Genomic DNA, 57,671 nt, shown 5'->3' on the forward strand with positions numbered 1-57,671 from the left:
GCGACGCCCTGATCGGTGAGAATGGCGATATCGCCGTGGCGCAACAGGAAGGGCTTTTCAATGCGTGGCGCGGAGCTTCCAACCCGGTGAAACAGAAGGCCCGCCGCTTGATCCGAACGTGCCACCTCGATGACGGCCAGGCGGTCGAGACCCGACACGTCGAGCAAGGGCCGATCGGGCTGCGACGGGATGACCAGGCGGCCGTCGCCACGCACGACCTGCAGGCTGGAAACGGTCTGCGGCGGGGCGACATCCATCGCGAGGAAAGGATGCTGCGGCGCTGCGGCGGCAGCCTCGCCGGAGACGAGAATCAGACCCGCATGGCTCGGCGAGAGGCCTGCGGCATTGGCTATGCGTGCTACATTGCCGAGCGTTCCCGGCGCGTCCTCAAGATAGGCGCGCGGCAGAATGAGCTCGGCCTCGCCGCCAAGCTGTTCGCGCAGGCTCAGGAAACCCCGGCCCGCGAGCGGAGGACCAAGCCGGATGGCACTGGACGGCAGGATCGAGACGGGGAATGGCTGCGGCGTCTCGCGGCATCGATCACTGGAAGGCTGCCGCTGAATCTGCACCTGCAGCATATTGATCGGCGCCAGCGCATAGGCTGGGATGGTGGCAGCGAGCCGTTCCGGCTTTCCGTTGGCATTCAGCCGGCGCGAGGCAAGCAGATAGCCATTGAGGAAGACCGAAGCGACCGGAGAGGATTCCGACGCACCCGGCGCGGCGGCAATATCGATCAAGAGTTCTTTCGGCGAGCTACCTTGCAGGGCACCTGCCCCGATAGCGAAATTGACCGTCCATTCTCCCCGCGCGACAACGTCGAACGACGCCGGCGCATGACTCAATCCCGTAAGCGCGACGAAGTCGCCGTGATCCTGCGGTAAAGTCGCGGCCTCAACGCCCAGCGACCGCGCGACCATGATCTGCCGCCAGAAAACATCGAACAAAGCCGAGGCCTTCGACGCCGCCTGCGTGCCAATGGCGATGACCGGACGAGCCGCGAAGCGGCGCAGAGCAATCTCTTGAGGCGGCACGGCCTCGCCGAGCGATGCAGCGGCCTTGCGCCATTCGGAGAAAGCATCCCCCGCCCCGGCGGCCACGGCTTCCTGCTCGATCGCCGAGAGCGCCGCCGCCATGGCGCTCATGAGGGAGGGATCGGCGACGGCAAGATCGGCGTCGATACGCCCGAGCACGATCAAAGCACCGAGTTCGCCCTGCGATGCGATCTTATGCGGCCCTGACGCCTTGAGTGCAGCAAAGGAAGGCAGTTTCGCGAGCGGTTCGGGAAGGGAAAGATCGGAGAGGCTGATCGTTTCGCCGACAGACGGAAACGGCTGGATATGGGGACTTTTGCCAAGCCGCTCGAGCGCCAGAACCAGCCGCCAGGCGGCATCATAAGCATCCTGGCCGAGTTTGCGGCCTCCGATCAACACCACCGGATGCGCCGGAAGCGCGCTCCAGGCGACGAGTAAAGTGTCGATTCCGGTGCTCTGGAACGAATAAGTAAAGCGGGTCGTCTGATCGATCGTGAAATTATTGCCGATCGCCCGCTCATCGCCACAATAATCGCCCTCGAGTACAGAGCTCCAGGCGGTACCGAGGCGCAGAAAGCCGCTCTTGCGTGGACTGCCGTCAACACCGAGGAAAACGGAGACGGCCCCGGCATCTACGCTCGGCGCACGGCCAGCGACCGGAAAGCCGTCAACCGACAGCAACAGCGTGGTCTTGCCGCCATCGACGCGCAGATAATGGCCCGTGAAATCAATGGCGGGGTCGATCAACGACACACCCACCGGCACGGGCAGAAAGAATTCACGCCGCGCATCGAACGAACCGAGCACGATCGGTTCGTTGAAACCGAGATCGGCAAGGCTCAACGATCGTGTGACGGTAACAGGCGCCGCGAGAGTGCGAAAAGCGGCGCTGGCATCGTCCGCGCCATAGGCCACCGGCCTCAGCACCGTTGGCGCGAGGGCCTCCGGTAAGGGCATGAAAGGCGCAGCTGTGACAAGAGAGACGGCCAGGAAGAAAGCTCGCCGCCAAGAAGAGCCGAATGCAGACCAAGGCGCGTTATGGCGCTGATGCGGGCGCGACGACGGGAATGAAACCATGGTTTTGCATTTCCGAAGGTGAGGTGGCGGCAGGAAAACGAGCCTCAAGCGACGCGGCGGCCTGGCTCGAAAGCTTCAACGGGCCGGCCGAGCAGACTGGCATGGATGCGCTCAGCAGCGTGGCCATCGCCATAGGGATTGACCGCTTGGGCAAAGCGCGCGTAGGCGGCAGGATCGTCGCAGAGCGTCATCACCGCTTCGACGATTGCGGCGGAATTGGTGCCAACGAGACGCACCGTACCGGCGGCGACGGCCTCCGGCCGCTCGGTGACGCTGCGCAGCACGAGAACCGGCTTGCCAAAGGTCGGCGCTTCCTCCTGAACCCCGCCGGAATCCGTGAGAATGATAAACGCGCGTTCCATCAAATAAACGAACTGATAATAGGACAATGGATCGATCAGATGGATGTTGCCGCGCCCCGAAAGATGCGTGAAAACCGGCCCCGTGACATTCGGATTACGGTGAACGGGATAAAGGATTTCAACGTCCGAACGCTCGGCGATACGAGCCAGCGCCTCACATATTCCTTCGAAACCGGCGCCAAAATTCTCGCGCCGATGCGCCGTGACGAGAATCAACCGGCGCGTGGAATCAAGGAAAGAAAATTGCTTTTCCAGGCTCTCGCGCAGCCTGGGCGTGTTCTTGATTTTCGCGACCGCCTCCTGCAAGGCATCGATGACCGTATTCCCGGTCACGAGGATGCGTCCGGCAAGCTGTTCCGAGGCAAGATGGCTCGCGGCGAGCGTGGTAGGCGCGAAATGAAGATCAGCCGCGACATCGACAATGCGGCGATTCATTTCCTCAGGGAAAGGATGTTTAAGGTCGTATGTGCGTAGACCCGCCTCGACATGACCAATGGGTATGCGCCAGTGGAAGGCTGCGAGACTTGCCGCCATTGTCGTCGTCGTATCGCCATGAACAAGGACGCGATCGGGCCGGATGGAGTTGAAAACATCATCCATCCCCGACAGGACACGCGCAGACAACCCGTTAAGTGTCTGACCCGCAACCATGACATCAAGATTGATATCTGGAGTAATATCGAACAGATCAAGGACCTGCGTCAACATTTCGCGGTGCTGCCCTGTGACACAGACCGTCGTCTGTATCAATGGATCCCGCCGCAGACGCGAGACCACCGGCGCCATTTTAATGGCTTCCGGGCGCGTCCCGAAAACGCAGATGACACGCACACAGCCCCCTCAGTTCATATCATGACAGACCGGTTCAGGCTGTATAACCCTTTACAATGCAAGGCAAGCGCAATTCCCCATGAACGAAGCTGCTGCCGTTTCATTTCACCTGCTATAACAGCATTATCACACAAAAGTTATCAAGCCGATCCCACCCGAACCAGCGGGCTCAAATCAACGCCTCTGAAATTTCAATCGCTGCTTCGCCCACCGGATTGAACGGACAATCCCTCGCCGCAATGCCTCACTAAATCTGTTGTATTTTATGATAATATAACTCTTTAATCTGATGAAATTATAAAGTCTTTATTTTAACTCTGCCATATATTGGTTATGTCCAACGACGGAGGCGCGGTAAAGCAACGATCATGTAACATTCCAAGTCCGTCATTGGAACTCAATGAGCAAACTGCAATTCCACCGGTATGAAACCGCAAGCCCCGTCTCACCAAGCGAGACATAAAGGAAGGGCGAAAATAACGATGCGCAGTATCTTCTTGATTTTGGCTTTGGCCAGTATGGCCCTGATCGGGATCGGCGAGATCGCTTTCGCGTCTGGTGGAAGCTGCGTCGAAGGCATCGTCTGGCAGCCCGACAATTTGACGATCAATCCGCATGGAGATTGGCACGAACTCGGCGTCAACACGCTGCTCGTGCAATGGACCGCTGTCGATGGCAAGGCATTCGTCCACGGTTCAAGCTTGTCGCCCTACGAACAAACCCCGGACTGGCACCGCATCGCCAAAGCCCCTTGGGCCCAGCGTGTGATTCTTGGACTGGCCGGCGCCTTTTCCGAGGCCGCCGCACGCAACGATATGGCAAAACTTGCCCATCTTTCGGCACGGCTGACCAATGTGCCAACACCACTCAATGTCAAAGGCTATTATTTTCCGGTCGAAGCTGATCCGACCTGGGCGAATGTCCATGAACTGCCGAAGATTCTCGCCCTTCTGCCTCGGCCACTTTGGATAAGCGTCTATGATGGCAGCAATTTGGGTCCAAGCCATTTTACCGATTGGCTCGCCAGCTGGCTGCCGCGAGATATCAACGTTCTTTTTCAGGACGGAGTCGGCGCGCATAATCGCGATCCATCGGTCGCCGCCGCTTATGCGGATTCGCTCGTCAAACGATTTGGGAAGGAACATATCGCAGTCATCAGCGAGGCGTTCCGCCCGGCAATCGGCAGTGGGTTCCGCGCTGCGACGGCGGACGAATTAAAAACACAGATCGCGGCTGAGCATGGACACAGACTGTTTTTATTCGATGGTCCTCATTACGTTTCAAACACACTGGTCAAACATCTCGTGACCACCGCCGATATCGGCCCTGCCACATCATGTCAGCATTAGGCAGACCCTATCCAAATCTTCCGAAGCTCTAAAACACCTTCAGTCAACAATTGTAATGTTTGCCTGAAGGTTTTGGTCGTGGCTTCGACATTGAATGCTGGTTTTTATAACAAGCCGTCTTACCGCGTGGCGTCTCGCACGATGCTCGAAACGCCCTATGCTTTTCTAAAAACAGCGAGCCGAAAAGCAGTCATCCGCTTTTCGGCTCAATACCCAGTCTGCCTCACGGCATAAGCGCTTTGGGATAAACTGGCGGGAAAGCTGTCAAAGTCCCGGCCCCCACGGAGATGGGCGCCAAATCCGCTAGCCCCATTCCAACTGTGACGACACTTCTGGATGGAAGGCTTCTGGCCGTTGCGGCGAGCGGATCTCTATCCAGCTCATTCCGAACCATCAATTCTCCGGCGTCCCCGTTCCCAATGCGCCAACAGCACGCGCCTTCACATAGGCATAGATTTCGTGAATCTCGTCGGGTTCAAAGAAGCCCGCCCAGCTCGGCATGCCTTTGTCCTTGCGGCCCACCATGGCAACATTGGTGAATTCGCTTTCCGTCATGCCATTGTTGAGCGACTGACGAAGATTAGGCGCATAGGAACTGCCGATCGCATCCTCGCCATGGCACCGGAAACAATAGGAATTGTAAGCGGCATAGCCATGGAAGACCGTCTTCGTGACCTTTGTGGTGCTACCGGGCGCGAAGATCGGAAAATCAACCGTAATCGGCTTGCCGTCAACGGTGTAAGTGTAAGTTTTCGTTTCGCCCGCCGGTGTCGCTGAACCGGTGGCAGGGCCGGATTTCAGACCGAGGATCCAGGATACAATTTCCTTGATTTCATCGCTCGAGAGCTGGGGATGCGCTGGCATGGGGATATTGCCCCAGGTACCGACATGGCCCTTGGCAATCGCCTCGGACAGAATGTCCACGGCCTTGTCATCGGTCGCGAATTTCTTGGCTACCTCCTGGAACGCCGGGCCAACCACCTTCTGGTCTATGGCATGGCAGGAGAAACAGTCACTTCCCTTGGCGATCATTTCTCCCTTGGATGCGGCGCCAGAGGAATCGGCCGCAGATGCCGCGATAAGTCCAAAATCCGGGACCGTCGCAGCGATCGCGCCGACTCCCAAAACAAGTAACATTGCACCATATTTCATCGATTTTTCTTTCAAACCCAGGATGTGATGATTGCAGGAGCAGGCCAGAAGATTGCCGCACGGCTCCGCTCAAACAGCCAAGGGATCTCGCGTGTTTTGAATCGCGTTGCGACCGATTGTAATCGACAACGCCCTAGAATGGTTCATTGACGGAGTGACGCCCCGTATAGAATTTCACACCACTATCGTTCAAAGCCGCATCAAGCTCCGCCCTATGCGTGTCGATGACCTTGTCGAGCGCTTCCTTCAGATTGTTATCGTTCTTGCGCACGCCCATGGACATTTTATAGGCGTAATTCACCTGCGGCAGACCCGGTCCATACTGCTCCGGCGGCACTTCCCGAACACGCAAATCGGGATAGTCTTTCAGAAAATAGCCAATTGCCGGTTGCCAGGTGATCATGACGTCCACTTGCCCGTCCTGAACCGCCTGCAACATAGCCCGTGGCGATTCCCTTGGACTTTCGGCAACATTGAAGACAACGGCATTGTCAATCAAACCAAGCATTTTAATCGCTTCAACGGGCGTCGTATCATCCTGAAATCCGATCTTCATTTCCGCGAGCGCCGGCGAGGTCATGGCGGTGACGGCGCGGTTATCGGATTTCCTGGTCACGAATACATAAGCCGATTGATAATAGGGCTTTGTGTAACCATCTTCTTCATCCCCATGGGGAAAATCCATGACGACGTCGCACCTGCCCGCATCAAGCGTATCAGCCAGGAAATTGGTAAATCCTCCCTGACCACGCTCACTCTCCCAGACATAGCTGAGTTTTCGACCCATCGCCTTCGCGACGACTTCGGCAACCTTGTTCTGAAACCCTTCTCCATTACGGTTGGAAAAAGGAAGATAATCAGGATCGGCGCACACTCGCAAAACATTGGACACAGCGGAGGCGTCGGCACCGGCGACCTCATCATTCTTCGCCAGGACAATATGCGATGCACAAGCCGTAAAGAAGATACTCGCGGCAGCCAATCTCGTGGATATTCCTAAACGCATGGCAAGCAACTCCCTCATGATACGGGAAAGGCTCATAGATGCCATCCTGAACCGAAGATGGCATCGCCCCGGACAGAATCCGGGGCGCGCTTCAATCAAGTCCGGAATTATTCACCGGCTTTGGATGGCAGGGCAAAGACCATCAGCGTACCGCCGAGATTCGTGTAATTCGGCAATGACGCATTCAGTCCGACGGCGCCCAGTCCTTCGCTGCCTTTGTGCAGATTATTGGCCATACCGATGGCCGCCCAACCGCCGACACCGGAGAGCACGGCTACATATTGCTTGCCATTATGCATATAGGTGATCGGATTTCCGATAATTCCGGATGGTGTTTTGAACTCATAGAGTATCTTGCCAGTCTTGATATCGACGGCCCGGAACATTCCGGTCAATGTCCCATAGAAAGCGACATCACCGGCAGTGGTCAGCGCACCGCTCCAATCCTGGAACATATCCTTGATTTCCCATGGGGTTTCACCCGTCATGGGATTATAGGCGATAAATCTGCCGCGATTGCCGCCCGGCCCCGGAACCATATTCACGATCGCGCCGACGAAGGGGAAGCCAGCTTTATATTTTACGTTGAATGCCTGATAGCTCATACACAGATGATTGAGCGGGGCATAGAAAAGTTTTGTATTCGGATTATAGGAAACCGGCTGCTGGTCCTTGTCGCCTTGAGATGAAGGGCAGATGTCCGTAACGTTTTTGTCCGCCTCGGTCATCTTATCCGGATTGACGATAGGACGGTTGGTCTTCGGGTCGATCCCAGACGCCCAGTTCACAGAAGAATCATATTTCGTGATCTTGATCGGCGAGCCGGTCTCGCGATTGAGAACGTAGGTGAAACCGTTTCGATCAAAATGAACAAGTGCCGGGACGGTCTTGCCCTTGTCTTCCACATCGACAAGAACCATCTCATTCACGCCGTCGTAATCCCACCCATCATGCGGCGTCATCTGATAGGCCCATTTGGCGTCACCAGTATCGGCATCGCGGGCGATGATCGCCATGGACCAGGCATTGTCACCGGGCCTCTGGCTCGGGTTCCAGGTGCCCGGATTACCCGTGCCATAATAGACGAGGTTCAGCTTCGGATCATAGGCATACCACCCCCAGGTGCTGCCACCGCCGACCTTCCACTCGTCCCCCCGCCAGGTCTTGAGACTGGAATCCGCACCGACCGGCTTACCCGTGGCACCATCGATTGTTTTCTGTGGATTGAATTTGATATCCTCGTCCGATCCTTCGCTGTAGGCACGCCAGAGCATCTTGCCCGAATGGAGATCATAAGCAGTCAGATAGCCCCGGACACCGAACTCGCCGCCCGACATACCAACAATCACTTTGTTGCCGACAATCATCGGCGCATTCGTCATGGTGCTGCCCTTTTTAGGGTCAGCATTCTCGGCCACCCAGATCACTTTTCCGGTATTGGCATCGAGCGCGTAAATTTTGCCATCCAATGCATTGGCAACGAGGATTCCCTCAGCATAGGCGGGACCGCGGTTCACCACGTCACAACAGGCGACCGGCGGCGCATCCTCGTTAGGCGGGGGCATGAATTTCCATTTGATCTGATCAGGATGGTCCAGATCAATCGCATAGACATAATTGGGATACGACGTTTCATAATACATCGTATTGCCGATCACCAGCGGCTGCCCCTCGAGACCCCGAAGCGTGCCGGTGGACATCGTCCAGGCGACCTGCAGATTCTTCACATTGTCGCTGTTGATCTGCTTGAGCGCGCTGTAACGCCAATTATCATACGTGCCCGTCGGAATGACCCATTGATTAGGGTCTTTCTGCATCTCAATCAATGACTGCTTGCTGTCAGCTGCTTGCGCATGCACCGTGGAAACCACAGTTCCCATGCCGGCGAGGGCAAAAGACACCGCACCCAACACATGCCGGCACGACTTCCTACGAACTTTCCTCATTGAGCTTCCTCCAAAACGCATTGTTCTGATTTGCTGCGCTTTGCCTGACGTGTTTTATTACTTATCTCGGTCTTATATTTATCATTCAATATACAGCTGGCCATTAGAACCGGCCATATTGCACTGCAACAATCACAGACTCCTACAAGGTGACCGAACCGGCGCAGTGCAACGTCGCGAATATGGAAAACATCCCGGTATCATCAGGATGTTTTCATCTTATTCGGCGGCATTCTTCACTCTCCTCCACGCATGATCAAGAACTTTTTCTTCAACCAATCTAAAATTTCAGAAACTCTTGTTCATGCCTGAAGCGAGCGCTTAATGCAGGCAAAAAATCTTGTGACGCTGCCGCTGAATTCGATTTGAATATGCGCAATCCGCTCCGTATATTTTCACATATCTTATTGATTAATAATATTCTTTCTACTTCTCTCCGAGCTGAAGCGATGTATACAAACGGAACAGGAGAGACTGCCGGGCACGGATAATGCCTCAGCCGGAAGTGATTGCCTAAAGATTCTCAATGAAGTGATAGACATTAACAATCGAACCTTCCGGGCGCGCCGATCATGCGTAACGAACTATAGCGCAGGCATGAATGACGACGGGTGAGAAACGGATTTGGCGAGAAATCAGAAACAGGCTTTCCCATACCTTTCAGTCTTAGCCAGCCGCCGTTGCATTGATCACGCCCTCCAAAAACCTTCGAATGTTTTGGAAACGCCTGGTGATCGATGTGGTTCAGCCCCTAGGCAAACCCGCCGGTGCGAGGGAGATTTTTAAGAAAAATCTCTCCCGGCGGGATTGACCCAAATCATCCGTCGATAATATTTCAATTAAAGCAATGTCTTATGCCTGTTGCACCTCACTTCGCGACGCAGCTTTCCTGATGCCCATCGCGAGTCAAAGTCGCATTTTTACCTTTGATCCAGAACTCGATTTCGTCATCAGCGTAACGGCCACCATCAGCCGAGACGACTTGCGGCAAGGTTATTCTCTGTTCCGATCCGTCGAAAATCAGCATCGCCTCGCCCGGTCCGGCCTTGGGCGCAGAGAAATGCGCGGTCAATCCCGAACCGCGACTGCAATCATAGTGGACTTCCATAGCATGTACGTTGCCGCTGATGATCACGGCGACAATCATTATTTTAACAGACAATTTCCCGATGGCATGACACATAGCTTGACCTTTGACGATTGTCTGCATCCATCACAGGATCTGTGATCAGCGGAATGTCGGATAGACATCCTTGTAAACGAGATGATTGTTTCTGCTCCACATCCTGTCAAATTCCTTTTTAAAGCGATCCACCACGCTCTTTTCATTGATGATAATCATGTCATTGTCCTGCGCCTTGAGGCCGGACGCCGAGAAATTGGCGGAGCCGCTCCTCAGAAGGCGTCCGTCAATTTGATAGGATTTGAGATGCATCAAGGGTTCAGCATGCGATTTAACCTTGATCGTGACACCGCGTGTGCGGCGTAAATCCTGGAGTGCCTGAAAAGGCCTGCCGTGGTCATAAATCTGACTCTCGTAGAGATAAACACGAATAATGACCCCGCGTTCGGCGGCACGGGTGAGAGCCTCTATTACCGCCACATCCGTCAATACATAAGACGCCAGATCGATGTCATGTTGAGCCGCCTCGATCAACGCAACGTCAATCCGTTCGAGATTCTCTTCAGGGGCATAGTGGAGCTCGATCGCGGCCTGATCATGGGCATGGGGTAAGGCGGAGACGCTGGCAAGGATTAGCGAAGCCGTCAGCAACGTCAGGGAAACACGTCTACGAACAGAAGATTGCATCATGAACTCATGGAGACAAAAATATTTATATCGTAAAAATTTTGGCGTAATAAAGATCCGCCCCAAGAGATATTTGAATAAAATAAATATATATCGTGCCAAAATCAGACATTTTTATTTATTTCTGCAAATATAAATCGCTAAAATAAGTATTATTTTTATATAGAATAAAATTTTACTGTAATCGGCAAAATTCGACCAGAAATTTCCTGTCAAATTCACTCACCTATCACAATGTCTTTCCTGAAAAAGGGAAGCGCGAACGCTCAGACCGGTTGCGCCGCAGCGCGGTAAAACTCGGCGCGATAGATGGCATTTCTGATGCCGCTCCGGTGCCGCGCTTTAGCCGATCTCCTCTCCGCAATTGCGACACACGCACGCGCCGGTCCGTCATCGCCCGATAAAGAAGGCTTTACGCTAAGTCGCATTCATCCCAACCTGATGGGATGAATGCTGTCCAGCGGAAAACCATCGCCCGCGCGGGCTGGCTCTCAACCTGTCATTCTCATTGAGAACTGCTTGGCATGACAGCGAGCGTTTCGTTTTGCCCGGTCAGGAAGATGCATTTGCGCGAGCCCCGCTATCGAGCTCGATGATTTCATTTGTAATTTCTTCTTGCCGCAGCTGCCTTGACCGCGCGATGAGGCCGTCGAGCGTCTTTGCCACATTGGTCTTTGCGGCAATCATCGCCCGCATGCGGGCTTCATTCTCGGCGGCAAAGGAGAGAATGACGGCTTCACAAAGCTCGGCAAAAATATATTCTTCGGCGAGCCTTGCGAGCAGTACCGCCGGCGGCAGGGTGATCAGAGGTTGGCTTGCGCCACGGGCGAGCGGAAAACGGCCGAAATCAAAAGGAACCAGCACTTTTTCCGTAACCTCGGCCGCCGCACTGCCGCCTGGGATCGCATGAACCACGGAAATTCGCGTCAGGTTGCCGGCACCAAGACGGCGATAGAGTTCCTCGATAATGCGGCTGGCGAGCGAGGCTGCCTGCCCCACATGAGCAATCATGGGTGCGGACCAGGCAATGGTAAATTGACGTTCCGCAGCGACCATCAATCCTCGATCACCAACGAGCAATAATGCCGTTGGCCGGCCCGGCTCCAATTTGATCAGGCGGTCCGCAGCATCAAGCACATGTTCGTTGAAGGTCCCGGCAAAACCCTGTTCAGCGCAAAGCGCGATAATGCCATGAACTCCGGCTCGCTTCTCGCCACTCCCCTTGCTAGAGGGCACCTCTGCGGTTCCCTCCGGCAAAAAGGCCAAAGCATGGCCAATGGCTTCACCGACTGTCCGCGCATAAGCGCGGACTCCGTCGAGCCGGCTGCGTGCTTCCCGCGACCGCGAGGCGGCGATGCCGCGCATTGCCGTGATGACCGCGGAGAGTTGCCGCACGGAAGCGATGCGCGCGGCGACATCGCTGAGCCGTTCCGTCATGCCTTTGATCCCGTTGTCCCACGATCCTTGTCATGGGCGCCGACATGCGCATCTTCCCGCAACGGTTTTTGGTCCCCCGCCGGGATGTGCTCTTGAACCGCGCCTCGAACCGCGCCTTGGACCACTCCGTGCGCCACTCCCTGGGCGAGCAAGCGGACGGCAGCGATCAGCCGCTCCTTCAGCGCATCATCGAGTGAGCCGTCCTGCGCCAGCGCCTTGGCGGCGGACTCGCCCACTTCGGCATCGATATGGCTCGCGAGACGGGTGCGCAGGCCAGGGATCGCATTTACCGGCAAATCGTCGAGCACACCGGCACCAAGCGCGGCGAGCAAGGCAATTTCATCAATCGTCCGCAAGGTCGAGAATCGGGGCTGGGTCAACAGCGCGCGGATGCGCTCGCCGCGCGTCAGCTGCGCCTTGACCCGCGTATCGGTAATGCCGCCGAAGCGGGTGAACATCTCGAGCTCGAGAAACTGCGAATAATCGAGACGGATGCGCCCGGATACCTGTCTCAAAGCCGGATGCTGCGCCTTGCCGCCGACCCGGCTCACGCTCAGGCCGACATCCACCGCCGGGCGCTGGTTCGCCGCGAAAAGCCGTGTGTTGAGAACGATCTGCCCATCGGTAATGGAGATCAGATTGGTGGGAATATAAGCGGAAAGATTGCCGGCATCAGTCTCGGCGATCGGCAGGGCGGTCAGCGAGCCGCCTCCGAGTTCCGGCGCCAGTTTGGCTGCGCGCTCGAGCATGCGGGCATGGAGGTAGAAAATGTCACCCGGATAGGCTTCGCGTCCCGGAGGCTCGCGGGTCAAAAGCGCAAGCTCGCGATGTGTTGCCGCATGTTTGGTCAGATCATCGATGACGATCAGCGCATGACCGCCGCGATCACGGAAATATTCGGCAATGGTGAAACCGGCGAAAGGTGCGATCCATTGCAGCCCCGCCGAAGCAGAAGCCGAAGCGACGACGAAGATACAGCGCTCCGGAGCACCATATTGCCTGACAGCCTCGATCACCCGCTCGATCGCCGTGGCCCTTTGGCCGACAGCGACATAAACCGAAATAACATCGGTGTCCTTCTGGTTGATGATTGTGTCGACCGCTATCGCCGTCTTGCCCGTCGCCCGGTCGCCGATGATGAGTTCGCGTTGGCCGCGGCCAAGCGTGAACAGAGCATCGACGACGAGAATGCCCGTATCCATCTCCTGTGACACAAGATCACGCTCGATGATCGCGGGTGCCGGACGTTCCACCGGATGAAAAGCTTCGGCGACGACCGCCTCGCCGCCATCGAGCGGACGGCCGAGCGGATCGATGACACGGCCGAGAAGCCCCGGACCGACGGGAACCCGGACGACTTCCCCGGTGCGGGACACGCCCGAGCCCGCTTCGATCGTCGTACTCTCGTCAAGGATGACGGCGCTGATCGCATCGGCGTCGAGTGCCAAGGTAAAGCCGCTCTGCCCGCTCTCGAATTGCAGTAATTCGTTCAGCCTCACCTCGGGCAAGCCGGAAATGCGCGCAATACCATCAGCAATCTCCTCGACACGCCCGATCGATAGAGCTTCCGGCGACAGCTGCGTCTGCGAGACTTTTTCACGGCCACGCTGCAGCCATTTCTCCGCCAGTTCCGGTCCGGCAGTGTCGCCGCCGATCACATCCTTGCCCACAACACCCTCCCCCGTTTCGCCATCATCGGCAGGACTGAAGCCTGTGTTTGCGACGGTATCCGTAACCGTAGTCGTGTCTATGCTCATCGCGCCTCCTGTCCGGATTGCGGCAATTCCGGCTGTTTCGCGCCTGGCGCAATCAGGGCGGCGGCAATACGGGCGAGATCGGCGCGGAAATTGTTGCGCACCACGGCATGCGGCATGTCGATTTCAAGGCCCGCAATGAGCTCCGGCGCGACCTCGACAAGGATGTCGACCGGCCGGCCAAGGGCCTTGGAGAGCTCGGTATGGCAGGCTTCGGTTTCCGCCTCGGTCAGAGCGCGCGCCGCTTTGAGCCGCAAGGGGGCGCCATGGGCGCCCACCCCTCTGCGAACCGTCTCGGGCAGTTCCGACAGGCCTTGCGCGAGCCCCGGCACAAATCCGGTGATACGCGATTCGTCTGGCAAGCGGGACAAAAGCTTGCCGGCAATATCGGCCGCGAGCCGGCTCGCCTGATCGGCGAGAGCGGCGGCATCGCTTTGGCGCTTGCGGGCGATATCGGCCGCCGCCGCCTCCCGCAATTTATCCGCCGCGGCGCGGGCTGACCCTAGTATCGCATCCGTCTCGGCCTTCGCCTCAAGTTCCGCCTTCTTAAGGACATCGGCATGGCTCGCGGCTATAGCCGCCGCCGCCTGCTGCGCCTTTTCCTGTTCCGCCTCGGCTTGCACACGGGCCTTGCGCGCGTCTTCGAGGGCCTGGGCGATGGCCGCCCGCCGCTCAGCGACAATTGCAGCGACCGGCTTGAAGAAAAACCGGCTGAGTATCCAGACGAGAACAAGGACGTTGATCGCCTGCAGGCAAAGGGTCCACCAGTCGATATGCATCTTGGCCTGCGGTTTAGTGGACGAATGGATTAGCGAACAGGACCAGAAGCGCAATCACAAGGCAATAGATCGCCATTGTCTCGATCATCGCGAGACCCACGAAAAGCGTGCGGGAGATCGTCCCCGCCGCTTCCGGCTGGCGGGCGATGGCGTCCATAGCGGCGGCGACGGCGCGGCCTTCACCGAGCCCCGGCCCGAAGGCGCCGAGGCCGACGGCCAGCGCCGCTGAAAAGATGCTGACCATTTCGACCATATTCGTATCGGCAGTGCTCATGGCGTCTCTGGCTCCTAATGAGAAGTGTTGGGGGATGAAATCTTGCGGGAAGGGGCAGTTTCGCTGATCGCGGCTCCGATGAACACACAGGCCAGGATGGCGAAGATATAGGCCTGCACGGCGCCCGTCAGAATATCGAGCGCCATCAGGGGAATGGGCACGAGAAGACCGGCCAGCGAAAGGATGATTCCAATGATGAAGACACCGCTCATGACATTGCCGAACAGGCGGACCATCAGCGAGAAATTGCGGCTGATCTGCTCGACGAGATTGAGCGGGATCATCACCCAGCTCGGCTCAGCAAAAGTCTTCAGATAGCCGAGAAGACCAAGCGCCCGTATGCCATAAACGATGGTGGCGAAGAAAACGATGAGCGCCAGCGCGGCATCGGTTTCGATATGAGCGGTCGGTGGTTCGACACCGGGGATGAGCGACGTCCAATTGGCGGCGAGCACATACAGGAAGATCGTACCGATGAGTGCCCGGTAACGCGCGGGATCGGCCTGCATCGTCTCCGCGATCTGGCTGTCGATCGCGCTGACCACGGTTTCGAGGATCGCCTGCGCGGTCGAGGGAATACGCTGCAGCCGGCGCGTCGCCAGATAAAATGCGACACCGAGAACCAGCATGATCACCCAGGTGACGGCAACCGGCGTGGTGACAGGCACCGGGCCAAGATGAAACAGCGGGGTAAGCGTCAGCGGTGAATTCAAGACGCGCCTCCTCCCGCACGGCCGCAATCGGCCATTACCGCCGCAGCGCAACCGGTGCGTCTGTAAGGTTTCATCGTAGCGCTCTTCGTCACACGGTCTTCCTCATCACTGGCTTTGCTCAAGGACGGTGCATCCATTTCCAGGCGGACCAGAAACCCATGCCGGCGCCGATCATGATGAATGGGGCGGAAAAGAAGATGCCGGTACCGAAATAATGATCGAGCGCCCGTCCCACGAGCATAGCAAGAAGGGTCGGAATGACGATGGTCCAGCCGAGAACACCGATCTGGCCAAGGCGCGCGCCGAGTGAGGGTTCCGGATTTTTCATGCCTTCCCTGACGCGCTCGGCGGCCTGGTGGGCGGCCTTCACCAGCCGATCACCTGAATCGCCACTCGCCGCGCCTTTCCCCTCGCCGTCCTGGTCGGCGTTTGGATCGGATCCCGTCATGACGCATCACTACCCTGCTGCTCCAGAATCTGGATCGTTTCGCCGGAATTCAGATAATGCATCAATTGACGCACGGCATTCGCATGGAGCCGCATTTCCTCGACACGCGCCCGGCGATCAGCATCCGTCTCCTCGGCGCGCATCGCCACCACATCGGCTTCAAGCCGGGTCAGATCATCTCCGAGCGTGCCCTGACGGCAGGCAATGTCAACACGCTGTCCCTCCGTTACCGTGAAGACGCCGCCGCGCACCGCACAATAATGGACAATGTTGTCCGTGCCGTGCCAGCGGACCACGGAAGCCGGCAAGACGGTCAACAGATCAGCATGGCCCGGCAGAATGCCGAAACCTCCGCTTTCATCCTCGGCCCGCAGGGAGGTGACATCCGCACGGTCGACAAGCACGGCCGAAGGCGTGGTAATGGTGAGGTGCAGCGCCGCACTCATGCCGCCTTGCCTTTCATTTCCTCTTTCGCGGGGGTCTGCACCGCCGGCTGGCCGGACGCCTTGCGCGCGGCCTCCTCTTTGTCCCGCGCCTCCTCGATCGTGCCGATCATATAGAGCGAGCTTTCCTGCCAATCGTCGCAATCGCCCGCGAGGATCATCCGGCACCCCTTGATCGTATCGGCGACCGGGACAGTACGGCCGGGCACGCCGGTAAATCCTTCGGTCACGAAAAACGGCTGGGCAAGAAAACGCTGCAAGCGGCGCGCGCGCTGAACGATCCTCCGGTCCTCAGCCCCGAGTTCTTCCAGGCCCAGCAATGAAATCACATCCTGGAGTTCGCGATAATGCTCGATCGTACGGCGGACTTCATCGGCGACATCGACATGCTCCTGGCCGACGATCAGCGGATCGAGGAGCACCGATGACGAGGTAACCGGATCGACAGCCGGATACATGCCTTCCGCAGCCATGGCGCGAGAGAGAACCACCATACTGTCGACATGGCTGGCGATGGTCGTGACTGCCGGATCGGTAAAATCATCCGCCGGCACATAGACGGCCTCAATCGCCGTCACCGCCGCACCGCTCACCGAAGCGATCCGCTCCTGCAAGGCCGCCACCTCGCTCGCCAGCGTCGGCTGGTAGCCGACCCGCGAGGGAAGACGCCCCAGAAGGCCCGAAACCTCGGCTCCAGCCTGCACGAAGCGGAAAATATTATCCATGAGGAGCAGAACGTTGCGGTGGCAGTCGTCGCGGAAATATTCGGCGATCGTCAGCGCCGTCATCGGCACACGCCAGCGCGCTCCCGGCGGCTCATTCATTTGCCCATAGACAAGCACGGTACGGTCGAGCACCTTCGAATTGGTCATGTCGAGCAGCATTTCATGCCCCTCGCGCGACCGTTCACCGACACCGGCGAAAACCGAAATCCCCTGGTAGCCCGCGACCATGGCATGGATCAGTTCCATCACCAGAACCGTCTTGCCGACTCCGGCGCCGCCGAACATCGCAGCCTTGCCCCCCTGGGCCAGGGGTGTCAGGAGGTCCAGAACCTTGATGCCGGTCGCAAAGAGATCGGATGTGCCGCGCTGCTGCGCCAAGGGCGGCGCGGTGCGATGGATCGGCCGCAAGGGTACTGTCTCCGGCAGCGGCGCGCCTTTATCGCCGATGGCGCCGGTAACATCGAGCAGCCGGCCGAGCACCGCGTCGCCGACAGGAACCTTGATCGGTCCACCCGTCTTTCTGACGGCATCACCCCGCCTCAGCCCCGTAGTCGCCTGCAACGCTAGGGCCCGAACGCTCCGTTCGTCGAGATGCGACTGGACTTCCGCGATGACCGCCCCCCCCGCCGGATCCTCGATGACGATGGCCTCGTTGATTTCGGGCAGGTCCGCATCGACGAAAGCAATATCGATCACGGCCCCACGAATGGCGACAATCCGGCCGCCGGGCCCCGTCGCTACATCCTCATGCACTTTTGAGGCTGTCATAGAGGTCATCTCCACGGCTCCGCTTTGCTGATCAATGGATATGGAAACCTAAGGCATGCGGCATGATAGAATGGTATCGCCCGGAGCGATCACGAAAGCGATGTTTCCCGTATATGATCGTAATCCCTTCTGAAAATTTGAATCAGAAAATTTATGCGCACCGAATTTCAGCGCATACATCAAATATCTGAAACCAAATTATTTTTTAAGAAAAACGATGATATCTCTCGAACCGTACCGCAGGTTTCGGTCCGACGCAATTCCGAGTATCCTCTGTTCCTCTCCACGACGCAACGCGGCTTGGTCAATCACAATCAGGTGAGCATGCAGTTCTCCAGCCTTTCGTCGATTTGACCGGTCCACAAGCGTCGACGGCATCACACCAGCAAGAGGATCCCATTTCGAAAATATCCCGATGAAAACGGCCGGAAACGATCATTCCGTTCGCCTGGACACCGGTTGCCATACCGGTCTGCCCGGCGGCGGCGCCCGGCGCCGATGCCGGAACGCTTCCTTCACATCTCCCGTCCCAGATTTGCTTCGTGCAGGAGCCTTCATGCCAACGCTCTTCGATCCCCTCACCCTTGGCGACCTGACGCTGCCCAATCGCGTGATCATGGCGCCGCTGACACGGCTACGCGCCGGAAACACGCATATTCCCAACGCGTTGATGGCAGAATATTATCGCCAGCGCGCCTAAGCCGGCCTGATCCTATCCGAAGCGACCCCGGTCACGCCGCAAGGCATCGGCTATGAAGGAGTGCCCGGCATCTGGAGCGAGGCGCAGGTCGACGGCTGGAGCCAGGTCACACGCGCCGTGCATGAGGCTGGCGGCCGCATCTTCATGCAGCTCTGGCATGTCGGGCGCATCTCCGATCCGTTCTTTCTCAATGGCCAATTGCCCGTGGCGCCCAGCGCCATCGCCGCCAAAGGCCACGTCAGCCTGTTACGGCCGGAGCGGCCTTACGTGACCCCGCGTGCGCTCGAAACCGACGAAATCCCCGGCATCGTCGCAGCTTACGAGAAGGGCGCCGCCCATGCCAAACTCGCAGGCTTCGACGGCGTCGAAATCCATGGCGCCAACGGCTATCTTCTCGATCAATTCCTCCAGGACAGCACCAATCATCGTACCGACCGCTACGGGGGATCAGTCGAAAACCGCGCCCGCTTGATGCTCGAAGTCACGGATGCCGCCATAGGCGTCTGGGGTGCGGGACGAGTCGGCATGCATCTCGCGCCGCGATGCGATGCCCATACGATGGGCGATTCCGATCCCGCCGCGACCTTCTCCTATGTCGCGGCCGAACTCGGACGCCGCAAGATCGCCTTTCTCTGCGCACGGGAAGCCGTGGGCGCGGATAGTCTCGGCCCGCGCCTGAAAAAAGCGTTCGGCGGTCCCTATATCGCCAATGAAGGTTTTACTGCGGACTCCACGCAAGCCGCGCTGAATGAAGGTTGGGCCGATGCCGTGGCCTTCGGCAAGGCGTTCATCGCCAATCCCGACCTGCCGGAACGGCTGCGTTTGAACGCGCCGCTGAACGAGCCTGATCCCTCGACCTTTTATGGTCCGGATGCACATGGTTACACCGATTATCCGACATTAGAGCAATAATTCTCGGGAATCGTCATTCCAAAACTTGCGCCGGAACATCATGAGCGCGAAAACGGCCAGAAGATGCGCTCCCTCTCGACCCGCTTGCCTCATGGATGCAAGCGGGTCTTAATGCCGGCGATCGCAACCCAATTCTCTCTCTGCTTTTCATTCATGGCATTCCTTACCCTTCAGCTCTCGAAACTGGCCGGTTTTTCCTACCGTGCCGCGCAAACGCTCACGCGCCGGGCCTTGTTTATCCTCGGCGGTCTGACGGTTGGCGGCGCGGCGGTCTTCATGGCCTTTTGCGCCGATCAGGTGCAGAGCGTCTTCACGGCACTCATTACCCGCTGGCCGACCGCACCCTTCCTCATCGTTCCTTTCGGTTTTGGCTTCGCCTGTTTCTTGTCCCGAAAAGTCTTTCCCGGCTCGCAAGGCAGCGGTATTCCGCAGGTCATCGCCGCGAGGCGCGTGATTGACGCCAATGCGCGCGTCTCACTCGTGTCGCTGCGAATCGCGATCGGCAAGATCGTGGTGATGCTGTTCGGCCTGCTCTGTGGCGCCTCGATCGGCCGCGAGGGCCCCACCGTGCAGGTCGGCGCCTCGATCATGGCCGCATTCGGAAAATCCGCACCGGCCCTCATCCAGCCGGTTCTGCTTCTCGCAGGTGGCGCGGCGGGTATTTCCGCAGCTTTCAACACACCGATCGCCGGCATCGTCTTCGCGATCGAGGAATTGAGCCGCTCCTTCGAGGCCCGCACCAGCGGTCTCGTGCTCGGCTGCGTCATCGCTGCCGGCCTCACCTCTCTCGCCATCGTCGGCGATTATACTTATTTCGGGTCCACTAACGCCATTCTGCCACTCGGTCCCGCCTGGATCATCGTGCCCATGTGCGGCATTATCGGCGGCTTCGGCGGCGGTCTCTTCAGTTCGATCGTGATCTTCTTTTGTGCTGGCGAGGGCTCATCTCTCGTCAAGCGAGGACCCATTCTCTTTGCGATGGCCTGCGGTCTCGCCGTGGCTTTCTGCGGCTTCATGGCGGACCAATCCATTTACGGCACCGGCTACGAACAGGCCCGCGCCATCGTGCATGGCGACGGCACGCTGCCTTCGGATTACGGCTTCTACAAATTTCTGGCCTCGACCTTTTCAGCCATTTCGGGGATTCCCGGCGGCGTCTTCGCGCCATCCCTTTCGGTCGGCGCCGGCCTCGGCGCCTTCATGCACCATATCTTCCCCACTGTGCCGCTCGGTGCCCTCGCGCTTCTCGGCATGGTCGCCTATCTCGCCGGCGTCGTTCAGACCCCGATCACCTCTTTTGTGATCGTGCTCGAAATGACCGAGGATCACGCAATGATCATCCCGCTGATGGTGACTGCGCTCATCGCCAATGGTGTCTCCCGCATCATCTGCCGCGATGGCCTCTATCATGCGCTCTCCCTCCCCTTCGTCGCGCAACTGCCGCCGGACCAGGTTCTGCCCGAACCATCCGAAGGAAACGAGGTGCTCGTCCTATGAACGATCCCGCCTCATTCGATCCGGAGCGCTCGGCGCCTCCAGGCGAACTCGCGCAACTGACGCCGCTGGTGCGACGCATGCTTGCCGGCAACGCCAGTGCCATGACCTACAAGGGCACCAATACCTATGTCGTCGGCCATGGCGAGGTCAGCATCATCGATCCCGGACCTGAGGATCCCCGCCATATCGAGGCCCTGCTCGACGCGCTGAACGGGGAAAGAATCGCGCATATTCTCGTTACGCATACACATCGCGATCATTCACCCGGCGCGCGTCTGCTCAGCGAAGCGACAGGCATACCCATTCACGGATGCGCCCTGCCCGAACCGGCGCGGATGGCGACCCCAGCCGAATGGACGCGTTTTCAATCGGTGCATGATCAGGGCTATGCGCCGGCGTTGATTCTGAAGGACGGCGAGTGCGTGCAAGCGGGCGATCATACGCTCACCGTAATCGCGACGCCCGGTCATACACAAAATCACCTGACCTTCGCGCTCCAAGAGGAAAGCAGCCTGTTTTCCGGCGACCACGTGATGGGCTGGTCCACGACCGTGATTGCGCCACCCGACGGCAATCTCAAATCCTATATTGCTTCCCTCGAGAAATTGCGCCGGCGTTCGGACAGGCTCTATTGGCCGGCGCATGGTGGTCCTGTCACCGACCCGCAAAGGCTCTTGCGTGGTCTCCTCCAGCATCGTAACGCACGAGAATCCGCTATCCTCAACCGGCTTGAAGCCGGGGATGAGGATTGCGCGACAATTGTACGCAATGTCTACGGCAATATCGGACCGGCGCTGCAAGGAGCGGCGTCTCTATCGGTTCTCGCCCATCTCGAGGAACTCGTTGAAAGCGGCAGAATTGACACGTCGGGCCCAGGTGGTTTGGAAAGCCGGTTTTTCCCAAAACTTTTGCGAAAGCCTCCCGAGAACTGACGCAAGACACCCCCGGTGCGGAAATTTCGCGTTCCCTGGAGCATTTTCCAATAATGTTGAATCGCTACGTGATTCCATCGGCTTGAAAATACTCTAATTTTCTTTCGTGGAGCGTTTCCGGATATATCCGAAACGCTCTAGGGGGCGCTTACCTTTTGTCCCCCTGACGATGGTGCGCCAATGCGCACCCGCTCCATCCCCTGGAGACAAAGATGCGTGCTGTCGGTTATCAATCCTCCCTCACCATCAACCAGCCAGAGTCCCTTGTGGATATCGTATTGGAGACCCCCTCTCCCAAAGGGCGCGATCTCCTGGTCGCCATCGAGGCTGTATCGGTGAATCCCGTCGATACGAAAGTGCGCATGCGCACAGGGGCTGAGCCCGGGTCATGGAAAGTGCTGGGCTATGACGCTGCCGGAACCGTCGTCGCGACGGGCCCCGACGCAAGCCTGTTCAAGCCGGGCGATGCCGTCTTCTATGCGGGTGCGCTTGACCGGCCGGGCACCAATGCCGAATTTCATCTGGTCGACGAAAGAATCGTCGGACGCAAGCCTGTCTCGCTCGGATGGGCAGAAGCCGCCGCCCTACCGCTGACCTCGATCACGGCATGGGAGACACTATTCGACCGGCTCGACGTCAAACGGCTGGTTCCCGGCGTCAAACCGGCGATTCTGATCATCGGCGGAGCCGGCGGGGTTGGCTCGATCGCCATCCAGCTGGCCCGCCGGCTGACTGATCTCACTGTTATCACCACCGCCTCACGCCCCGAAACACGTCAATGGGCAGAAGCATTGGGCGCCCATCATGTCCTGGATCATTCGACTCCGCTCGCGCCGCAAATAACGGCTTTGAGCCTGACGCCGGGCCTGATCTTTTCAACGACCCATTCGGACAAACATCAAGCCGATAGCGCGCAAATCATCGCACCGCAGGGCCGGTTCGCCTTGATCGATGACCCGGCGACATTCGATATCGGCCCGTTCAAGCGAAAATGTATATCGATCCATTGGGAATTCATGTTTACGCGTTCCCTGTTTCAGACGGCCGATATTGCAGAACAGGGCCAATTGCTCAATCATGTCGCCAATCTGATTGATGAAGGCGTTCTGCGATCCACTCTTGCTGATCGCTTCGGTCCCATCAATGCCGTCAATCTGAAACGGGCTCATGCCTTGCTTGAAAGCGGCAAGGCCCGCGGCAAGATCGTGCTCGAAGGCTTCGCCTGACGGAGCCTCGCTCTCACCGAAAACCTTCGGGCCGATAAAATACGCGTAAACAATTGCGGTGAACAGATCAAACCGGATGGAAAAGACATTCCTTCCGGCTTGATGGGGACGAAACGTAAGGTGCATCGCTTATGGTCAATGCGAGGCCTTTCACGCAGCCCGGCCAGCCTCCTTTCGCCGGCGCTCCAATTGCCCGAAACCTCGTGGCGCATGCTCACTGCGATTGGTGAGACGATGCCAGGCAAGCATGATCAATCTGCGTGCGGCAACCAGAAGAGCAGCCTCGTCTCCATAGAGGATTTTGAACTGACGATAGTGAATACGCAACGGACCTGCATTTTCAGCCAGCGACTGTGTCATTTCGATCAGTGCCGCATGCCTCGCCCAGACGAAAGGATCAAGGACATCGCCCGCCTCATTCGTTTGCGGGAAGGATTTTCCAAGCCCGAAATGATCGAAAAGTTCATCGGCGGAACCATAACAACGGATGTCGCCGATTAATCTCAGCAATTTGATTGCCGAACCCGAATCCATCCCCACGATACACTTGACGCGCCGGACCTGTGCGCCTTCAAGCACATGCCGGGCCCGATGGCCATCATGGGACGACAAGGACAGTCGATTGTCTGCGATGGTCTCCGCGATGCGATACTTGCTTCCCGTTGCCAGAGGCTTGGCAGGATGCCGCGGCGCGAAAAAACCCGAGGTACGGCAGACAAATTTGGCCTTCTGAATCTCCCTGCGCCGTCTCGCTGTTTTCTTCTGCCCCGGCAAGCTGCCAAGCAAAACATTCTGCCCCTCGAACCTTTCCTGCCGCCGACGAGGTGAATTCGTGGTCCAATCAGCATCGGAATGTGCTGACTGGCCGTCGATTTCCGCCAGAATAGAGTCTTCAGCGCGCAAAACTGGCTCCATCATCACGGAAGGCTCTTGTTTCACTTCGCTGGTCTTTTCCATCCACAGATTATCATTTTCGTGGAGCGGACCTTCATCGCAAGCCGACGCGGTCATAACCCGGCTAGACGGTGCGGTTCCTTTGCGTTCCAGATTTCCGGGTGCAGCGAACTGTCGACGCCAATCCGATTTACGCGACCCGAGTTTACCTCCCCACCACGTCAAAAGGTGCGCATTCAGGGCAAGTCTCAGCCAGCCGAACAGAGCGAAGACATAAAAGCCTTGATGAATGAAATATAGAAGATCGTCTGTTCCATCCTGAGTGATTGTTCGCTTAACGGGCACCCAGGAGGCAAGGCCGGTGAGCATATTACACCCTGGCGTCGGGCAATGACGGCCAGGCAGGCCACGATAGATGACGCGATTCATTTGCGGACGTCCGCACGCGGGACAATCACTCATGATTGTGCTCTCCGTTTCTTGATGGATCAGGACGGAAGGATCCGCGCCGGTTCCAGAGTGTTTGGGAAATATCCGCAAACGCTCCACTCATAAATATTCGTATTTTCAATGCAATAGGATCGCAAAGAGAACCTATTGCATTGAAAATGCTCTCGTCCATCGCCCGATTGATCCAATATGCGAGTGACACACACATTTTTGTAAAAACAACACATACCACTCGAAAAGAGGTATCCGCTTTTCGGGTTGACGATATCGTCACCGATCAATCAGCCTAGCCTGTGCAGGTAATGGACAAGCATGAAAGCCGTTCCATCCTTGATAAGCGACCATATGACGCCACGCAGAGTCAGCGAGAGCAAATAGGCGATCGGAACCCAATCCGTTCAGCCGGAAGCCGATCTTTCTCAGCCAAGCCATTTCAGGTCCTAAAAACGCGCGGCACCGTCGCTCAAAAGAACAGACGTATGGACGATTTCCATCGTCCATTCGCAAACGCCCCCCTTCCCGAGAAGGCGACGTTTCCTTCCGACGAGAAACCTTCGAGCTTTTCCGTTTGTTGGGATCCTCGTATCATCCGCAACAACAAGCATGCTCTTAATGGTTTGAGAGCGGATTGATCACTTTCGTTCCGCTCGGAGACAGCCCAAAGTCCTGAATACAGGGCTGATGCGGTTATAATGCGCGAAAACCGCCCGAACGTCAAATACCCTAATTATATTACGATCAGGAGTGCATCGGTTTTCATTTTTAATGTCTGAACAGTCGAGGAATATTATGATTTTTTGACGGCGGCGTTCATGCTGCCAGCCAGAATCGCCGCTTTTGCCTTCAGCAAGTCGATATTGGGTATTCACATCTCCGTGAGGCCAATCTCCAGGCCTTTGAAGGGGCTTTAACCGCATTTGCAAGCATGTTTCGCGGGTTAGACGGGATATTTGTTGCCCGACAGAACCAAACCCTGGCGGAAGAATAGAATTATATACCACTACTCCTAAGGAACAAGGTGGTATCCTCTTATAAGTCATTGGAATAAATGAAAGATAAGAAGAGGACCCGGCGTTTCCTACGAAATTCGGGTATATGAGAGGGCACGATCACTTCCCTGTCATTCGCCGAAAATGAAATCGGCCGAGAGCGATGCCCGTGGCAATATGCGTTGCGATCGTTTCGCGAACGAATACCCTTCCGAAAGCTCCCAAAATAGACGCGTGTTTCCCACTCCTTTCATTCAAGCAGAGGGAGAGGGAAGCAGGAGGAAGCGGTTCAGTCTGTCATCATCCATAGGCTGTGAACCGCGCAACGCCAGAAAGGAAGATGATGAACGACAGTCAGCATCCCGGACAATCGCCAGCCCCATCCTCCGCCCATGCCACGCCGCAGATGGGACGTTTCGATTTGCATGAACTCGCGGCGAAATTCCCAGCAACAGCAAAAACGATGCTGCTCGATACCTATCTGAGCGATACGCCGGAAGCGAGCGTGCGTCTGTTTCGCCCCTACCGTGAGGTCCGTCCGCATTATCACGTCGGCTGCGACGAAGTCCTCTACGTGCTGTCCGGAAAAGGCACCTTCTGGATGCGTGATCCGTCCGAAACAGCACCCTTCGGGCCCGGCCAATTACTGATCTTCCCCCGGCGCACCGTCCATGCAATGCCGAGCCTTCTCGAAACGCCGGTCGTTTTTCTGGCGATTGATACGCCGCGCCGCGCGCCCGACGATATTATCTTCGTCGATTCCGCCGATGGTACCGCTTCCGATTTCATCGCAGCCATAGAATAAATCGACGATCTCAGGCTTTCCGGGAGCAAGCAGATGTTCAAGGGTTGGGTGATCGACAAGATCGATGGCAGGCAGACGGTGGCCCTGCAGAATATCGATGAAGCACGGTTACCCGAAGGTGAAGCCCGCGTGCGGATCGACTGGTCGACCATCAATTACAAGGATGCGCTGGCGCTCACCGGCAAAGGGCCCGTGGTCCGCCAATTTCCGATGGTGCCTGGCGTCGATCTCGCGGGCCATGTGGAATCGAGTTCCGATCCGGCATTCATGCCCGGCGATGCCGTCTTCGTGAACGGCTGGGGCCTCGGCGAGACGCATTGGGGTGGCCTTGCGGAACGCGCGAGCCTGAAGGCCGCCTGGCTCCTGAAACCGCCGGCGGCCCTTTCGCTCAAGGACATCATGGCGCTCGGGACCGCAGGCTATACCGCAATGCTCGCGATCCTCGCGCTTGAAAACCATGGGCTGAAGCCCGGCACCGACACGATTCTCGTGACCGGCGCCTCTGGTGGCGTCGGTGGTTTCTCCATCGCCTTTCTCGCGGCGCTCGGCTACAAAATCATTGCCTCGACCGGACGCATGCAAGAGGCCGATTATCTCAAGGCGCTCGGCGCCAGCGATGTTATAGACCGCGCGGAATTATCATCACCCGGCAAGCCGCTCGGCAAAGAACGCTGGGCGGGCGCGATCGACAGCGTCGGTGGACATACACTCGCCAATGTTTGCGCCTCGACCCGCTATGATGGTGCCGTCGCCGCTTGCGGGCTGGCGCAAGGCATGGATTTTCCGGCGACCGTGGCGCCCTTCATCCTGCGCGGCGTCACACTCTACGGGATCGACAGCGTCTACAAACCGAATGACATCCGCAGGACCGCCTGGGAACGGATTGCGCAATTGCTCGACCGGACACAGCTTGAACGCATTACCCATGAACGGCCCCTCGCCGACGCGTTGACTGTCGCGGAAGAGCTCTTTGCCGGCAAGGTGCGCGGCCGTGTTCTCATTAAAATCGACGCATAGAGAGTAGAGAGAAGACAGCGGAGGGTGCATGCAGATTCTGCGGGCGCCCTCAATCCTCCTCGCCCTGCAGCTCTGCCATGAACTGACGGATCATTTCAGCATTGGCGCCGAAATCATGCGGCAGATAAAGCGTTCGGGCACGGATGTCGATCCGCGACCCAGTTCCTTGCGGCCTGATACGGATGGCGACATCATTCGGCAGACCGAAAAAGCGATCCCGCGCGATGGCATCCACCCGTCCCGCATGCGCCGCACCGACGATACCGCCTGAAGGCGGCACTGATTCGACGATTTGCCAGCCCTTCTCCGCCGCGAGCTGAAGCACGACGTGATAGGCCGCCCCCACATCACTATCGAGGATAAGGGGCCCCATATCGGGAGCCTCGGCGATCTGCCTTTGGCGCATATCATTGGACAAAACCGAAGAGTCGCCGGACGAAACCTCAGACAGGTCCCGGAGCCGCAAAGCACGCGGGCTCATCGAGAAGTCGGGCGGATCGTCGAGATCCGTCGAAACATCGGTCAGAGCCGGCAAGCGCCAGGCAAGATTCGCAAGATAGGCTGGATAGGCGAGCAAAAGCAGGGAGAGGAAGAAGCCTGTCAACATCGCCCCGAACCCCTTGCATCCTGTGCGCCACAGAACGCTCATGGCGATGAGGGCCAAAAGGAGAGCGCTGAAGGCCAGCACAACAGCTGCAAAGAGCAGAGCCACGGCCAGATGCCGATCGACGCCCTTGATGTAAAATCCCTGGAACACGAAACCGTAGCGGCAGCCTAAAATACCGACGGCGGTGAGAAGCAGAGAGAGGAGAGCAAGCCGGCGGCTCCAGAGTGCCGCGGCTGAAGTGGGCTCCTCGAAAACCCGCGGCCGCATGCGGACACTCCTTTCCCGAAGAAATCCGCGTTCCCAAAATAGAACCCGGGAAAATCCTTGTCAGAGAGCCTCTGTTAACCGCACGGCTCCCATCATCGCTTCATGGAGACGAATGCTAGAGCGTTTCGGATCGATCCGGAAACGCTCCACTCAAAAGAATCAGAGCCTTTTCGAGGTGAAGAGAATCGCTACACGATTCAAGAGACTTGAAAATACTCTGGTTTTCCAAGCGGAGCTGCGCGCAGACAGCAAAACCTCCTCGAAAACAGCAGTTGATGAGATGGGCTCACGAGCGAGGCACCGATTCAGGCTCGGACCCCTTCCTTACGACAGATCCACAACGAATCAGCCAGCCAGGAACCAACATGTCCAAAGACGAAATCTCTCAGCCCCAGTCGGGAGCCCGCGACCTCCTCGCCCGCCTCTACCGTGAGATCGGCATTTCCGCCGTAGCAGCCGCGCTTGAATCAGTTTCCGCGCGCCCGGAAGTCGAGGACACCATACGCTCCGCCGTCGTCTCCTCCATAAAGAAATTGTCCGGGCATGAGCATGACGTGCACAAGAGCGAAGACAATCAGGAAAAGGCCGCCTGACCTTTTCAACGTCTGGTGATGATTGGCGGCCAATTGCCGCCAGTCTCCGGTCCTCTGCCAGCACGCTCTATCTGGAACTCAATCGTCGTCATCATCGGCTTCGGCGCGACTGCCCTGATCGATGATCGCCAAAAGACGCAGGGCCCCCATACGGTCCTTCAGATCGAGTTCCGCCACTTTCAGCAGAGCTTCACGGCCTTCTTCGATACGGCGCAGGCGCGCGAGCAGCCAGCCATAGGCACGCAGCGAAAAAAGAAAGACCCGCGGCTCGCCATCAAAATTATTGAAATCCGCATGGTCCCCGGTCACCTTGTGCCAATCGTCGGGAAATGAATTGCGGCGCAGGGCATCAACCACCCAGGCCTCGACATGCGGCAGGGCCTCCCTCAAGCGGCGACGGTAATAATAGAATTTATAGGCGCCGAAATGAACCGCGAGATGGTTCGGCGCCAGCGACAGCGCCTGCCGGATATAGGCTTCCGACGCTTCCTCATCCTCCCAATGCAGCCCGACCGCGTGCAGGGCGCGTTCGGCTTCCGCCGGAAGATCGCCCCCGTAATAGCGCCGTTCCAGCCAGGCTTCGTCATCCAGCATCATTACCCTCATTCATTCTGCGGCCTGCTGACCGTTGGTTCTTCGTTGGCGCGGGATGCAGAGAGCTGGATCGCTGGGCGGTCGCCTCTTCGCAAATCCCGATTGATTTTCCGAGCGCGCAGGGGTGGAATATTTTCTCACCCCCTTCTGACACGATATTTCGCCTCACTTCCATCGCCGATCAGGCGCCGTTCCAGGAGCGCCAGCATTATTTTCCGTTCGAAGGGAATCGACGCCGGGTTCAAAATGTTTGAAAATACTTTTGTTTATTCGTGGCGCTAGTGCTTGCATGGCAAGATCGTTCCACGCGAAATCGGCGTTTGAGCATTTCTATGAGGGGAGCGTTTCCGGATCGATCCGAAACGTTCGAGCGGGAGGCTGTGATGGTACGTCTGGTCGAGGAAAAGGACGCCCCGGACGAGGTGCGTGCGGTCTTCGAGGACATCAAGGCCACACGCAAGACCGACTGGATCAATAATTTCTGGAAGGCTCTGGCGCGGCATCCGCCAAGCTTGCGACTGCTCTGGACACAGGTCAAGCAGGTGATGGCGCCAGGTGCTCTCGATCCCCTGACCAAGGAATTGATCTATATCGCTGTCAGCGTCACCAATAATTGCCATTATTGCATCACCTCCCATACGGCCGCGGCGCGCGCCAAAGGCATGACGGACGAGCAATGGGGGGAACTTTTGGCGGTCGTGGCTCTCGCCAACGAGACCAATCGGCTCGCAGTCGGTTATGATGTGCCGGTGGATGAAAAATTTCTGCAGGAATAAGGCCAGGGCTTTTTCGCCAGGCTCGCCGCGATGTGCAGGCGAACCGCGAAGAAACGAAAGAGACCATCCATGTTCATTATCGCACGCAATATCGAAGGGCCGCGTCTTCATTGCGAGGCGCTCATGGTCGACAAGAAGACATTTTCGGTCTGGCCACCCGATACAGAAGAAGGCTGGCGGCGCGTCTATAAGTTTCGTGACCGGCTTCAAGCCGAGGTCATCCGCCTTGAACTTGATCCCCTAGGGGAACAGCTTAAAGTCATTGACGCAGTTTATATTCCGTAGCCCATGGCGCGATGTTCCGGCATCCAGCAGGCCGCCAACGGCACAAACTCCAACAAAATCAACAATAAAAAACAAAACAGAGGAATGACCAAGGTCTAGGCCATCCCTCCGCTGAAAGACAGAACCTTCTGCCGAAAATTTCGACTTGTCAGTCCTTGCGATATTTTGTGATATATTGGTCAATCAGGTTGTTTGCTTCGGTCGTGTCGAGCCAACCTTCCGTCATTTCCTCGGTCTTGAATTCACGGCCGAGATTGAATGGTTCATCATAGCCCTTCAAATGGAGCAACGCGCCCCATTTTCCGCTCGGCAATTTGGCGACAACGACCTCTTCCCCTGGATTGAGGTTCATAACGACAAGTCTCCCTAGAGAAATCAAGGCAGAGAAGGAAAGATCCCAACCTTATCAAAAAACGGGCCAATCAAAGCATATTCGGGTGCTACCGATCTGCTTCGCTTTGCAACGAGCACGCTCTGATCAAAGCAAAACGGCCCCAGGTTGCGTCGGGTGCACTATGTTGCCATCCCTTCCGGTTGTCTCCACGAAGCCCTCCCTCCGGGATCAAAAACAGTATAGCACCTCCGCACAACCGCTTGGCCCCTACAGCAACATGAGAATAGGTTCAAGTCTCGCCTTAGCGTCATCACCCGGGTGAGCCCCGCCTCGCGGAGTGCAGGTTTCAGATGGGGGACATCGCTCGGGAGATTAGGCGGCTCAGCGAGGGAGAAGAATGCGCAAACCCTCTTGCTAGCTTGCGGCGCATTGCCAGATGCGGTGCGTTAACCGATCATAATGTCCTCTAACGGATGCGGCTCAAGCGTCACGACATATCTCTGCGCACTCGCTGATTGACGAGTGCGGAACCGGACAAATGAAGAGGGATAAGGGGCATATCCTGCCCTGTTTTGATGGTGGGCGCACACAGGCTCGAACTGTGGACCCGCTGATTAAGAGTCAGCTGCTCTACCAACTGAGCTATACGCCCATCAAAACAGAAGAACGTCTCTTGGGCAGTGCGACCGCCGGAAACGATGAAGGGCATTTAGCAAAGGCTTGTCCGCCTGTCTAGCCCTTCATGGCATCTTCATGAAAGAAGATTCCGAATTCGTCACTTCCGCAGAGGCAAGGACCGAAATCCCAACTCTCTAGAAGTCATATCCATCGAGATTTGGGATGATTCAGGCTTCGATAAAGCCCTGGAAACCCACTTGAATCCCCGCCCGCGCAAGAAGGCAAGCGCGGGCGGGGATAAGATTATGTGCGCCTCCGCTTAGTGAAAGGCGCCTCTCGGAACGCTTATCCGGCAAGGCTGTCGCTTGGCCGGTTCTTGTTCCGGCGGACCATCAGCTTGTTCAGCGCCGCAATATAGGCCTTGGCAGAGGCAACGAGCGTATCGGGATCAGTGCCGCGCGCCGTGACCGTTTTGCCTTCTTCCGTCAGCCGCACGGAGACTTCGGCCTGCGCATCGGTGCCTTTGGTGACGGCATGGACCTGGTAGAGTTCGAGCGTGGCGCCATGCGGCACCAGAGCTTCGACCGCATTGAAGATCGCATCGACCGGCCCATTGCCCGTGGCCTGATGGGTTTTTTCAACGCCATCGATCGACAGGGTGAGCGCCGCCGATTGCGGCCCCTTGGTTCCCGCAATGACGGTGAGCGCGACAACCTTGATTCGGTCGTGAGCGTGAATGATCTCATCGTCGACGAGCGCGGCAAGATCTTCATCATAAACGATCTTCTTGCGGTCCGCTAAATCCTTGAACCGCGCGAAAGCCTCTTCCAGGGCGTTCTCGCCGAGTTCGTAGCCGAGTTCCTTCAGTTTTTCCTTGAAGGCATGGCGGCCGGAATGTTTGCCCATGACCAGCGAGGTCTTGTGCACGCCGACGCTTTCAGGCGTCATGATCTCATAGGTCTGCGCATTCTTCAGCATGCCGTCCTGATGGATGCCGCTCTCATGCGCGAAGGCATTCCGTCCGACGACCGCCTTGTTATATTGCACAGGGAAGGAACTGACCGCGGACACGAGTTTCGAGGCGCGCGTCAACATCGTCGAATCAATGTTGCTATGATAGGGCAGCGCATCCGCACGCACGCGCAAAGCCATCACCACCTCTTCCATGGCGGCATTGCCGGCGCGCTCGCCAAGACCATTGATCGTGCATTCCACCTGCCGCGCGCCGCCCTTGATGCCAGCCAGCGTATTGGCGACGGCAAGGCCAAGGTCATTGTGGCAATGAACCGAGAAGATCGCCTTATCAGAATTGGGGACCCTCTCCCGAACCGTTTCGAACAAGGCCTGATATTCTTCCGGTGTCGTATAACCGACAGTATCGGGAATATTGATCGTCCGTGCACCGGCCTTGATCGCCGCCTCGACGCAACGGCACAGGAAATCCATTTCCGTGCGGGTGCCGTCCTCGGCCGACCATTCAATATCCTCGACGAGATTGCGGGCACGCGCGACATAAGTGCCGATCATGTCGAGCACTTCGCCTGGCTCTTTCTGCAGCTTGTATTTCATGTGCAGCGGCGAGGTCGAAATGAAGACATGGATGCGCGGCCGCACGGCATCGCGCAAAGCCTCGGCGCAGCGATCGATATCGCGCGACGCAGCGCGTGCGAGCCCCGCCACACTCGCGCGTTTGACACGCCGGGAAATTGCCGAAACGGCTTCGAAATCGCCCTCCGAAGTGACCGGGAAACCGGCCTCGATCACATCGACACCCATTGTGTCGAGCAGTTCGGCGACCTCGATCTTTTCATCGAGATTCATCGACGCGCCCGGCGATTGCTCGCCATCCCGCAAGGTCGTATCGAAAATGACGACCTGTTCGGTATTGGCGGTTTCGGTTTTGATATCGGAGGTGGTGCTGCTGGTCATGGTCTGTTCCTGGGTTCGAGGTTTGCCGTTCTGTCGAAAAATCCCCTGAGTGCCCAGGCAAAGCCCGGCCGGCTCTCAGGGGCGACTAAGAAGCAGCAGCAAAGAACCAGGAAGGCAGGCGCCGACGCGGACGGGAGCGGGGATGGTGCCCGTCCTGATCGTCTGCGTATGGGACATGCCGAAGCTCACGTGTGAGAATCCTGCCGTGGTGGACCGTTTCTCCAGAATAAATGAGAAAACAGGTCTCGCAATCCGCAACGACGGCGCGGCAAAGCCGCAGGCACAATGTTCCGGACGAATTTTGATGCGCCTTCAGGCACATGGTTATAGACGCGAACGTGACAAATTGCAACCGGTGTCGGAAACCACCATCGAAAAACGCTCGAGCAGAAGCGCTAAACCCGTGAACCTCACGACAGGGTCTTTCATCGCAATTGATCGTTCATCCGATTGCTTTCGGTCCAAAAACCTGACTTTATGCAGCCGCGAGGGGATCGGCGCTCCGGAGGTTTCCGCGAGCGGTCGTCGCCATTTGGCACGCCTTCCATTCGACACTTTCCACTGGGAAGGGATCACATGGCTGTGACCGGGTTTATCCCGAGATTGCAAGGCCTCGATTGCCTTTCATGGATTTTCGCTCCAAAAAGCGGTGTCGATGCCGCAATGCCTTCCGGGCCGGAGGCCTGCGGAATGCGCATAATTCCCGCACCCAATTCGATGGAGATCCCTTGGCCGCGCAATTGACTCTGGCGAGCCCCCTTTTCAATGCTTGGCACTTTCGCGAACTGATCCGCGCCGTCGTGCGCCGGGAACTCGCCGCAAGATTCCGGGGCTCGATCCTTGGCTGGCTGTGGGCCGTCTTTGGCCCCCTCGTCATGTTGAGCGCCTATACGATCATCTTCTCCAATGCCGTCGGCGTGCCCAATTCCGCCAAGGGCGGCGGGCTCGGCACCTATGCTTTATCGATCTTTTCGGGCCTGATCGTCTTCAATCTGTTCAGCGAGCTTGCCTATCGCGCGCCCGGCATGCTGCATGAACATGTGACCTTCATCAAGAAATCGATCTTCCCGAGCGAAACGCTTGCCTGGACGGCAACGATCCGCGCGCTGGTCTATGCCGCCATCAGCGCCGCAGTGCTTCTCGTGTTCCAGATCACGCTGACGCATCACCTGCCCTGGACGATTGTCCTCTTGCCCCTGGCGCTCATCCCCTATGTGATGTTTCTTCTCGGAACCTGCTGGTTCCTGATGGCGCTCGGCTCCTTCACCCGCGACGTCGCGCATCTCATGATCTCGATCGTACCGGTCTTGATGTTCGCCACACCGATCTTCTATACGATTGATGACGTGCCGGTGCATCTGCGGCGTGCGATCCATTTCAACATCGTCGGCAATTACGTCGAGATCATGCGCGACCTGCTGCTGCTCGGCCGCATACCGGGCCCCTATCTGATGCTCGGCACGCTTGTCGCCTCACTGGCGACCTTCTATTTCGGTTATCGCATCTTCATGCAGTACAAGGCTGTCTTCGTCGATGTCATCTGATCCAGTGATTTCCTGCGACCATGTCGGCAAGGCTTTCCAGCTCTATTTGCGCCGCAATGACCAAATCAAACAGACCCTGTTCGGTCACTGGAAACAGTTCTACCATGAACATTGGGTCCTGAAAGATATCAGCTTCGAGGTCGCGCGGGGGGAGAGCTTCGGCATTATCGGGCGCAACGGCGCCGGCAAGACGACCCTCTTGCAGATCCTGTGCGGCATCACGAGGCCATCGCACGGCACGGTAGAGGTCAAAGGCCGCATCGCGCCGATCCTCGCACTCGGTACGGGATTCGATTATGAGCTGACCGGCCGCGAGAACGCCATGATCGGCGGCGCGATCCTCGGCCTGCGCCGGTCGCAGGTTCTCGAACGGCTCGATGCGATCGCCGCCTTCGCCGATATTGGCGAGTTCTTCAATCAGCCTCTGAAAATGTATTCGAGCGGCATGGCGGCGCGGCTCGCCTTTGCGGTCTGTGCCCATGCCGATGCGGATATTCTGATTGTCGACGAAGCTCTCTCCGTGGGCGACGCCGAATTCGGCGAGAAATGCGACGCCTTCATCCGCGATTTCGCGAAGCGCGGCACGATCCTTTTCGTCTCCCACGACCTGCCGGCAGTCGAGGCCCTGTGCGACCGTGTGGTCTGGATCGATGATGGGCGTGTGCGCGCCTTAGGCAACCCAAAGGAAGTGGTGGCGGATTATCGCGCGACGCTCGAACATCCAGCCTCCGCCCATTCCTCCCAGCCGACCGCACGCACCGCCTCCCGCGCCGATGCGCCCTCATCCGAGGATATACCGGCCCCACAAGCACTGCGAGCATGATTGCAAGAGCATCGCGCAATAATCAGACAAACGCGCGATGCCTCCCGCTTTGCATAACGCAGGTGTTGTCACGATGACATCTTCCGATAACGTTGAATCGCTGCGCGATTCCATTACCCTGAAAATGCTTCGTTTTTGAATGGAGCGTTTCGGATATATCCGAAACGCTCAACCCGCTTATAATTTGCCGACGATCGTCTTCAGATCGGCGATGAAACCCGGCGCGATTTCGGGATTGGCGAGAGCAAAGGCGACATTGGCGGAGAGGAAGCCCAGTTTCGAGCCGCAATCATAGGTCCTGCCGCTGAAACGAACACCGTGGAAGGCTTGCGTCTTCGCCAGCGTCTTCATGCCGTCGGTCAATTGAATCTCTCCGCCCGCACCCTTTTCCCCATGTTCGAGGATCTCGAAAATCTCGGGGTTCAAGATATACCGGCCTGAGATGATGGAATTGGAAGGCGACGTTCCTTTGGCCGGCTTTTCGATCATGCCGGTGATTTCGAACGTATCCTCATATTCCTTGCCGAGCGCGACAACGCCATATTGATGCGTTTCTTCCGGCGCGACTTCCTCGGTGGCGATAATGTTGCCGCCATGTTTCTGATAGGCGGCGATACATTGCGCAAGACAACGCCCCTTGCCGCCACCATCCATCGTGACCATGTCAGGCAACAGGACGGCGAAGGGCTCATTGCCGACAATATCCCTGGCGCACCAGACCGCGTGACCGAGACCGAGCGGCGCCTGCTGCCGCGTGAAGCTCGTCGCGCCGGGCTTGGGCAGATCGGCGATCAGCGCGTCATATTCCTTGATCTTATTTCTTTTGAGCAAAGTATCCTGCAGCTCGTAGGCGACATCGAAATGATCTTCGATGACCTCTTTGTTGCGGCCGGTAACGAAGATAAAATGTTCGATACCGGCTTCCCGCGCTTCATCGACAACATGCTGCAGGACAGGCCGGTCAACTACTGTCAGCATTTCCTTGGGAACGGATTTGGTAGCAGGAAGAAAGCGTGTACCAAGACCTGCGACGGGAAAGACGGCTTTACGAATAGGCGTGGTCATTTTCTATCCTGGTTGATGCAGATCGGAAGCAGAAATCCTCGCTTGGACAGTTTCGTTCCGAAAAGCCGGCCTCAAGCAACAATACCGTCGAACGTCTTCCACGATATCGATCCCAATTCGGCGGACTTCCGTCTCAAGGCGACTTCCGGCCTTCATCGAACAGTTCCATTGAATGGACTTTCAGAAAAACCATCGGATCTGGACAGGCAGCCGCCAGGACCAAGCAATGCGGATGCTTATTCTTCCAGGAAAACGGCAATTTCTTGAACAGAATGACAGAATATCGCGAGGACGTGTCCAGACGAATCGAAGATGACTTCATCTAATACAGAAATTTGGCAAAATAGTAAATTGATACAACAGAACACTCTCATACCACGCCTCATTAATCATAACCTGTTATGATTAATGAGGTTCGGCGCTAAACCTCGAAACCCCAGTCGTGGACCCCATCTCGATGAATCATATCCGTCGAGATTTTATACCAGACCGAATCACGGCCTCATTTCTCATGTGAGGCAAAAGAAAAACATGGGCGAAACTTTGACCCCGCGTCGGATTTCGACAGATGCTCTTATTCCTTCGGGATGGCATCACCACGCGTCTTCTGTCTGGTCATCCGCCGAACCAACACAAAAGGGATCGAAAGTAAAAGACTTTCGATCCCTTCTCGACGTCAAAAATTTACTTATCAAGCGGCGGCGATTTCGGATGCCGTCATACCGCATACACGGCATCACACAGCATACATCATGGCCAGCTCCGTCTCTCAGAACGGCGTGATGACACCGTAATAATCGTCGATTCCACGCCCTTCCATACGCGACCAGTCGTAGTCTCCCTCACGCGCGATTCTCGGGGCATTTTCCAGTTTGGTCACGTCGAGATCATTGATCTCATAGGCGTCGAGCTCCGGATTATAGGTCAGCTTCTGCCATGGTATCGGATAGAAATCCTCGCCTATGCCAAGGAAGCCACCAAAGCTCATCACCGCATAGGCGACCTGTCCAGTCCGCTTGTTGATCATCAGCCGGGCGATTTCGCCGATCCGGTCACCATTCGCATTGCGGACATCGGTGCCTTCCACCCTGTCACTGGCGATCAGCGCATGAGTTTCCTCAAGACGCGGGTCGGTCGCGTGCAAATTCTCCATGAGTCTCCTCCTTAGGGATCTCGTCTTACGAAACTCGTCTTGGGGATCCCGTCCCCTACCGTTGCGGCAGGTCTTGAATCTCTCTCGTGAACGAAGAATCCTGTCGGCGGTTCCAGAACCGGGCTGCGACACGATCTGCCGCCGTCCCGGCCCGTCCGCCGAAAGACGATCCGCCGGGGACAGCAAGAGGAGGATGCATCGATGAAAGGGATTCTCTTGCCTGTGGAGGATCACGCAATAATGGACGCAGTGATGGAGACAGCGCTTCTTCTCGCCCGCAAGTTCGACAGTTTCATCGAGGGCGTGGCACTCGGACCCAATATCGCAGAGATGGTCGCCGCGGACTTTTCGCTAAGCGGTGTCATTCTCGACAGTCACACACGACGGGATTTTCTCGAGGCGAGCAAGCGACGCTTCACCAATTTCATGGAGAGCCACTCGATTCATCCACAAAGGGGAGAAATGCCTGGTCTTTCCTATGATTGGAAGGGCGAGACGCTCATGTCGGATAATGGTGTTGGCGAATATGCGCGGGTCTTCGATCTCGTCGTCGTCGGACGCCCCGGTCCCGAGGCGCAGCAGCCACGCCGCTCGACCTTCGAAGCCGTCCTTTTCGAGAGCGGCAGGCCAGTTCTGCTTGCCGTCGAAAAACCGCCGGCAACGCTTGGGGAAACCATCGTCATCGCCTGGAACGGCCAGACGGATACTGCGCGCACCCTCGCCTTCGCGCTGCCGCTGCTCCTTCGTGCTCGCGACGTCATCGTCATCACTATTCCGGGCTTGCGGCAACCCGGACCTCCGGAGGCCGACATTATTCGCAGCCTGCGCCGGCACGGTGTCAAAGCCCGCGCCCATTGTCTTTCAGAAGCGCAAGCCGCGCCCGGTCACGCGGTGCTTACAGCCGCGGCCGAGCTCGGCGCCGATCTTCTCATCAAAGGCGGCTACACGCAGAGCCGGCTCCGCCAGCTGATTTTCGGCGGGGCGACGAGCGAAATTCTCGCCGAAACCACACTGCCGGTTTTCATGGCTCATTAGAGATAAAGCCTTTCGCTGGTCCGCAAGGGATTGGCTCCAAGAGCGAGAGCAGCTCAGGTATTTTGGACCCATCCTGGCCCGCGCCCCAATTCTCCTCAAAGCGGCGATTTGCTCACCGTCTGTCGCGCCCCGGCCTCGCCGCAACATGGCCCTCACGGTCTCGGAACATGGACCGAGCGTAATATTTCGAAAGCGAATATGCGTTGATAGTTGGGCTTTTTTCATGCAGGAAGGATCATCTCCTCGCTCGGCGCTCGTTATTTGCCCGACAGGTCCGCCATCTGTGCCAACCGACGCGGCGATGCGCCGCTCCCATAAGCTCCGGACGCCGCGCCCGGACGAAAAGGCTCACTCTTGACGACGTCCTCGATCCTGGGAACCGGAGCCTATGCTCCCAAAAAGCTCCTGACCAATCAGGACCTCGAGAAGATGATCGCAACGACCGATCAATGGATCACCGAGCGGACGGGGATCAAGACACGCCATATTGCCGCCGAAGGGGAAACCACGTCCGACATGGCGGTCTGCGCCGCGCGCGCCGCCCTTGCCATGGCGGAAACCAGAGCCGAAGATCTCGACATGATCATTGTCGGGACGATTTCCGCAGATATGCCCCTGCCCTCCTGCGCGGTTATCATCCAGGCCAAGCTCGGCGCGCGCAACGCCTTTGCCTTCGATCTCTCGGCCGCCTGTGCTGGTTCCCTTTACGGCATGAGCATTGCCGATCAATTCATCCGCACCGGTAAGGCGCGCAGGGTTCTGGTCATTGGTGCCGAACTGCTCAGCCGACTCATCGACTGGAACGATCGCAACACCTGCATTCTGTTCGGTGATGGCGCCGGCGCGATCGTCATGGGTCCCTGCGAAGAACCAGGGCGCGGCCTTTTGTCCACCCATCTCCACACCGACGGAACCACCGCCGACTTCTTGAAAATTCCAGGCGGCGGCAGCCTCCATCCGCAATCGGAGGAAGTCCTTGCCAACAAATGGCACAAGGTTGCGATGAATGGGCGCGAGATCTACAAATTTGCCATCCGCGTGCTGCCTTTGGCGCTCAACGAAGCCTTGGAAGCAAATGGCCTGAAACCCGAGAACGTCAGCCATGTCATCGCCCATCAGGCCAATGCACGTATCGTCGAATCGGTCCTTGAACGCGTCGGCATTCCGCAAGACAAATGCTGGATGAATCTCGATCGCTACGGCAATACCTCGAGCGCATCGCTGCCCATTTCCCTTGATGAAGCCAATCGCGCAGGCCGTTTGCAGAAGGGCGATATCATCGCAATGATGGCGATTGGCGCCGGCATGGCCTGGGGCAGCGCCCTGATGCGCTGGTAGCCCCCTTCTGATCCACAGAGGAACAGGCAACCAAATCCGCGCTGCCGCGTTTTCCTTGTGTCGAAATGGAGGTTTCCATGATGCAAGGCCAGCAATATTCCCTTGAGAGCACAATTGAAGCGAGCAAGGTTGAAGCGGGCACGGTTGAAGCAGGCAAGCAGGCAGAGGAACTTCAAAAACAGACCTATGCCTTTCCAGCAGCGGGGCCGCATGCGCGCCACGAGCTGATCAATTTCGACGCGACGCCCGGAACAGGCATTCTCTCGGGCGACCGTAGCCCGGATCAAGGGGATGAAGTCGACGGCGCCGCCGGCTGATTGCTCCAAGCGCGATAGCGTCGGCGATCGCGCGCCCCTTCGACGGTGACAATGGTGTAAAGACAATCCGGGGGAACCAGCTTCCCCCCTTTTGTTTGTGTTCATCGACCCCGTTTCGAGGCAAAATAGGCCGAGAATGGGCGTGTCACTTGATCGCTCGTCGTTGGAACCAAAACGATCCCGTCGGAGACGCCTCCGATCCGGCAGAAGCAACGGCCAGGATCCATTTGCGTTTGAAATCATCTAGCGGTGGATATGTCCTCCCCCTTTCCTTCGCCTCTCGCGTCCCTTCTTCCGCGGCACCTCACGCGCAAACCCATTCCTCTCGTTTTGCTGCTCGGCGCTCTCGCCGGCCTTGTCTTGACGACCGCCGCCAGCGTCTCCCTCATCGAATTGCGCAAACGCGATTTCAATGAGGCGCGCGACCATCTGTCCATGCTCAACCAACTTGTCCTCGAAAATGTCGAGAGGGCAGTCGGCGCGATCGACCTCATCCTCCAAAATTCGCAGGAAACGATGCGGTCGAGGAACAAGCTCGACGCCGGACATTTCGACACATTGGGTCAGGATGAAACGACGCAACATCTTCTGGCGACGGCTGTGAAAAACTCTTTGCCGCTGGAATCGCTCGATCTGATCGACGCCGACGGTCACCGGCTCGTGAGTTCCAACGATGCGGGCCTCCCCAACGATCCCGCCAATACCGACCTCACGGAGCAAATGCTTCATGCCATGCGTGAGAATCAGGATGGCCGCGATCTATTCATCTCAGAGCCGTTGCGGAATCCTCTGACGGATACGCGGACCATGCTCCTTGGCAGGCGTCTTTACAGCGATTCCGGCGTGCTTCTCGGGGCTCTCATCGGTCAGATGGACCCTGCCTACTTCCGAAATCTGTTTCGGATCATTCGGAAAAATCCGGATATTGCCATAAGCCTCTGGCGACGCGACGGCACCCTGCTGACGCCCCAGCGCCAGACTTTTCCTTTCCCGAAGGTCTGGATCACCAAACTGTTCCAGGATTTCGATAGTGCCGGATCGGATAGCCATGCCGCGATGGTCGAACAATTCGAACATGGCCCTTCGCGTCTCGTCGTTCTCAACGCCTCATCGACATATCCTCTCGCCGTCATGGTGAGTTTTGCAAGCAGCCAGATCTATCTCACCTGGTGGCGTACGGTCATCATGGCCGTAATCGGCTGTCTCCTCTGTTTTCTGTTGATCAGTTTCGCCATCTGGCTGTTGACACGGCAAATGCTGACATATGACGCGCTCGATGTCGCCATTGCCGAGAAAAGCCAAGCCATTGCCGCCCGCAATGAGGCGGAGGCGCAGCTACGGCAGGCGCAGAAGCTCGAGGCGATCGGCCAATTGACCGGAGGCATTGCTCACGATTTCAATAATCTTTTGACGGCAGTCCTCGGCAATCTCGAACTTCTGAACCGGCATGTCGAAGGCGGTGACGCCAAAATGCAGCGATGGACACGCAATGCGCTTGAAGCCGCCAAACGCGGTGCCTCGCTCACCGCCCGTCTGCTCGCCTTCTCAAGGCGTCAGCCGCTCGAACCCAAAGCCGCCGACCTTCATGCCATGCTCTTGTCGATGAACGATCTCTTGAGCCGGACACTCGGCGAAAACATCCAGATCGAGATGCAGATCGCACCGGATCTCTGGCAACCCTTTGTCGACATCAATCAACTCGACAATGCGATTTTGAACATCTGCCTGAATGCGCGCGACGCCATGGAGGGACGCGGATGCCTCACTATCGCTACACGCAATGTCACCAGCGGCGAATCCGGCGCCAGCCTGCCGGGAGAAACAGCTGACGAAGCCACCGGATATCTGGAAGAAATCAGCAGCAATATCATCAAGGGAGATTATGTGCTGATCGAGATCAGCGACAAAGGAGCGGGCATCGACAAGGCCATTCTCGATCGTGTTTTCGAACCGTTTTTCACGACCAAACCCATCGGCCAGGGGACCGGGCTCGGTCTCAGCCAAGTCTACGGCTTTCTTAAACAAAGCGGTGGCCATATCGAGATCGAAAGTGAAAAAGGCATCGGTACCAATGTCCGGTTGTTCCTGCCGCGCGCGCGCCTCGACAGCGAAATCGCGCAGGGCGAGGAAAACGGGCAAGGCGCCGATCCACGAGGCCATCGCGAAACGCTGCTTCTCGTCGAGGATGATGACGAAGTGAGAACCTATTCCATCGAGATTCTGAAAAACCTCGGATACACGGTTCTTGTCGCCACCCGCGCCGAGGAAGCCCTCGGCTATCTGCGTCAATCCCGGGCAATCGATCTTCTGTTCACCGATATCGGGCTGCCAGGCATGAACGGGCGCGAACTCGCCGAGGAAGCATGCAGGCTACGCCCCGGTTTACCGGTGCTCTTTACCAGCGGCTATGCGCGAGCAGGCATTTTCGATGAAGAACCTCTCGGACCCGGCGCGCAATTGCTGCGCAAGCCCTTCACTCAGAAGGAACTGGCCTCCCGCCTGCGCTCGCTCCTTGCGAGGCGGCAGAAAGACACCAGAGGCAGTAGGGTCGAGACGGGAAAAACCCTAATGTAGCCGCGGACTAAGCCAGCTTGGTCACCCCTCTATTTCCAATGGCGCCTCGAGCAAGGTGACGATGCCTTCGATAGGCAGATCCACCCAATCCGGACGGCTGATGACTTCCTCCTCCAAGGAAGCGAAGGCTTTCGACAGAAGAAACAGACGCAACAATCTCGACCGTGTCGCATCATCCTTGATCCAGACGATACTGCCTTTCGCCGCTTCCATATAGGCCTCGATGAAGACACGCGAAAAGCGTATGCGCTCCTGTTTGAGCCGGCTCGCCGCCGTCGAGCGCGGAAGCTGCCTGACAAGATCGCGCCGCGCGGTTTCGACAGCATAGGCGAATGACCGCACCATATCCGCAATATCCCGCAGTGGAGAGGCTTTGGCACGCCGCCACGCCGCACTACGGGTGCCGTCGGCTTCGAAACCGACGATGATGATATCGTCCTTGACGACCAGCAATTGATCGAGATGATAATGGCCATGGATGCGGATCTTGATCGCGCCGATCGGGATGGCAGAGAGATCATCGATCAGCCCCAGACATTCCTCGCGGCGCGCCAGCAGATCACCGCAGGCGGTCCTGATATCTTCCGCAAGATTGTCCTGCCGTACAAGCTTTTCGAGATGGCTGAAACCACGCATGGCGCATTCACGGGCAACCGACACTTCCGCCTCGACATCATCAAGACTCATAGTTTCAGTGGTGAAAGCCCCATCGTCCATCGTCACCGCAAGCGCCTTATGCAGTTCGGCAGTGCGTTGACCAAGCCTTTGCATATAGGGCAGGTAAGTCGCGAAACTGTCGATCGACGCCAGTTCCGATTGCGTGGCGGCCGGCGTCAGCGATTGCGCTTCGAAAACACGTTTCAATGCATGCACCGTCCAGTTCCAGGCATTGCCCTGTCCGCGAATGAAGGCCTCCACGAGAAGCAAGGTAGTGCGTGTGCCATCAGCCGCGACATGATCGAGCGTACCGAGCAGTGCGGGCACATTTTTGAACCCCGCGACATCGGTCAGAAAGAGACTGCTCTCGACTTGCGGGTTCACACCCGGCTCGGGGTGGCGGCAGAGTTTCACGATCATCCTGTTGGCGAGGACCTGCGCCTGGTCGCCGCCGGCAATTTCAACCAGGCGGACAGGAAAATCCTGAAGCGCCAAATCGCCGGTGAGTCGAAGAGCCAAAGCCTCCGTTGCCTGAAAAATGAGCCTGCCGCCTTCCTCGGTCGGCAGCACGTCGCCCCGGCGCATGGCATCGACAAGAGCAATGGGAAAAGCCGGGCTGGCATCGGCCTCGAATAAAAGTCCGGTCATGTTCACGCGGCGCAGCCTTGCCGCCGCATGGACGAGAATATCGTCAGATTCAATCCCGGCCTCGGCGGCCAGTGGAGTGAACCACGCCTGTTTACCGCCGCCTTCAAAGGTTACATCGAGAAGAGGCAACAGAAAACGGCCATTGCGTCGATCGCGCAAAATGCCGAAATCGCGCAAAACCACCGCCGTGACGGCATTGCCATTCGCGCGTCCGGCGGTGGAAAACCACGGCCGCGATGCGAGAAAGCGTGGCGCGACCGTGCGTTCGAAGGCGATGCGTTCGCGGTGCCGCAAAATGGTTTCGAGCTTGCCTGTCGCGACCAGCGTGAACAGTTCCGGCTCCGGTCCCACTTTCTCCTGCTTTGTCATCGCCTCGATTTTTTCGAGACGGAACCAGAAAAAGCCATAGGCCGCGAGCGTGAGCAGATAGGGGGCGCCGCTGATGGGTGGAAATATGCTGCCACCCATGAGTTCGATCGGCGCCGCCCCCCTGAATTCGGAAAGGTCGAGTTCCACCGCCTGCGCCGAACCGGAAATATTGACGACACACAAAATCGTCTCGCTATCCTGAACGCGCAGATAAGCAAGCACGCGGCGATTGGTAGGATAGAGAAAACGCAAGGAACCACGGGCAAAAGCCTTATGTGCACGGCGAACCGCGATCAGCCGGCGTGTCCAGTTGAGCAGACTCGTGGTGCTCGCAAGCTGGGCTTCGACATTGATGGCGCTGTAGCCATAGGTCGGATCCTGAATCACCGGCAGAAACAGACGGGCAGGATCGGAGCGGCTGAAACCGCCGTTGCGATCCACCGACCATTGCATCGGCGTGCGCACGCCGTCGCGGTCACCGAGATAGATATTGTCTCCCATGCCGATCTCGTCGCCGTAATAGAGAACCGGCGTGCCGGGCATGGAATGCAGCAGGGAATTCAAAAGCTCGATCTTGCGGCGATCATTGGTAAGAAGCGGCGCAAGACGACGCCGGATGCCGAGATTGATACGCGCACGCGCATCGGCAGCATAGAAAGACCACAGATAATCGCGCTCCTTGTCCGTGACCATAGCGAGCGTCATCTCGTCATGATTGCGCAGAAAGATCGCCCATTGCGCTCCCTCGGGAATATCCGGCGTCTGCCTCATGATGTCGGTGATCGGATGCCGGTCTTCCTGTGCGAGCGCCATATAGATGCGCGGCATCAGCGGAAAATGAAACGCCATATGGCACTCATCGCCATCGCCGAAATATTGCGCCGTATCTTCCGGCCAGAGATTGGCTTCGGCGAGCAGCATACGGTCCTGATAACGGGAATCGAGCGCGGCACGGATCTTTTTGATGATCGCATGCGTCTCCGGCAGATTGTCGCAATTGGTCCCTTCACGTTCGACGAGATAGGGAATAGCATCGAGGCGCAAGCCGTCGACCCCCATTTCGAGCCAGAAATACATGATCTCGAGCACCGCTTCGAGCACGCGCGGATTGTCGTAATTCAGATCCGGCTGATGCGAATAGAACCTGTGCCAATAAAAGGCCTTGGCTTCCTCATCCCAGGTCCAGTTGGATTTTTCTATGTCGAGGAAAATAATTCCCGCGTCCCTGTAGCGCCGATCGTTATCGGACCAGACGTAGAAATTGCGGGCGGCAGAGCCGGGCTTCGCCACCCGCGCCTTCTGAAACCACGGATGCTGATCAGATGTGTGATTGACGACGAGTTCGGTGATTACCCGGATGTCGCGCAGATGCGCTTCATGAATGAAATGTTTGAAGTCGCGCAGCGTCCCATAGGCAGAATTGATGTTGCGGTAATCGGCGATGTCATAGCCATCATCGCGCAGCGGCGAGGGATAGAAAGGCATCAGCCAGATGGCTGTCGCACCGAGATTTTTGATATAGTCAAGTTTCTGCGTCAGCCCCTTGAAATCGCCAATTCCATCATTGCCACTATCGAAAAAAGATTTCACATGGAGCTGATAGATAATGGCATCGCGGTACCAATGGATATCATTCCGATCGATCATATCGGGAGACTCCCGAAGACAGAAGAAGACGTCGAAGTGATCAAGCAGGCCCATTCCCTCTGGGCATCCGGCTTGACCGGAACCGGTCAAAGCCACCAAGACCTTATTTAAGGGAGCCTTTTGGCGCCGCGACCGCTAGGCGCCCAGATAGGGATTTGGCCAACAGAACACCATGCAATCGTTAGCATTTCGGGACGATGGATCCATCATCCCGAAAAGAGGAAGTTTTCTTAAGGCTCGATTCAGGTATTCATCGAGAGACACGCCGGCTCGATACCGGCCAGCATAAGCGTGGCCTAGTTCCGGAGAGATCCTAGCCGGTCTGATAATAGCCTTCGCTCAAGGCTCAAGGCTCAAGCGTCGGCCGGGGAGAAGAATCCACGCGTGAGCAGATGATGCCCGAGGGGCTGGGGAGTTTTTAGGACCGCGTTTTGATGAGGCATCGCTTTTGGAGTCCCCGTCTGTTCCCGTTTCGGACCAGCCGCGACAGGAGCATTACCGGTAATGACCTCACAAGCCTCCATGGCAGGCTTTTGCACAGAGCCAAGTGACGACCAAACTTCGGGCGGACTCACCAAAGCCGGCGCTCGAACACCTTTAAGCGGCCGTTTTTCCAGATGGGCGAGAAAATTGCGCGACCAATTGGCGACATCATTCGCGCGCAATGTCTCCATCATGGCAGAGAAACGATACCGGCGTTCCTCCCGCGACATGCTGAAAGCCCGGGCGATGGTCGCTGCCATACCCTCGGTATCATGCGGATTGACGAGAAGAGCACTTTCCAGTTCCTGCGCAGCCCCCGCGAATTGAGAAAGCACCAATACGCCCGGATCGTCAGGGTCCTGCGCCGCCACATATTCCTTGGCGACGAGATTCATGCCATCGCGTAACGGTGTCACGAGACCCACACGGGCCAAGCGGTAAAGGCCAGCGAGAACGGAACGGCTCAACGTCCGGTTAAGGTAGATGATCGGTGTCCAGTCGATATCGCTCAGCTTGCCGTTCACGCGTCCGACCCTCTCAGCCACGGCGCGTTGCAATTGGGCATATTCCGGCACTTCCGAACGTGATTTCGGCGTCACCTGAATCAAGGTCGTTCGCGCCTTGACGGCCTGCGGCGAGCGTTCAAGGAAGATGCCGAAGGCTTCGATACGCTGTTCGATCCCTTTGGTATAATCGAGCCGATCGACGCCCACAGCCAGCGGTCGACCATCATAATTGGCCTTGGCGCGCCGGACGAGCGGGTTTCTTTCAGCGCGGGTGGCCTCCTCCGCGAAAGCGGCCGTATCGATGCTAATGGGAAAGGCACGGATCTGAAAATCATGGCCATTGAGCCGGCCATTTTCGGAGTCGAACAGCTTGCCGATCCCGCTCTGGTGCAAGGCCTCGCGGAAATTACCGGCATCATTTTCGGTCTGGAATCCGATCAGGTCAAAAGCCGTCATCGCCCGCAGAAGACGGTCGTGAGACGGAATCGTCATGGCGATATCGACGGCCGGCCAGGGAATATGATGAAAGAAACCAATCCTGTTGGTGCACCCCATCTGACGCAGGAACGAAGCCAGCGGCAGGAAATGATAATCATGTACCCAGAGAATATCCGCTGGCTTCAGCAGATCGATGAGACGGCGAGCAAAATATTCATTGACGCGAAAATAGCCCGCCATATCACGCGTCGAAATCTCGGCAAGGTCAGCACGATAATGGCAGATCGGCCAGAGCACGCGATTGGCGAAACCATGATAATATTCATCCATATCCCGGCGCGAGAGATCGCAAACGGCGTAAGTGATGGAGCCTGCCGCGTGCTCACGCAGAGGGGTTTCATCGTCGTGACTGATCTTGCCAGACCAGCCGAACCACAACCCGCTACGGTCCTTCAACACCTCAGCGAGCGCGACGGCAAGACCGCCAGCGCTCGGTGTTCCCGCGACGGAGGGCGCCGGTACTCTGTTCGAAACAATAATCAAACGGCCGAGGCTCTGCGTTACGCTCGATTCCTCTCCTCTATGGACGTGTTCCGGAATAGCCATGAGCACCGTAACCCCTCTGATGTCTGGATTCTCCAAACAACGGCTCAAGTCGGGATTCGTTGCAAAGCTGAACCACGCCCAATCACATCGACGTATAATCGAGCGCAAGTCCTCCAAGCGACGACCTCAATACTGCACCGGCTCAATCAACGCCAAGCCGCTCCTCCCCGATAGAACGACGTGTATCACGAACCACGCGGTTCCGTGCAACAACAAGGGCATCAAGCAGTTAAAAGGCAATAAATGTACTCGCCAGGAAATTAAAGGCATGCCCCTGCCCCTTTGTATAAGTAACGCTGGGGTTATCCGTATAAGTGGCTCCAACCGTAAGCGATAGTCCTGGCCGGAACTTCCAAAGATAGGAAGTCGTAATCGAATTACTGGCGTGGCGCGCATAGGTGCCCGTTGTAACCGCAGTCCGGTTTGTCGCATCGGCATAATAGGAGCTCAACACATTATGTTGATAGACCAATGAAATCATATCATTCGGCCGCGAATCGAAAAGTCCGAACGAATAGAGGCGAGCCTCATAATATTGGCTGAAGATATTGGTCTGGGGTGGTGCATACATGAAGGAGACACCGCCGTAGATACCGCGATGAGCTGCGGTCGACGATGTCGGCTCGAATTGGACGAATTGCCGATCGAACAAGGCATAAAAGCCGGAATTTGTACTGCGGCCTCCCGTATCATAATTTTTGAACAAGGAAGAATTATAGATTCCGCCAGCCCTGAACCAGGTATAGGGTTTATTCGGCTTTGCCACCTGCTTATAACCAATTTCGTCGATGTAGAGCGCGCGCGCGCCAGCAAGGTCGAAATCAAGGCCAACCGGATTCAATCGCACGCTGTCATAAATGACGGATGCTGTCGGACTCAAGCTTCGTGCTACGCCGAAGTGATTATAGAGATTTTCTGTCATATTATATTTGAGAGAAAGTGTCGGTTGCGTTGCGAGAACCGCCGACAGGCCAAGCTGGATGGGAATCGACGAACTGGGACCAAACGGATTTTGCATCTGGCCGCCAACATAAATGCCGACGAATGTCTGCGCGTTTGAGAGATAGCCGACATTGAGTTCGACTTTTCTGTCGAAGAAACTTTGGTAATAGGCGAGCCGATAGAAGCCGTAATTGGTTGGAATATAGGGATGCCATGTGCTGTTGACCAAATCGCTACCGATCTGAATCTGACCATCCGGAATGCCATACCGGCTGAGATCAAAAGTCAGGAACATAGCGAACTGGCTGTTCACGCTGCCACGTTGACCCCAATAAGTCTGCTGGCCCTTCGGATTGGTCAACGGCGTATTCAACATGTTGACTGAAAAGGCAGCTAGATCAAGGGCGAGAAAGCCAATCCCATATTGTGCCAGGGTTGAGCGCCAACCGTCTGTATCCTGTGTCAATGTATTCGCATAAGAAAAAAAAGGAATATTCCAGCCACGCCACCCAAAGCGCTCATCGAGTTCCTTCAATGTGAGCCTGCCTGTTTGTGGAGTACTCGCCCCAGGATCGGCAGAGGTTGCGACAGGGGATGCTGCGTCGGCAAGCAACATTTGGGGAGCGATCGCACAGATGGCACAAGCCATCATAAGGCGCTGGAGAAGGGATTTGACGTACCTCCCTCCAACTGAATAATGATTATCTCGTCGCGATCGATGTACGGGCCGATTGTCATACCACCCACCAGACGACTCAACAGCGGCATGGATGTCGTGATGCCCGTATTTCATTTCAACTCCCCGATATTTGTATGTTGTTCTTGCAATGTGAAACGGATATGAGCGCCTTCGCGCGATTTCCAGATCCGTTCTCCGGCCTGCCCCTTTAGGCACAACTTGCCGCCCCGATAGCAGACTGAATGTGACTGAAAAACAACGCCACAAGAGCGTTACCTGAGGCAGATGCGACGGACGCCGATATCACCATAATGAGTAAATATATTGTCTTATTAACGCATCAAAACACCGTCGACAAGACGGCTTTTATCTCACTAATGATGAATGGTTAAAAAAGATATTCCCTGATGGACAATTCATAAAAATATGACAATATACTTCTTATCGGCACTTTTTAGAAAGAGAGTCTTTGTGAAAGCTGTCGTCCTTGAAGAACGCGCGAGCCATGGTGTCAGCCTGCGTGACATGCCCGACCCCGTCATACCTGATGGTTGGACTAAGGTGCGCATGCTGGCGGCATCGATCAATCGGGTCGATCTCTACATGCGTGATAGCGGCGTCGGTATCACACATGAACTGCCGCTGATCATGGGTGTCGACGGAGTCGGCGAAATTGCGGAGGCTCCGCAAGGCACGGATCTCACTCCCGGCGACCATGTTATCCTTTATCCTTATGAATTCTGCGGCACTTGCCGGCATTGTCTCGCGGGCGATCAGCCTTTATGTCGTTTTGCGCGCATCCTTGGCGAACACCGCCATGGTACTTTCGCCGAATATGTCGCCATGCCCGTGCGCTCCCTCGTCAAGCTGAAAACTGGAAGTCGCCTTGATCAGGCCGCGGTTTTGGGCGTTGCCTATCTCACCGCCTGGCGCATGATCTTCGGCAAGGTGCCGGTCTCGCCTGGAAGGATCGTGTTGATCCAGGGAGCTGGAGGCGGTGTTTCCTACGCCGCCATGCAACTCGCACGAATAGCCGGCGCGCGGGTGATCGTCACGACGACCGGTGAGAAGAAGCTTGCGCATTTCCATGCGCTCGGTACCGAAGTCATCGATTATCGCAATAATGATGTCCCCAAAGCCGTGTTCTCATTGACTGAAGGAGAAGGCGTGGATCTCGTCGTCGATAATATTGGCGAGCAGACCTGGGGTGCGTCGCTGCGCTCACTCGCCCGTGGCGGTTCCCTCGTGACCTGTGGAGCGACGACTGGCGCTCATCCTTCAGCGGAGATCCAGCGTCTGTTCGTGCGGCAATTATCGGTTCATGGCTCGACGATGGGCAATATGGAAGAATTTCGTCAATTGGTCAGCACATGGCAGGCTGGCGGATTTGTTCCGCTCATCGACAGCATCTTTTCCCTGGGCGAAGTACCAGCGGCCTTGGCACGCCTCAATGATCCATCTCGCATGGGCAAGATTTTGATCCGGATTGCATGAGCATCACATGACCTATGAACATATTCTCATCACCAGGCAAGGGCCAGTCGGCATCATCACGCTCAACCGGCCCGAGGCATTGAATGCGCTCAATCACGCGCTCACCAGCGAATTGTCCGCAGCCGCCGGCGTTCTGGATGATGATGGCGAAATTGCAGCGATCATTGTCACCGGCTCGGATCGCGCTTTTGCCGCGGGTGCCGACATCAAGGAGATCAAGGATAAATCCTTTGCCGAAGTCTACGAAGAACAATTCATCACCGCGACCTGGGAAGGGATCGCCCGGCTGCGCAAGCCGACGATCGCGGCAGTTTCAGGCCATGCCATCGGGGGCGGCTGTGAACTTGCTCTGATGTGCGATATCATCATCGCATCCGAGACGGCGCGGTTCAGCCTGCCCGAGACGACCATCGGCATCATTCCCGGCGCCGGGGGCACGCAACGCCTGACGCGCCTTGTCGGCAAGGCCGTCGCTATGGATATGATCCTCTCGGGGCGGGTGCTTACGGCCGAGGAGGCTGTTCCAATGGGGCTCATCAGCCGCGTCGCGCCGGCAGGCACGCACCTCGTCGAGGCCATCGCGCTCGCCAACCATATCGCTGTCAGTTCCCGCCCGATCGTGCGGCTGGCGAAGGAAGCGGTCAACAAGGCCTATGAAACCCATCTGCAGGAAGGACTTTATGTCGAACGGCGCCTGCTCTATTCGACATTCGCTCTTGATGACCGGCGCGAAGGCATGAACGCTTTCGCTGAAAAGCGCCGTCCGCAATTTCACAATCGCTAAATCATGAATGACGGATTTTGTTACCGCGCCATCTGAAATTGACAAACGCTCGAAATGATGTCTTCAAACGCTGATCTGCCTTACTGCAAAATCGCGGAAGGCTCCCGAATATTTCCGGGATGATACAGCCATGGGCTCAGAGCCGTTTCACTCTTACACACCATCGGCCGGTCATGGACTTGCCCATGATCCGTTCTATGCGATCGTCGGCCCCCGACCGATCGGCTGGATTTCATCGCTGGATGAACAGGGACGTTCCAATCTCGCACCATACAGTTTCTTCAACGCTTTCTGTTTCAAGCCGCCGATCATCGGTTTTGCCAGCAGCGGTTGGAAGGATACGGTCGCCAATATCAAAGCAACGGGAGAATTCGTCTGGAATCTCGTCACTCTTCCTTTAGCCGAGCCGATGAACATCAGTTCGGCCGCAGTGCCGCATGAGATCAGCGAATTCGATCTCGCCCATCTCGAAAGATTGCCGAGTGAGATGGTGCGTCCGCCCCGCGTCGCCGCGAGTCCTGTTCACTTCGAATGCCGGCTGACTCAAATATTGCAACTTCAAGGTATCGAAGGCGTGCTGTTGGAAAACTGGATGGTGTTTGGAGAGGTCGTGCGTGTGCATATCAGGGCCGACCTCGTGGCTGACGGCATTTACAGAACGGCTCGCGCACAGCCGGTCCTGCGGGCCGGCGGCAGGAGTGAATATGCGTCCATCGCGCCGGAGGCTATGTTCGACATGGCGCGGCCCACGGGCGATGAGGATCTCGCACGGCTCATTGAAGCGGCTGTAGGACCCGCCCGGGACATTTCGTCAACATGAAATCTTTATTCTTCGCAGGAGCCTGCCTTCGACACCTGGTTACATAGCGCGGGAAAGCGGCTCTCGAGTTTCGCACGAATAGGCGGCGGCACGGAAATTTTGCCAAAGTTCGTGGCGGTGACGAAAACGCAGACGAAGTGGGCAATGAAACAGGCAATGTCGTCCTGGCTGCCGGTCACTTCGAATGTCATGGAGCTATTGCCGAGTGCGATCGGTTCAACGCGGCAGAACAATGGCGCCCGTGGCGTGACCGGCTTTTTGAATGTCATTTCCATCCGGACAAAGGGAATGGCGAGCTCTTGATCCGTATACATTTTGAACCAGTTTACGCCATCGAGGAGATCCTCCCAAAAAGCGTCGATGGCTTCGAGCGCGAATTCCGGTATGCGGCCGGTATAGGCGATGCGCGCCGGATCACAATCGCCGAAGCTGACCCTCCGGCGCCAGACAAAGCCCTCATCGCTCATGGTTCACTCCACGTCACATATTGGGATAATTCGGCCCGTCACCGCCCTGCGGCGTGGTCCAGTCGATGTTTTGCGACGGGTCCTTGATATCACAAGTTTTGCAATGGACGCAGTTCTGGAAATTGATGATGAAACGCTTTCCCTTGTCTTCCTCATCGAGAATTTCATAAACCCCCGCCGGGCAATAACGCTCTGCAGGTTCGGCATAAAGCGGAAGATTGACGTCTATCGGGATTGACGGATCCCGCAGGCGCAGATGCGGTGGCTGACCCTCGGCGTGATTGGTGAAACTGAAGGCAACATTGGTCAGACGGTCGAAGGAAAGAACACCGTCAGGCTTGGGATAGGCGATGGGTGTGAAATTTTTTGCAAGACCGGTTGCAGCCGCATCGCTTTTGCCGTGTTTCAACGTGCCAAACAGGCTGAAACCGAACAATTCATTCATCCACATATCAAAACCGCCGAGCGCTAACGCTGTCGCAAGCCCGAAGCGGGACCAGAGCGGTTTGACGTTGCGGACCTTCAGCAAATCCTGCCCTACCACTCCGGAGCGCAGCTCCGTCTCATAGGCGGAAAGTTCATCGCCCGAACGGCCCATGCTGATTGCTGCGTAAGCGGCCTCGGCCGCAGTCTTGCCGGAGAGCATGGCATTATGATTGCCCTTGATGCGGGGAACATTGACGAGCCCGACAGAACAGCCGAGCAGCGCCACACCAGGTGCGACGACTTTCGGGATCGACTGCCAGCCCCCTTCCGAGATCGCCCGCGCGCCATAGGCTACACGCTTGCCGCCCTTCAAAAGTTCGGCGACCATCGGATGATGTTTGAAGCCTTGAAACTCCATATAGGGAGAGAGATAGGGATTCTCGTAATTCAGATGCACGACAAAACCGATGCAGAGCTGGTTCTTCTCCATGTGATACAGGAACGATCCGCCACCGGCGTTAGAACCGAGAGGCCATCCCATCGTATGCGTCACCGTCCCCTCGCGGTGCTTGGCGGGGTCGATGTCCCAGATTTCCTTGAGGCCGATCCCGAATTTCTGCGGACAATGGCCACGCGTGAGATCAAAACGCGCCATCACTTCCTTGGCGAGTGAGCCGCGTGTTCCTTCGGACAGAAACACATATTTGCCATGGAGCTCCAGACCGGGTTCGTAATTCGGTCCGATGCCGCCTTGTGCGTCGCGCCCGAATTCGCCGGCGACAACGCCCTTCACTTCGCCCTTTTCGCCATAAATGAGCGCGGAGCAAGCCATGCCTGGAAAGATCTCGACACCCAGCGATTCCGCCTGATCGGCCATCCAGCGGCAAAGATTGCCCATTGAGACGATATATTTTCCATGGTTCGACATCAGACGCGGCATCGGCCAGTTTGGAAGGCGAATTTGTCCGGCCTTACTCAGAAGGTAAAAATTGTCCTCGCGAACCGGCACGGTGATCGGTGCACCTTTCTCCCGCCACTCGGGGATCAAGGCATCGAGACCCACCGGATCGAGGACTGCGCCTGAAAGAATATGGGCGCCGACCTCGGAACCCTTTTCCAGAACGATGACGGTAAGATCGGGATCGAGTTGCTTCAACCGGATGGCGGCGGAAAGACCTGCGGGGCCTGCGCCGACAATCACGACGTCATAGGTCATGATCTCGCGTTCGATGCTGGACATCATGATTCCCTTTTCCGGTATTCTCGATCGCGGTTCCTGGATCAGGCGGGATCGCATACGCTATTGTAAATTGAGGGATGCAAAGCTGATGAGGTGGAAAGTCCCGATGAGTGTGTCTCATCGGGACTTGGACGTATGACCTACGAGGCTTTTGCTTCGATGTCAGAGCTTGCTTGTCAGTTCCGGCACGATCTGAAAAAGATCGCCGACGAGCCCGTAATCAGCGATTTGGAAGATCGGCGCCTCTTCATCCTTATTGATGGCGACGATCAGCTTGGAATCCTTCATGCCGGCAAGATGCTGGATGGCACCCGAAATACCGACGGCGATGTAGAGCGAGGGCGCGACCACTTTGCCCGTCTGGCCAACTTGCCAATCGTTTGGCGCAAATCCCGCATCCACCGCCGCGCGGCTCGCGCCTACAGCAGCGCCGAGTTTGTCGGCAAGACCGGTAATAACGGCGAAATTCTCCTGCGAGCCGACACCGCGCCCGCCTGAGACGATCACTTTCGCGCTAGTCAGTTCCGGCCTGTCACTCTCGGCTATCCTCTCTTCAATCCATTGCGAAAGCTCCCGATCAGCCGGGCCGGAAACCGTCTCGGCTTGGGCTGCTCCACCGGGCTGGGCAGCGACGAAGGAAGCGATGCGCACGGTCAAGACCTTAACTTTATCCGCTGATTTCACCGTCTGGATCGCATTGCCGGCGTAAATCGGCCGCTTGAAAGTCTCTCCATCGACGAGCGCAATCACGTCCGAAATCACCATGACATCAAGAAGCGCCGCCACGCGGGGCAGCACATTCTTGGCACAGGCGGTTCCCGGAGCCGCGATATGACTATAGGGGCCGGCGATCGAAACGATGAGATCGGCAAGCGGTTCAGCCAGCCCCTTGCCATAGGCCGGGCTATCGGCTGCCAGAACCTTGGAGACACCGGCAAGCGTCGCCGCCTGCGCCACGGCTGGCGCTATGCCTTCCCCGGCAACAAGCACATGGACATCGCCGAGACCGCTGACTGCGGAGAGTGCCCGCGCTGTCGCGTCAAGACCAAGGATACCGCCCTTAACATCCGCAATAAGGAGAATCATCATAATCAGAACACTCCCGCCTCGTGCTTGAGTTTGACAATCAGCTCATCGACGGAACCCACCTTCACACCTGCCTTACGGACCGCTGGCTCATCGGTTCTGAGCACCACGAGGCGCGGCGTGACGTCGATGCCGTAATCGGCGGCAGTTTTCTCCTCCAAAGGTTTCTTTTTCGCCTTCATGATATTAGGCAACGACGCATAACGTGGCTCGTTCAGTCTGAGATCGGCGGTGATGATCGCCGGCAATTTCACACGGATAGTCTGCAACCCGCCGTCCACTTCACGCGTGACATCGGCGAAATCCTTTTCGACTGTGATCGCCGAGGCGAAAGTCGCCTGGCCCCAACCGAGCAGCGCCGCCAGCATCTGGCCAGTCGCATTCATGTCATTGTCGATCGCCTGTTTTCCGGCAAGAACCAGACCCGGCTTTTCCGTCTCCACGATTTTGGCAAGGAGCTTGGCGACCGCCAGAGGCTCGATGTCAGTGCCTGGCTCTGCCTCGACAAGAATTGCACGGTCAGCACCCAGGGCAAGCGCGCTTCTTAATGTTTCCTGCGCCTGTTTCACGCCGATCGACACCGCGACAATCTCGGTCGCAACGCCTTTTTCCTTCAGGCGGACGGCTTCCTCGAGAGCGATTTCGTCAAATGGGTTCATCGACATTTTGACATTGGCGAGATCGATACCGGAGCCATCCGATTTTACACGGGCCTTTACATTGTAGTCGATGACACGTTTCACCAGCACGAGTATTTTCATTCTTTCCTCCCCGGTGCATATTCGGTTTTCGTGCCAAACATGCTTTATTCAATCATCGGTTCGAGAGCTCGCGTCAGGCTTCAGCAAAATGCCTGTATGCCGGTAATCGCGCGGCCGAGAATCAAGGCATGAACGTCATGTGTACCTTCGTAGGTGTTCACCGTCTCGAGATTCACCATGTGACGGATGACCTGGAATTCTTCGTGAATGCCATTGCCACCGTGCATGTCACGTGCAAGGCGGGCAATCTCCAGCGCCTTGCCGCAATTGTTGCGCTTCACGATCGAAATCATCTCCGGCGCGGCATTGGCTTCATCAAGGAGCCGTCCGACGCGTAAGGATGCCTGCAGCCCCAGCGAGAGCTCGGTCAGCATATTGGCGAGCTTGAGCTGATAAATCTGGGTGCCGGCGAGCGGCTTGCCGAATTGTTTGCGGTCGA

Annotated in this window: 49 protein-coding genes, 1 tRNA gene and 1 pseudogene (2 of these 51 running past the window's edge); 20 read left to right on the forward strand and 31 right to left on the reverse strand. The window is 57.1% G+C overall.

Annotated elements, in window-relative coordinates:
- Both DL88_RS01020 and wecB read right to left on the reverse strand, forming a co-directional pair.
- On the reverse strand, positions 1-1,988 hold the 5' portion of the coding sequence (locus DL88_RS01020; RefSeq protein WP_156970870.1) for a cellulose biosynthesis cyclic di-GMP-binding regulatory protein BcsB. 196 nt of this gene lie to the left of the window's left edge; only the first 1,988 of its 2,184 coding nucleotides appear in the window; its start codon is at positions 1,986-1,988; its stop codon lies beyond the left edge, outside the window.
- Positions 1,989-2,152: 164 nt separating this feature from the next.
- Positions 2,153-3,301, reverse strand: a complete 1,149-nt coding sequence (gene wecB, locus DL88_RS01025; protein ID WP_034990775.1) for a non-hydrolyzing UDP-N-acetylglucosamine 2-epimerase — start codon at positions 3,299-3,301, stop codon at positions 2,153-2,155.
- 482 nt (positions 3,302-3,783) lie between these two features.
- Here wecB and DL88_RS01030 point away from each other — a divergent pair, with 482 nt between their 5' ends.
- Positions 3,784-4,650: an alpha-amylase family protein gene (locus tag DL88_RS01030; RefSeq protein WP_051955441.1), complete on the forward strand. Its 867-nt coding sequence runs from the start codon at positions 3,784-3,786 to the stop codon at positions 4,648-4,650.
- Between the two features lie 393 nt (positions 4,651-5,043).
- On the opposite strand, the gene DL88_RS01035 is transcribed toward DL88_RS01030, so the two are convergent.
- The 13 genes from DL88_RS01035 to atpD all read right to left on the reverse strand — a co-directional run bounded on the left by DL88_RS01035 (position 5,044) and on the right by atpD (position 17,905).
- The gene (locus DL88_RS01035) at positions 5,044-5,787 is read right to left on the reverse strand and encodes a c-type cytochrome (RefSeq protein WP_034991208.1); all 744 of its coding nucleotides are present in this window, start codon (positions 5,785-5,787) and stop codon (positions 5,044-5,046) included.
- Positions 5,788-5,935: 148 nt separating this feature from the next.
- Complete coding sequence (locus DL88_RS01040; RefSeq protein ID WP_084704794.1) at positions 5,936-6,808, reverse strand: quinoprotein dehydrogenase-associated putative ABC transporter substrate-binding protein; 873 nt, start codon at positions 6,806-6,808, stop codon at positions 5,936-5,938.
- Between the two features lie 107 nt (positions 6,809-6,915).
- Positions 6,916-8,688 carry a methanol/ethanol family PQQ-dependent dehydrogenase gene (locus DL88_RS01045; RefSeq protein WP_370736377.1) on the reverse strand — a complete coding sequence of 591 codons (1,773 nt, stop codon included), beginning with the start codon at positions 8,686-8,688 and terminating at the stop codon, positions 6,916-6,918.
- 934 nt (positions 8,689-9,622) lie between these two features.
- Complete coding sequence (locus DL88_RS01050) at positions 9,623-9,964, reverse strand: MliC family protein (protein ID WP_245270569.1); 342 nt, start codon at positions 9,962-9,964, stop codon at positions 9,623-9,625.
- An 18-nt stretch (positions 9,965-9,982) separates the two neighbouring features.
- Positions 9,983-10,567: a phospholipase D-like domain-containing protein gene (locus tag DL88_RS01055; protein ID WP_084704736.1), complete on the reverse strand. Its 585-nt coding sequence runs from the start codon at positions 10,565-10,567 to the stop codon at positions 9,983-9,985.
- A 549-nt stretch (positions 10,568-11,116) separates the two neighbouring features.
- On the reverse strand, positions 11,117-12,001 hold the full coding sequence (locus DL88_RS01060; RefSeq protein WP_034990780.1) for a F0F1 ATP synthase subunit gamma: 885 nt from the start codon (positions 11,999-12,001) through the stop codon (positions 11,117-11,119).
- Positions 11,998-13,758, reverse strand: coding sequence for a F0F1 ATP synthase subunit alpha (locus tag DL88_RS01065; protein WP_084704739.1), 1,761 nt, complete (start codon positions 13,756-13,758; stop codon positions 11,998-12,000). Before DL88_RS01065 ends, DL88_RS01060 begins: the two co-directional genes overlap by 4 nt.
- A complete protein-coding gene (locus tag DL88_RS01070) occupies positions 13,755-14,534 on the reverse strand; it encodes a F0F1 ATP synthase subunit delta (RefSeq protein ID WP_051955445.1) in 780 nt (259 codons plus the stop codon). The genes DL88_RS01065 and DL88_RS01070 overlap by 4 nt, the downstream gene beginning before the upstream one ends.
- A gap of 13 nt (positions 14,535-14,547) precedes the next feature.
- The gene (locus DL88_RS01075; RefSeq protein ID WP_034990781.1) at positions 14,548-14,808 is read right to left on the reverse strand and encodes a F0F1 ATP synthase subunit C; all 261 of its coding nucleotides are present in this window, start codon (positions 14,806-14,808) and stop codon (positions 14,548-14,550) included.
- Between the two features lie 14 nt (positions 14,809-14,822).
- Positions 14,823-15,521: a F0F1 ATP synthase subunit A gene (locus DL88_RS01080; protein WP_034990782.1), complete on the reverse strand. Its 699-nt coding sequence runs from the start codon at positions 15,519-15,521 to the stop codon at positions 14,823-14,825.
- A gap of 118 nt (positions 15,522-15,639) precedes the next feature.
- Positions 15,640-15,969: an AtpZ/AtpI family protein gene (locus tag DL88_RS01085; protein WP_084704742.1), complete on the reverse strand. Its 330-nt coding sequence runs from the start codon at positions 15,967-15,969 to the stop codon at positions 15,640-15,642.
- Positions 15,966-16,415 carry a F0F1 ATP synthase subunit epsilon gene (locus DL88_RS01090; protein ID WP_034990783.1) on the reverse strand — a complete coding sequence of 150 codons (450 nt, stop codon included), beginning with the start codon at positions 16,413-16,415 and terminating at the stop codon, positions 15,966-15,968. The genes DL88_RS01085 and DL88_RS01090 overlap by 4 nt, the downstream gene beginning before the upstream one ends.
- Positions 16,412-17,905, reverse strand: coding sequence for a F0F1 ATP synthase subunit beta (atpD, locus tag DL88_RS01095; RefSeq protein WP_051955446.1), 1,494 nt, complete (start codon positions 17,903-17,905; stop codon positions 16,412-16,414). The genes DL88_RS01090 and atpD overlap by 4 nt, the downstream gene beginning before the upstream one ends.
- Before the next feature lie 556 nt (positions 17,906-18,461).
- On the opposite strand from atpD, the pseudogene DL88_RS01100 reads away from it, so the two are divergent.
- The 4 genes and pseudogenes from DL88_RS01100 (at position 18,462) to DL88_RS01115 (ending at position 23,172) form a co-directional block, all read left to right on the forward strand.
- Positions 18,462-19,517: pseudogene (locus DL88_RS01100) on the forward strand (alkene reductase).
- Positions 19,518-19,670: 153 nt separating this feature from the next.
- The gene (locus tag DL88_RS01105) at positions 19,671-21,014 is read left to right on the forward strand and encodes a chloride channel protein (RefSeq protein ID WP_034991225.1); all 1,344 of its coding nucleotides are present in this window, start codon (positions 19,671-19,673) and stop codon (positions 21,012-21,014) included.
- Positions 21,011-21,946 (forward strand): MBL fold metallo-hydrolase, encoded by a 936-nt coding sequence (locus DL88_RS01110; RefSeq protein ID WP_034990784.1) that lies wholly within the window; start codon positions 21,011-21,013, stop codon positions 21,944-21,946. The genes DL88_RS01105 and DL88_RS01110 overlap by 4 nt, the downstream gene beginning before the upstream one ends.
- A 212-nt stretch (positions 21,947-22,158) precedes the next feature.
- Positions 22,159-23,172, forward strand: a complete 1,014-nt coding sequence (locus tag DL88_RS01115) for a zinc-binding alcohol dehydrogenase family protein (protein WP_034990785.1) — start codon at positions 22,159-22,161, stop codon at positions 23,170-23,172.
- A gap of 150 nt (positions 23,173-23,322) precedes the next feature.
- Here the strand turns inward: DL88_RS01115 and DL88_RS01120 are convergent, their stop codons facing one another.
- Positions 23,323-24,528, reverse strand: a complete 1,206-nt coding sequence (locus tag DL88_RS01120; RefSeq protein ID WP_156970871.1) for a hypothetical protein — start codon at positions 24,526-24,528, stop codon at positions 23,323-23,325.
- Between the two features lie 1,383 nt (positions 24,529-25,911).
- Here DL88_RS01120 and DL88_RS01125 point away from each other — a divergent pair.
- Together DL88_RS01125 and acuI are read left to right on the forward strand one after the other, a co-directional pair.
- A complete protein-coding gene (locus DL88_RS01125) occupies positions 25,912-26,310 on the forward strand; it encodes a cupin domain-containing protein (protein WP_051955482.1) in 399 nt (132 codons plus the stop codon).
- Between the two features lie 33 nt (positions 26,311-26,343).
- Positions 26,344-27,327, forward strand: coding sequence for an acrylyl-CoA reductase (NADPH) (gene acuI / locus DL88_RS01130; protein ID WP_034990788.1), 984 nt, complete (start codon positions 26,344-26,346; stop codon positions 27,325-27,327).
- Positions 27,328-27,376: 49 nt separating this feature from the next.
- On the opposite strand, the gene DL88_RS01135 is transcribed toward acuI, so the two are convergent.
- Positions 27,377-28,201, reverse strand: a complete 825-nt coding sequence (locus DL88_RS01135; RefSeq protein WP_034990789.1) for a DUF1499 domain-containing protein — start codon at positions 28,199-28,201, stop codon at positions 27,377-27,379.
- Between the two features lie 365 nt (positions 28,202-28,566).
- Between DL88_RS01135 and DL88_RS01140 the strand changes: the two genes are divergently transcribed.
- Positions 28,567-28,794, forward strand: a complete 228-nt coding sequence (locus DL88_RS01140; RefSeq protein WP_034990791.1) for a hypothetical protein — start codon at positions 28,567-28,569, stop codon at positions 28,792-28,794.
- A 78-nt stretch (positions 28,795-28,872) separates the two neighbouring features.
- On the opposite strand, the gene DL88_RS01145 is transcribed toward DL88_RS01140, so the two are convergent.
- The gene (locus tag DL88_RS01145) at positions 28,873-29,391 is read right to left on the reverse strand and encodes a tetratricopeptide repeat protein (protein WP_245270570.1); all 519 of its coding nucleotides are present in this window, start codon (positions 29,389-29,391) and stop codon (positions 28,873-28,875) included.
- A gap of 380 nt (positions 29,392-29,771) precedes the next feature.
- Here DL88_RS01145 and DL88_RS01150 point away from each other — a divergent pair, with 380 nt between their 5' ends.
- On the forward strand, positions 29,772-30,164 hold the full coding sequence (locus DL88_RS01150; protein WP_034990792.1) for a carboxymuconolactone decarboxylase family protein: 393 nt from the start codon (positions 29,772-29,774) through the stop codon (positions 30,162-30,164).
- A 69-nt stretch (positions 30,165-30,233) separates the two neighbouring features.
- Positions 30,234-30,449, forward strand: a complete 216-nt coding sequence (locus DL88_RS01155; RefSeq protein WP_034990795.1) for a hypothetical protein — start codon at positions 30,234-30,236, stop codon at positions 30,447-30,449.
- 148 nt (positions 30,450-30,597) lie between these two features.
- Here the strand turns inward: DL88_RS01155 and DL88_RS01160 are convergent, their stop codons facing one another.
- From DL88_RS01160 to DL88_RS01170, 3 genes are all read right to left on the reverse strand, one after another.
- Complete coding sequence (locus DL88_RS01160) at positions 30,598-30,801, reverse strand: hypothetical protein (RefSeq protein WP_034990797.1); 204 nt, start codon at positions 30,799-30,801, stop codon at positions 30,598-30,600.
- A gap of 558 nt (positions 30,802-31,359) precedes the next feature.
- Positions 31,360-31,435: transfer RNA gene (locus DL88_RS01165), tRNA-Lys, on the reverse strand.
- 311 nt (positions 31,436-31,746) lie between these two features.
- The gene (locus DL88_RS01170; RefSeq protein WP_034990798.1) at positions 31,747-33,330 is read right to left on the reverse strand and encodes a 2-isopropylmalate synthase; all 1,584 of its coding nucleotides are present in this window, start codon (positions 33,328-33,330) and stop codon (positions 31,747-31,749) included.
- A 142-nt stretch (positions 33,331-33,472) separates the two neighbouring features.
- Between DL88_RS01170 and DL88_RS01175 the strand changes: the two genes are divergently transcribed.
- The 3 genes from DL88_RS01175 (at position 33,473) to DL88_RS01185 (ending at position 35,697) form a co-directional block, all read left to right on the forward strand.
- Positions 33,473-33,916: a hypothetical protein gene (locus tag DL88_RS01175; RefSeq protein ID WP_034990799.1), complete on the forward strand. Its 444-nt coding sequence runs from the start codon at positions 33,473-33,475 to the stop codon at positions 33,914-33,916.
- Between the two features lie 142 nt (positions 33,917-34,058).
- Positions 34,059-34,874 carry an ABC transporter permease gene (locus DL88_RS01180; protein ID WP_034991229.1) on the forward strand — a complete coding sequence of 272 codons (816 nt, stop codon included), beginning with the start codon at positions 34,059-34,061 and terminating at the stop codon, positions 34,872-34,874.
- Positions 34,864-35,697, forward strand: coding sequence for an ABC transporter ATP-binding protein (locus tag DL88_RS01185; protein WP_084704745.1), 834 nt, complete (start codon positions 34,864-34,866; stop codon positions 35,695-35,697). The genes DL88_RS01180 and DL88_RS01185 overlap by 11 nt, the downstream gene beginning before the upstream one ends.
- A gap of 177 nt (positions 35,698-35,874) precedes the next feature.
- On the opposite strand, the gene DL88_RS01190 is transcribed toward DL88_RS01185, so the two are convergent.
- Positions 35,875-36,762, reverse strand: coding sequence for a UTP--glucose-1-phosphate uridylyltransferase (locus DL88_RS01190; protein WP_034990801.1), 888 nt, complete (start codon positions 36,760-36,762; stop codon positions 35,875-35,877).
- 769 nt (positions 36,763-37,531) lie between these two features.
- Entirely contained in the window at positions 37,532-37,915 is a 384-nt protein-coding gene (locus tag DL88_RS01200; protein WP_034990804.1) for a PRC-barrel domain-containing protein, read from the reverse strand.
- A gap of 201 nt (positions 37,916-38,116) precedes the next feature.
- Between DL88_RS01200 and DL88_RS01205 the strand changes: the two genes are divergently transcribed.
- The 4 genes from DL88_RS01205 to DL88_RS19140 all read left to right on the forward strand — a co-directional run bounded on the left by DL88_RS01205 (position 38,117) and on the right by DL88_RS19140 (position 43,179).
- On the forward strand, positions 38,117-38,950 hold the full coding sequence (locus DL88_RS01205) for a universal stress protein (protein ID WP_034990805.1): 834 nt from the start codon (positions 38,117-38,119) through the stop codon (positions 38,948-38,950).
- A 354-nt stretch (positions 38,951-39,304) separates the two neighbouring features.
- Positions 39,305-40,288, forward strand: coding sequence for a beta-ketoacyl-ACP synthase III (locus DL88_RS01210; protein ID WP_034990809.1), 984 nt, complete (start codon positions 39,305-39,307; stop codon positions 40,286-40,288).
- Between the two features lie 77 nt (positions 40,289-40,365).
- Complete coding sequence (locus DL88_RS01215) at positions 40,366-40,605, forward strand: hypothetical protein (RefSeq protein WP_034990810.1); 240 nt, start codon at positions 40,366-40,368, stop codon at positions 40,603-40,605.
- A 255-nt stretch (positions 40,606-40,860) separates the two neighbouring features.
- Positions 40,861-43,179 (forward strand): hybrid sensor histidine kinase/response regulator, encoded by a 2,319-nt coding sequence (locus DL88_RS19140; protein WP_051955448.1) that lies wholly within the window; start codon positions 40,861-40,863, stop codon positions 43,177-43,179.
- A gap of 21 nt (positions 43,180-43,200) precedes the next feature.
- Here DL88_RS19140 and treS read toward each other — a convergent pair whose 3' ends face one another.
- From treS to DL88_RS01235, 3 genes are all read right to left on the reverse strand, one after another.
- Complete coding sequence (gene treS, locus DL88_RS01225; protein ID WP_034991234.1) at positions 43,201-46,500, reverse strand: maltose alpha-D-glucosyltransferase; 3,300 nt, start codon at positions 46,498-46,500, stop codon at positions 43,201-43,203.
- Between the two features lie 353 nt (positions 46,501-46,853).
- Positions 46,854-48,533 (reverse strand): alpha,alpha-trehalose-phosphate synthase (UDP-forming), encoded by a 1,680-nt coding sequence (gene otsA / locus DL88_RS01230; protein WP_084704748.1) that lies wholly within the window; start codon positions 48,531-48,533, stop codon positions 46,854-46,856.
- A gap of 229 nt (positions 48,534-48,762) precedes the next feature.
- On the reverse strand, positions 48,763-50,421 hold the full coding sequence (locus DL88_RS01235) for a carbohydrate porin (protein WP_156970874.1): 1,659 nt from the start codon (positions 50,419-50,421) through the stop codon (positions 48,763-48,765).
- 204 nt (positions 50,422-50,625) lie between these two features.
- Between DL88_RS01235 and DL88_RS01240 the strand changes: the two genes are divergently transcribed.
- The 3 genes from DL88_RS01240 to DL88_RS01250 all read left to right on the forward strand — a co-directional run bounded on the left by DL88_RS01240 (position 50,626) and on the right by DL88_RS01250 (position 53,252).
- Entirely contained in the window at positions 50,626-51,648 is a 1,023-nt protein-coding gene (locus DL88_RS01240) for a zinc-binding dehydrogenase (RefSeq protein ID WP_034990811.1), read from the forward strand.
- A 7-nt stretch (positions 51,649-51,655) separates the two neighbouring features.
- Entirely contained in the window at positions 51,656-52,432 is a 777-nt protein-coding gene (locus DL88_RS01245; RefSeq protein WP_034990813.1) for an enoyl-CoA hydratase-related protein, read from the forward strand.
- Between the two features lie 130 nt (positions 52,433-52,562).
- Entirely contained in the window at positions 52,563-53,252 is a 690-nt protein-coding gene (locus tag DL88_RS01250; protein WP_051955450.1) for a flavin reductase family protein, read from the forward strand.
- 5 nt (positions 53,253-53,257) lie between these two features.
- Here the strand turns inward: DL88_RS01250 and DL88_RS01255 are convergent, their stop codons facing one another.
- From DL88_RS01255 to DL88_RS01275, 5 genes are all read right to left on the reverse strand, one after another.
- Positions 53,258-53,719, reverse strand: coding sequence for an acyl-CoA thioesterase (locus DL88_RS01255; protein WP_051955451.1), 462 nt, complete (start codon positions 53,717-53,719; stop codon positions 53,258-53,260).
- 13 nt (positions 53,720-53,732) lie between these two features.
- Entirely contained in the window at positions 53,733-55,385 is a 1,653-nt protein-coding gene (locus DL88_RS01260; protein ID WP_034991242.1) for an electron transfer flavoprotein-ubiquinone oxidoreductase, read from the reverse strand.
- Between the two features lie 162 nt (positions 55,386-55,547).
- Positions 55,548-56,474, reverse strand: a complete 927-nt coding sequence (locus DL88_RS01265) for an electron transfer flavoprotein subunit alpha/FixB family protein (protein WP_034990815.1) — start codon at positions 56,472-56,474, stop codon at positions 55,548-55,550.
- 2 nt (positions 56,475-56,476) lie between these two features.
- Positions 56,477-57,232 (reverse strand): electron transfer flavoprotein subunit beta/FixA family protein, encoded by a 756-nt coding sequence (locus DL88_RS01270; protein ID WP_034990818.1) that lies wholly within the window; start codon positions 57,230-57,232, stop codon positions 56,477-56,479.
- An 80-nt stretch (positions 57,233-57,312) separates the two neighbouring features.
- Positions 57,313-57,671: the final stretch of an acyl-CoA dehydrogenase gene (locus DL88_RS01275; protein ID WP_210165248.1), read on the reverse strand. The gene runs 829 nt beyond the window's last position; 359 of the gene's 1,188 nt are visible here — the last part of the coding sequence; the start codon falls outside the window, past its right edge — the gene reads right to left on this strand; it ends in the stop codon at positions 57,313-57,315.

The sequence above is a fragment of the Beijerinckia mobilis genome (assembly GCF_000745425.1).
GTDB classification, from domain to species: Bacteria; Pseudomonadota; Alphaproteobacteria; order Rhizobiales; family Beijerinckiaceae; genus Beijerinckia; species Beijerinckia mobilis.

Bases quoted from the DNA above. Each gene is read 5' to 3' on its own strand.
- DL88_RS01145 (WP_245270570.1), bottom strand. From the start codon at position 29,391: ATGATGCTGGATGACGAAGCCTGGCTGGAACGGCGCTATTACGGGGGC.
- DL88_RS01070 (WP_051955445.1), bottom strand. From the start codon at position 14,534: ATGCATATCGACTGGTGGACCCTTTGCCTGCAGGCGATCAACGTCCTT.
- atpD (WP_051955446.1), bottom strand. From the start codon at position 17,905: ATGACAGCCTCAAAAGTGCATGAGGATGTAGCGACGGGGCCCGGCGGC.
- DL88_RS01030 (WP_051955441.1), top strand. From the start codon at position 3,784: ATGCGCAGTATCTTCTTGATTTTGGCTTTGGCCAGTATGGCCCTGATC.
- DL88_RS01075 (WP_034990781.1), bottom strand. From the start codon at position 14,808: ATGAGCACTGCCGATACGAATATGGTCGAAATGGTCAGCATCTTTTCA.
- DL88_RS01065 (WP_084704739.1), bottom strand. From the start codon at position 13,758: ATGAGCATAGACACGACTACGGTTACGGATACCGTCGCAAACACAGGC.
- DL88_RS01125 (WP_051955482.1), top strand. From the start codon at position 25,912: ATGGGACGTTTCGATTTGCATGAACTCGCGGCGAAATTCCCAGCAACA.
- treS (WP_034991234.1), bottom strand. From the start codon at position 46,500: ATGATCGATCGGAATGATATCCATTGGTACCGCGATGCCATTATCTAT.
- DL88_RS01085 (WP_084704742.1), bottom strand. From the start codon at position 15,969: ATGACGGGATCCGATCCAAACGCCGACCAGGACGGCGAGGGGAAAGGC.
- DL88_RS01200 (WP_034990804.1), bottom strand. From the start codon at position 37,915: ATGGAGAATTTGCACGCGACCGACCCGCGTCTTGAGGAAACTCATGCG.
- DL88_RS01170 (WP_034990798.1), bottom strand. From the start codon at position 33,330: ATGACCAGCAGCACCACCTCCGATATCAAAACCGAAACCGCCAATACC.
- DL88_RS01105 (WP_034991225.1), top strand. From the start codon at position 19,671: ATGGCATTCCTTACCCTTCAGCTCTCGAAACTGGCCGGTTTTTCCTAC.
- DL88_RS01045 (WP_370736377.1), bottom strand. From the start codon at position 8,688: ATGGGAACTGTGGTTTCCACGGTGCATGCGCAAGCAGCTGACAGCAAG.
- DL88_RS01090 (WP_034990783.1), bottom strand. From the start codon at position 16,415: ATGAGTGCGGCGCTGCACCTCACCATTACCACGCCTTCGGCCGTGCTT.
- otsA (WP_084704748.1), bottom strand. From the start codon at position 48,533: ATGGCTATTCCGGAACACGTCCATAGAGGAGAGGAATCGAGCGTAACG.
- DL88_RS01185 (WP_084704745.1), top strand. From the start codon at position 34,864: ATGTCATCTGATCCAGTGATTTCCTGCGACCATGTCGGCAAGGCTTTC.
- DL88_RS01265 (WP_034990815.1), bottom strand. From the start codon at position 56,474: ATGATGATTCTCCTTATTGCGGATGTTAAGGGCGGTATCCTTGGTCTT.
- DL88_RS01055 (WP_084704736.1), bottom strand. From the start codon at position 10,567: ATGATGCAATCTTCTGTTCGTAGACGTGTTTCCCTGACGTTGCTGACG.
- DL88_RS01175 (WP_034990799.1), top strand. From the start codon at position 33,473: ATGGTGCCCGTCCTGATCGTCTGCGTATGGGACATGCCGAAGCTCACG.
- DL88_RS01250 (WP_051955450.1), top strand. From the start codon at position 52,563: ATGGGCTCAGAGCCGTTTCACTCTTACACACCATCGGCCGGTCATGGA.
- DL88_RS01150 (WP_034990792.1), top strand. From the start codon at position 29,772: ATGGTACGTCTGGTCGAGGAAAAGGACGCCCCGGACGAGGTGCGTGCG.
- DL88_RS01270 (WP_034990818.1), bottom strand. From the start codon at position 57,232: ATGAAAATACTCGTGCTGGTGAAACGTGTCATCGACTACAATGTAAAG.
- DL88_RS01140 (WP_034990791.1), top strand. From the start codon at position 28,567: ATGTCCAAAGACGAAATCTCTCAGCCCCAGTCGGGAGCCCGCGACCTC.
- DL88_RS01245 (WP_034990813.1), top strand. From the start codon at position 51,656: ATGACCTATGAACATATTCTCATCACCAGGCAAGGGCCAGTCGGCATC.
- DL88_RS01035 (WP_034991208.1), bottom strand. From the start codon at position 5,787: ATGTTACTTGTTTTGGGAGTCGGCGCGATCGCTGCGACGGTCCCGGAT.
- DL88_RS01190 (WP_034990801.1), bottom strand. From the start codon at position 36,762: ATGACCACGCCTATTCGTAAAGCCGTCTTTCCCGTCGCAGGTCTTGGT.
- DL88_RS01135 (WP_034990789.1), bottom strand. From the start codon at position 28,201: ATGCGGCCGCGGGTTTTCGAGGAGCCCACTTCAGCCGCGGCACTCTGG.
- DL88_RS01205 (WP_034990805.1), top strand. From the start codon at position 38,117: ATGAAAGGGATTCTCTTGCCTGTGGAGGATCACGCAATAATGGACGCA.
- DL88_RS01155 (WP_034990795.1), top strand. From the start codon at position 30,234: ATGTTCATTATCGCACGCAATATCGAAGGGCCGCGTCTTCATTGCGAG.
- DL88_RS01050 (WP_245270569.1), bottom strand. From the start codon at position 9,964: ATGCAGACAATCGTCAAAGGTCAAGCTATGTGTCATGCCATCGGGAAA.
- DL88_RS01115 (WP_034990785.1), top strand. From the start codon at position 22,159: ATGCGTGCTGTCGGTTATCAATCCTCCCTCACCATCAACCAGCCAGAG.
- DL88_RS01160 (WP_034990797.1), bottom strand. From the start codon at position 30,801: ATGAACCTCAATCCAGGGGAAGAGGTCGTTGTCGCCAAATTGCCGAGC.
- DL88_RS01215 (WP_034990810.1), top strand. From the start codon at position 40,366: ATGATGCAAGGCCAGCAATATTCCCTTGAGAGCACAATTGAAGCGAGC.
- DL88_RS01060 (WP_034990780.1), bottom strand. From the start codon at position 12,001: ATGACGGAACGGCTCAGCGATGTCGCCGCGCGCATCGCTTCCGTGCGG.
- DL88_RS01120 (WP_156970871.1), bottom strand. From the start codon at position 24,528: ATGAGTGATTGTCCCGCGTGCGGACGTCCGCAAATGAATCGCGTCATC.
- DL88_RS19140 (WP_051955448.1), top strand. From the start codon at position 40,861: ATGTCCTCCCCCTTTCCTTCGCCTCTCGCGTCCCTTCTTCCGCGGCAC.
- DL88_RS01260 (WP_034991242.1), bottom strand. From the start codon at position 55,385: ATGTCCAGCATCGAACGCGAGATCATGACCTATGACGTCGTGATTGTC.
- DL88_RS01110 (WP_034990784.1), top strand. From the start codon at position 21,011: ATGAACGATCCCGCCTCATTCGATCCGGAGCGCTCGGCGCCTCCAGGC.
- DL88_RS01040 (WP_084704794.1), bottom strand. From the start codon at position 6,808: ATGCGTTTAGGAATATCCACGAGATTGGCTGCCGCGAGTATCTTCTTT.
- DL88_RS01255 (WP_051955451.1), bottom strand. From the start codon at position 53,719: ATGAGCGATGAGGGCTTTGTCTGGCGCCGGAGGGTCAGCTTCGGCGAT.
- acuI (WP_034990788.1), top strand. From the start codon at position 26,344: ATGTTCAAGGGTTGGGTGATCGACAAGATCGATGGCAGGCAGACGGTG.